Annotated in this window: 53 protein-coding genes (1 of these 53 only partly in view); 25 read left to right on the forward strand and 28 right to left on the reverse strand. The window is 40.4% G+C overall.

What is annotated here, in order from left to right; genetic code table 11:
• Window positions 1–52 precede the first annotated feature (52 nt).
• From NCWK1_RS17350 to NCWK1_RS17360, 3 genes are all read left to right on the forward strand, one after another.
• Entirely contained in the window at window positions 53–1,021 is a 969-nt protein-coding gene (locus NCWK1_RS17350; RefSeq protein WP_222838792.1) for a DUF4037 domain-containing protein, read from the forward strand.
• Window positions 1,022–1,256: 235 nt separating this feature from the next.
• Window positions 1,257–1,532, forward strand: a complete 276-nt coding sequence (locus tag NCWK1_RS17355; RefSeq protein ID WP_103125565.1) for a BrnT family toxin — start codon at window positions 1,257–1,259, stop codon at window positions 1,530–1,532.
• Window positions 1,495–1,770, forward strand: a complete 276-nt coding sequence (locus tag NCWK1_RS17360) for a BrnA antitoxin family protein (protein ID WP_103125566.1) — start codon at window positions 1,495–1,497, stop codon at window positions 1,768–1,770. Before NCWK1_RS17355 ends, NCWK1_RS17360 begins: the two co-directional genes overlap by 38 nt.
• Window positions 1,771–1,973: 203 nt before the next feature.
• Here NCWK1_RS17360 and NCWK1_RS17365 read toward each other — a convergent pair whose 3' ends face one another.
• Window positions 1,974–2,267, reverse strand: a complete 294-nt coding sequence (locus NCWK1_RS17365; RefSeq protein WP_096583781.1) for a YggT family protein — start codon at window positions 2,265–2,267, stop codon at window positions 1,974–1,976.
• 283 nt (window positions 2,268–2,550) lie between these two features.
• Here NCWK1_RS17365 and psbX point away from each other — a divergent pair, with 283 nt between their 5' ends.
• From psbX to NCWK1_RS17385, 4 genes are all read left to right on the forward strand, one after another.
• On the forward strand, window positions 2,551–2,670 hold the full coding sequence (psbX, locus tag NCWK1_RS17370) for a photosystem II reaction center X protein (protein WP_015112477.1): 120 nt from the start codon (window positions 2,551–2,553) through the stop codon (window positions 2,668–2,670).
• 255 nt (window positions 2,671–2,925) lie between these two features.
• A complete protein-coding gene (locus tag NCWK1_RS17375) occupies window positions 2,926–3,846 on the forward strand; it encodes a Ycf66 family protein (RefSeq protein WP_096583779.1) in 921 nt (306 codons plus the stop codon).
• A 51-nt stretch (window positions 3,847–3,897) separates the two neighbouring features.
• The gene (locus NCWK1_RS17380) at window positions 3,898–4,458 is read left to right on the forward strand and encodes a TolB-like translocation protein (RefSeq protein WP_103125567.1); all 561 of its coding nucleotides are present in this window, start codon (window positions 3,898–3,900) and stop codon (window positions 4,456–4,458) included.
• Window positions 4,459–4,547: 89 nt separating this feature from the next.
• Window positions 4,548–5,075, forward strand: coding sequence for a TolB family protein (locus tag NCWK1_RS17385; RefSeq protein WP_096583775.1), 528 nt, complete (start codon window positions 4,548–4,550; stop codon window positions 5,073–5,075).
• Window positions 5,076–5,100: 25 nt separating this feature from the next.
• Here the strand turns inward: NCWK1_RS17385 and NCWK1_RS17390 are convergent, their stop codons facing one another.
• On the reverse strand, window positions 5,101–6,105 hold the full coding sequence (locus NCWK1_RS17390) for a succinate dehydrogenase/fumarate reductase iron-sulfur subunit (protein ID WP_187308171.1): 1,005 nt from the start codon (window positions 6,103–6,105) through the stop codon (window positions 5,101–5,103).
• Between the two features lie 1,424 nt (window positions 6,106–7,529).
• On the opposite strand from NCWK1_RS17390, the gene NCWK1_RS17395 reads away from it, so the two are divergent.
• From NCWK1_RS17395 to NCWK1_RS30435, 3 genes are all read left to right on the forward strand, one after another.
• Window positions 7,530–7,964, forward strand: a complete 435-nt coding sequence (locus tag NCWK1_RS17395; RefSeq protein ID WP_096583771.1) for an AbrB family transcriptional regulator — start codon at window positions 7,530–7,532, stop codon at window positions 7,962–7,964.
• 170 nt (window positions 7,965–8,134) lie between these two features.
• The gene (locus NCWK1_RS17400) at window positions 8,135–9,010 is read left to right on the forward strand and encodes a CPBP family intramembrane glutamic endopeptidase (protein ID WP_187308172.1); all 876 of its coding nucleotides are present in this window, start codon (window positions 8,135–8,137) and stop codon (window positions 9,008–9,010) included.
• Window positions 9,011–9,095: 85 nt separating this feature from the next.
• A complete protein-coding gene (locus NCWK1_RS30435; RefSeq protein WP_281259132.1) occupies window positions 9,096–9,224 on the forward strand; it encodes a hypothetical protein in 129 nt (42 codons plus the stop codon).
• Here NCWK1_RS30435 and NCWK1_RS17405 read toward each other — a convergent pair.
• Both NCWK1_RS17405 and NCWK1_RS17410 read right to left on the reverse strand, forming a co-directional pair.
• The gene (locus tag NCWK1_RS17405) at window positions 9,217–10,170 is read right to left on the reverse strand and encodes a heme o synthase (RefSeq protein WP_103125569.1); all 954 of its coding nucleotides are present in this window, start codon (window positions 10,168–10,170) and stop codon (window positions 9,217–9,219) included. The two genes, NCWK1_RS30435 and NCWK1_RS17405, sit on opposite strands and share 8 nt — an antisense overlap.
• 292 nt (window positions 10,171–10,462) lie before the next feature.
• Window positions 10,463–11,446 (reverse strand): COX15/CtaA family protein, encoded by a 984-nt coding sequence (locus NCWK1_RS17410; protein ID WP_096583767.1) that lies wholly within the window; start codon window positions 11,444–11,446, stop codon window positions 10,463–10,465.
• 406 nt (window positions 11,447–11,852) lie between these two features.
• Here NCWK1_RS17410 and NCWK1_RS17420 point away from each other — a divergent pair, with 406 nt between their 5' ends.
• The 3 genes from NCWK1_RS17420 (at window position 11,853) to NCWK1_RS17430 (ending at window position 15,547) form a co-directional block, all read left to right on the forward strand.
• Window positions 11,853–12,959, forward strand: a complete 1,107-nt coding sequence (locus tag NCWK1_RS17420; protein WP_103125570.1) for a cytochrome c oxidase subunit II — start codon at window positions 11,853–11,855, stop codon at window positions 12,957–12,959.
• A gap of 92 nt (window positions 12,960–13,051) precedes the next feature.
• Window positions 13,052–14,812, forward strand: a complete 1,761-nt coding sequence (gene ctaD, locus NCWK1_RS17425) for a cytochrome c oxidase subunit I (protein ID WP_096583761.1) — start codon at window positions 13,052–13,054, stop codon at window positions 14,810–14,812.
• A 111-nt stretch (window positions 14,813–14,923) separates the two neighbouring features.
• Window positions 14,924–15,547, forward strand: a complete 624-nt coding sequence (locus tag NCWK1_RS17430) for a cytochrome c oxidase subunit 3 (RefSeq protein WP_096583759.1) — start codon at window positions 14,924–14,926, stop codon at window positions 15,545–15,547.
• A gap of 188 nt (window positions 15,548–15,735) precedes the next feature.
• Here the strand turns inward: NCWK1_RS17430 and NCWK1_RS17435 are convergent, their stop codons facing one another.
• The 5 genes from NCWK1_RS17435 to NCWK1_RS17455 form a co-directional block, all read right to left on the reverse strand.
• Entirely contained in the window at window positions 15,736–16,092 is a 357-nt protein-coding gene (locus tag NCWK1_RS17435) for a hypothetical protein (protein ID WP_096583757.1), read from the reverse strand.
• Between the two features lie 281 nt (window positions 16,093–16,373).
• Window positions 16,374–18,548 carry a DEAD/DEAH box helicase gene (locus NCWK1_RS17440; RefSeq protein WP_103125571.1) on the reverse strand — a complete coding sequence of 725 codons (2,175 nt, stop codon included), beginning with the start codon at window positions 18,546–18,548 and terminating at the stop codon, window positions 16,374–16,376.
• Window positions 18,549–18,602: 54 nt separating this feature from the next.
• Window positions 18,603–19,931, reverse strand: a complete 1,329-nt coding sequence (locus tag NCWK1_RS17445) for an ATP-binding protein (protein ID WP_103125572.1) — start codon at window positions 19,929–19,931, stop codon at window positions 18,603–18,605.
• A gap of 56 nt (window positions 19,932–19,987) precedes the next feature.
• Window positions 19,988–21,259: a tellurite resistance TerB C-terminal domain-containing protein gene (locus NCWK1_RS17450; protein WP_103125573.1), complete on the reverse strand. Its 1,272-nt coding sequence runs from the start codon at window positions 21,257–21,259 to the stop codon at window positions 19,988–19,990.
• 35 nt (window positions 21,260–21,294) lie between these two features.
• Window positions 21,295–22,617, reverse strand: coding sequence for an ATP-binding protein (locus tag NCWK1_RS17455; protein WP_103125609.1), 1,323 nt, complete (start codon window positions 22,615–22,617; stop codon window positions 21,295–21,297).
• Window positions 22,618–22,721: 104 nt separating this feature from the next.
• On the opposite strand from NCWK1_RS17455, the gene NCWK1_RS17460 reads away from it, so the two are divergent.
• From NCWK1_RS17460 to NCWK1_RS17475, 4 genes are all read left to right on the forward strand, one after another.
• Entirely contained in the window at window positions 22,722–23,039 is a 318-nt protein-coding gene (locus tag NCWK1_RS17460; protein ID WP_096583745.1) for a TMEM14 family protein, read from the forward strand.
• Between the two features lie 1,143 nt (window positions 23,040–24,182).
• Window positions 24,183–25,421 carry a phosphotransferase family protein gene (locus NCWK1_RS17465; RefSeq protein WP_103125574.1) on the forward strand — a complete coding sequence of 413 codons (1,239 nt, stop codon included), beginning with the start codon at window positions 24,183–24,185 and terminating at the stop codon, window positions 25,419–25,421.
• Between the two features lie 78 nt (window positions 25,422–25,499).
• Entirely contained in the window at window positions 25,500–26,585 is a 1,086-nt protein-coding gene (locus tag NCWK1_RS17470; RefSeq protein WP_103125575.1) for a T3SS effector HopA1 family protein, read from the forward strand.
• An 85-nt stretch (window positions 26,586–26,670) separates the two neighbouring features.
• Window positions 26,671–27,117 carry an acyl-CoA thioesterase gene (locus NCWK1_RS17475; protein WP_103125576.1) on the forward strand — a complete coding sequence of 149 codons (447 nt, stop codon included), beginning with the start codon at window positions 26,671–26,673 and terminating at the stop codon, window positions 27,115–27,117.
• A gap of 47 nt (window positions 27,118–27,164) precedes the next feature.
• On the opposite strand, the gene NCWK1_RS17480 is transcribed toward NCWK1_RS17475, so the two are convergent.
• From NCWK1_RS17480 to menA, 3 genes are read right to left on the reverse strand one after another with little or no spacing between them, the layout of a single operon-like run.
• The gene (locus NCWK1_RS17480; RefSeq protein ID WP_103125577.1) at window positions 27,165–28,595 is read right to left on the reverse strand and encodes a 2-succinylbenzoate--CoA ligase; all 1,431 of its coding nucleotides are present in this window, start codon (window positions 28,593–28,595) and stop codon (window positions 27,165–27,167) included.
• Window positions 28,580–29,572, reverse strand: a complete 993-nt coding sequence (locus tag NCWK1_RS17485) for an o-succinylbenzoate synthase (RefSeq protein WP_103125578.1) — start codon at window positions 29,570–29,572, stop codon at window positions 28,580–28,582. Before NCWK1_RS17485 ends, NCWK1_RS17480 begins: the two co-directional genes overlap by 16 nt.
• 39 nt (window positions 29,573–29,611) lie before the next feature.
• A complete protein-coding gene (gene menA / locus NCWK1_RS17490; protein WP_103125579.1) occupies window positions 29,612–30,511 on the reverse strand; it encodes a 2-carboxy-1,4-naphthoquinone phytyltransferase in 900 nt (299 codons plus the stop codon).
• A 450-nt stretch (window positions 30,512–30,961) separates the two neighbouring features.
• On the opposite strand from menA, the gene NCWK1_RS17495 reads away from it, so the two are divergent.
• Window positions 30,962–32,377 (forward strand): isochorismate synthase, encoded by a 1,416-nt coding sequence (locus NCWK1_RS17495; protein WP_096583731.1) that lies wholly within the window; start codon window positions 30,962–30,964, stop codon window positions 32,375–32,377.
• A gap of 55 nt (window positions 32,378–32,432) precedes the next feature.
• Here NCWK1_RS17495 and NCWK1_RS17500 read toward each other — a convergent pair whose 3' ends face one another.
• From NCWK1_RS17500 to NCWK1_RS17520, 4 genes are all read right to left on the reverse strand, one after another.
• Window positions 32,433–32,936 (reverse strand): MogA/MoaB family molybdenum cofactor biosynthesis protein, encoded by a 504-nt coding sequence (locus NCWK1_RS17500; RefSeq protein WP_096583729.1) that lies wholly within the window; start codon window positions 32,934–32,936, stop codon window positions 32,433–32,435.
• Between the two features lie 167 nt (window positions 32,937–33,103).
• Window positions 33,104–33,439, reverse strand: a complete 336-nt coding sequence (gene psb28 / locus NCWK1_RS17505) for a photosystem II reaction center protein Psb28 (RefSeq protein WP_096583727.1) — start codon at window positions 33,437–33,439, stop codon at window positions 33,104–33,106.
• A 244-nt stretch (window positions 33,440–33,683) separates the two neighbouring features.
• On the reverse strand, window positions 33,684–34,136 hold the full coding sequence (gene dtd, locus NCWK1_RS17515) for a D-aminoacyl-tRNA deacylase (RefSeq protein ID WP_103125581.1): 453 nt from the start codon (window positions 34,134–34,136) through the stop codon (window positions 33,684–33,686).
• A 61-nt stretch (window positions 34,137–34,197) separates the two neighbouring features.
• The gene (locus NCWK1_RS17520; RefSeq protein ID WP_103125582.1) at window positions 34,198–35,337 is read right to left on the reverse strand and encodes a CobW family GTP-binding protein; all 1,140 of its coding nucleotides are present in this window, start codon (window positions 35,335–35,337) and stop codon (window positions 34,198–34,200) included.
• A gap of 185 nt (window positions 35,338–35,522) precedes the next feature.
• Between NCWK1_RS17520 and cysS the strand changes: the two genes are divergently transcribed.
• The 3 genes from cysS (at window position 35,523) to NCWK1_RS17535 (ending at window position 40,302) form a co-directional block, all read left to right on the forward strand.
• Window positions 35,523–36,965, forward strand: a complete 1,443-nt coding sequence (gene cysS, locus NCWK1_RS17525) for a cysteine--tRNA ligase (RefSeq protein ID WP_103125610.1) — start codon at window positions 35,523–35,525, stop codon at window positions 36,963–36,965.
• Window positions 36,966–37,459: 494 nt separating this feature from the next.
• Complete coding sequence (locus tag NCWK1_RS17530; RefSeq protein ID WP_103125583.1) at window positions 37,460–38,899, forward strand: TldD/PmbA family protein; 1,440 nt, start codon at window positions 37,460–37,462, stop codon at window positions 38,897–38,899.
• A 59-nt stretch (window positions 38,900–38,958) separates the two neighbouring features.
• Window positions 38,959–40,302 carry a TldD/PmbA family protein gene (locus tag NCWK1_RS17535; protein WP_103125584.1) on the forward strand — a complete coding sequence of 448 codons (1,344 nt, stop codon included), beginning with the start codon at window positions 38,959–38,961 and terminating at the stop codon, window positions 40,300–40,302.
• Window positions 40,303–40,548: 246 nt separating this feature from the next.
• Here the strand turns inward: NCWK1_RS17535 and NCWK1_RS17540 are convergent, their stop codons facing one another.
• The 5 genes from NCWK1_RS17540 to NCWK1_RS17560 form a co-directional block, all read right to left on the reverse strand.
• Window positions 40,549–40,881, reverse strand: a complete 333-nt coding sequence (locus NCWK1_RS17540; protein ID WP_096583719.1) for a Ycf66 family protein — start codon at window positions 40,879–40,881, stop codon at window positions 40,549–40,551.
• Window positions 40,882–40,889: 8 nt separating this feature from the next.
• A complete protein-coding gene (locus NCWK1_RS30180) occupies window positions 40,890–41,258 on the reverse strand; it encodes a hypothetical protein (protein ID WP_245894924.1) in 369 nt (122 codons plus the stop codon).
• A 158-nt stretch (window positions 41,259–41,416) separates the two neighbouring features.
• Window positions 41,417–42,103, reverse strand: coding sequence for a DivIVA domain-containing protein (locus tag NCWK1_RS17550; protein ID WP_146034004.1), 687 nt, complete (start codon window positions 42,101–42,103; stop codon window positions 41,417–41,419).
• Window positions 41,989–42,564 (reverse strand): pantetheine-phosphate adenylyltransferase, encoded by a 576-nt coding sequence (gene coaD / locus NCWK1_RS17555; RefSeq protein WP_096583717.1) that lies wholly within the window; start codon window positions 42,562–42,564, stop codon window positions 41,989–41,991. The genes NCWK1_RS17550 and coaD overlap by 115 nt, the downstream gene beginning before the upstream one ends.
• 127 nt (window positions 42,565–42,691) lie before the next feature.
• Window positions 42,692–43,609 carry a histone deacetylase family protein gene (locus NCWK1_RS17560; protein ID WP_103125585.1) on the reverse strand — a complete coding sequence of 306 codons (918 nt, stop codon included), beginning with the start codon at window positions 43,607–43,609 and terminating at the stop codon, window positions 42,692–42,694.
• Between the two features lie 143 nt (window positions 43,610–43,752).
• Between NCWK1_RS17560 and NCWK1_RS17565 the strand changes: the two genes are divergently transcribed.
• The gene (locus tag NCWK1_RS17565; protein ID WP_096583713.1) at window positions 43,753–44,769 is read left to right on the forward strand and encodes a mechanosensitive ion channel family protein; all 1,017 of its coding nucleotides are present in this window, start codon (window positions 43,753–43,755) and stop codon (window positions 44,767–44,769) included.
• Between the two features lie 131 nt (window positions 44,770–44,900).
• Here NCWK1_RS17565 and NCWK1_RS17570 read toward each other — a convergent pair whose 3' ends face one another.
• From NCWK1_RS17570 to NCWK1_RS17580, 3 genes are all read right to left on the reverse strand, one after another.
• Window positions 44,901–46,910, reverse strand: a complete 2,010-nt coding sequence (locus NCWK1_RS17570) for an S-layer homology domain-containing protein (protein WP_103125586.1) — start codon at window positions 46,908–46,910, stop codon at window positions 44,901–44,903.
• Window positions 46,911–47,166: 256 nt separating this feature from the next.
• The gene (locus tag NCWK1_RS17575; RefSeq protein WP_103125587.1) at window positions 47,167–47,397 is read right to left on the reverse strand and encodes a type II toxin-antitoxin system HicB family antitoxin; all 231 of its coding nucleotides are present in this window, start codon (window positions 47,395–47,397) and stop codon (window positions 47,167–47,169) included.
• A complete protein-coding gene (locus NCWK1_RS17580) occupies window positions 47,394–47,633 on the reverse strand; it encodes a type II toxin-antitoxin system HicA family toxin (RefSeq protein ID WP_103125588.1) in 240 nt (79 codons plus the stop codon). The genes NCWK1_RS17575 and NCWK1_RS17580 overlap by 4 nt, the downstream gene beginning before the upstream one ends.
• A 156-nt stretch (window positions 47,634–47,789) precedes the next feature.
• Here NCWK1_RS17580 and NCWK1_RS17585 point away from each other — a divergent pair, with 156 nt between their 5' ends.
• Complete coding sequence (locus NCWK1_RS17585) at window positions 47,790–48,680, forward strand: alpha/beta fold hydrolase (RefSeq protein ID WP_096583709.1); 891 nt, start codon at window positions 47,790–47,792, stop codon at window positions 48,678–48,680.
• Between the two features lie 258 nt (window positions 48,681–48,938).
• Complete coding sequence (locus NCWK1_RS17590; protein WP_103125589.1) at window positions 48,939–49,943, forward strand: serine/threonine protein kinase; 1,005 nt, start codon at window positions 48,939–48,941, stop codon at window positions 49,941–49,943.
• On the opposite strand, the gene rimM is transcribed toward NCWK1_RS17590, so the two are convergent.
• The 3 genes from rimM to NCWK1_RS17605 form a co-directional block, all read right to left on the reverse strand.
• A complete protein-coding gene (gene rimM / locus NCWK1_RS17595; RefSeq protein ID WP_103125590.1) occupies window positions 49,926–50,582 on the reverse strand; it encodes a ribosome maturation factor RimM in 657 nt (218 codons plus the stop codon). The genes NCWK1_RS17590 and rimM overlap by 18 nt on opposite strands.
• 91 nt (window positions 50,583–50,673) lie before the next feature.
• Entirely contained in the window at window positions 50,674–51,957 is a 1,284-nt protein-coding gene (locus NCWK1_RS17600) for a valine--pyruvate transaminase (RefSeq protein ID WP_103125591.1), read from the reverse strand.
• Between the two features lie 362 nt (window positions 51,958–52,319).
• Entirely contained in the window at window positions 52,320–54,728 is a 2,409-nt protein-coding gene (locus tag NCWK1_RS17605; protein WP_103125592.1) for an NACHT domain-containing protein, read from the reverse strand.
• A 662-nt stretch (window positions 54,729–55,390) separates the two neighbouring features.
• On the opposite strand from NCWK1_RS17605, the gene NCWK1_RS17610 reads away from it, so the two are divergent.
• Window positions 55,391–56,500: an S-(hydroxymethyl)glutathione dehydrogenase/class III alcohol dehydrogenase gene (locus NCWK1_RS17610; protein ID WP_103125593.1), complete on the forward strand. Its 1,110-nt coding sequence runs from the start codon at window positions 55,391–55,393 to the stop codon at window positions 56,498–56,500.
• A gap of 249 nt (window positions 56,501–56,749) precedes the next feature.
• Here NCWK1_RS17610 and NCWK1_RS29175 read toward each other — a convergent pair whose 3' ends face one another.
• Window positions 56,750–57,671, reverse strand: partial view of an eCIS core domain-containing protein gene (locus NCWK1_RS29175; protein ID WP_146034005.1) — the end only. Its footprint extends 1,322 nt past the window's final position; 922 of the gene's 2,244 nt are visible here — the last part of the coding sequence; the start codon falls outside the window, past its right edge — the gene reads right to left on this strand; it ends in the stop codon at window positions 56,750–56,752.

Genomic DNA, 57,671 nt, shown 5'->3' on the forward strand with positions numbered 1-57,671 from the left:
TTTCGTGCGCGATCAGAATTTGAAGTTCGTCCTAAGGTTTGAGATATTAGGATTGATAAAAGATTATACGAAAACTTTCCGTATAATAAACAGTGAGCCTGCTGTGCGCTACATTGTTTCAACAGAAGAACTTCTAATTCTCAACATGACTGATCACAGCGCATGGCGAATTTCATTAGCTCACAAAATTGCTCCTGCTTTCACGGCTAATCCCAAAGTTGAAGCGTGTTTTGTATTTGGCTCGGCAGCATTAGGAATTTCAGACCAGTATTCTGATCTTGAATTAGCCTTCATCTGGTCACAATTGCCGTCCGCTGAAGAATTACAAGCCACAGCGCAAAGTGTTGGTGTCAGAAGTTGGGAAATTGAGCCGTATGGAGAAGCAAAACAGGCATGGTTGGAGCAGTTCTACACATACGGCATGAAGGTCGAAGCGGGTCATTGGGAACGAAATACGATAGACAACATTGTGATTGATGTTGTTGAGCGTTACGATGTGTCGCAAAGCGGTTTGTTGTTTGAGAAGCAATCGATCGCATCTCATCTTCAACGCGCAGTAATTCTTCACGGCGAAGACATCATCAAACAGTGGCAAACTCAGATATTTCCGTATCCTGAAGAACTTGCTGTTGCAATGGTTCAAAAGCATCTGAAATTTCGCCCGTTCGATGGTCAACAGATCTTGACCGAACGCCTTGAAATTCCGATGTTGTACGAAAACAACTGTGCCATTGTGCGATGGCTTCTCAACCTGCTGTTTGGGGTGAACCGCATTTATCATCCTGGCTTCAAGTGGACACGTTACTTTATTGAAGAAATGAATATTAAGCCGCCTGAGTTTTTTGCCCGGTTGGAACACGTTTTTCAATCTGAGGCTGCAAGTGGAACCCATGAGTTGCAACGACTCGTGGAGGAAACGTTCGATCTTGTAGAGCAGTGCTTACCGCAAGTTGACCTCAAGCAGCAGCGTGAAACGTTTAATCGGCTTTATCCGAGGTGGGAGGTACCCGTCGATCGTTAACTTAGTGTCCATCAAAAACAGGCTAACAATCCGCTTGCACGCCGAGCGTATCAAAATGGTTGGTTGAGTTCGAGAGGGTACTAGCGGCGGGTGAAGCAGGTCGTTCGACCGCAAGCCCTTGCTTGAGACAGCAGTTTGAAGTGACCTGTGGGGCAATCACAATCAAAATTACTTAGAATAGTAGTTGTAACGACAATTTGTAACTACAATTGGATATTGTAGCTGTCGTTCAGTTATGGAATATGAATGGGATGAAGCAAAACGTCTTGCTAATCTTCGTAAACACGGCATCGATTTTGTCGATGTTCCAGCCGTATTTGACGGCGATATCTTAACGGTTGAGGATGATCGTTACAGTTATGGAGAGCAGCGTTTTGTCACATTCGGTTTGTTGCAAGGGCGAGTGATTGCCGTTGTCTATACAGAACGTGAAGATTGCACTCGTATTATTTCTGCAAGAAAAGCGACGAAATATGAACAACGAACCTACTTCGAGCAACTCTCAAACTGATTGGCAACGATTAGACGCAATGAGTGATGAGGATATTGATTTGTCAGACTGTCCAGAAATTACACCAGAAATGTTTGCTAAGGCAGTAGTGCGACGAGGTTTACCTACCACAAAAACCAAAGCTCAAGTTACACTTCGCATTGATAGCGATGTATTGGAGTGGTTTAAGTCTCAAGGGCGAGGCTATCAGACACAGATCAATCAATTGCTACGAGCGTATATGGAGGCACATCAATAACAGGCAGCTTGAGATTGCCTGTGAGAACGAAGATTGAAGCGGCATAAAGTTAGGCATTTGACCTGCTGGTGGATAGGCAACTGTCGGCTATTTGTTAGTAACGATGCGTGCTTCCCTAACGTTTCTGATCTTCATACAGAGAGCGATCGCTCCAAACATGATTAAGTTGGTGCCGGAAGTGCGATCGCATCCTCCCCTATCCCCTAACTGACACGAGACATCATAGTCAGCAGTCCTTGCTGTCCTAGCAGGATTTCTCGCAACAAGCTGAAAATCCCTACCCAAATAATGGGAGTAATGTCCACCCCGCCGATGGGTGGTACTAGCTTACGTAAAGGCAGCAAAAATGGCTCTGTAGGCCAAGCTATAAGATTAAAAGGCAATTGATTTAAATTCACTTGTGGAAACCAAGTGAGAATAATGCGGAAAATAAATAAGAAGGTCATCAGTCCCAACAGCGGGCCAAGAATCCAAACGGTCAAGTTAATGCCAGTCATCGGTTTGAGCTACTATTTTTGAACAAAGAAAATTCTGAGAAGCAAGTCAGGAAGTTTTAAGCTTTGTCAAGCAATCTATATATATTTTATTGCAAATGCCAGTCAACCAAATTTTAGATTTTAAATTTTGGATTGTAGATTAATGGCACGTAAGTCTTGAAAAATACTAGTTTCGTGTCTCTAGCTTCTAAGCTCTAGTTTTACCACTCATAGCAAGAGGCTTCTCAAGGAAGTACTACACTATTAGAATTATGATGAAGTGTGTAAAAAAAGGTTGAGAACAATGACACCATCTTTAGCAAATTTTCTTTGGAGTCTGGCTTGGGGTACTGCGATCGTTGTTATCCCTGCTACCGTTGGGCTAATTTTCATTAGCCAAAAAGATAAAATCCAACGTTCATAATCTTTTGGTGAGTCGAACTGACTCTAATACCAATTGTCTGTCAGCTATTTATCCAATTGCATTAACAGTAGCAATCTTCCTTGTGAGGACAGGGTATACTTAGCTGACAGATATAAATCAATTTTTTGGCTGGCAATCAATAGCTTCCTACCTTCTGAGCCAGAAGCTTTGGAGCTTAATTATATTGTGATTAATTAAAGTAGTGATTTTAATTTTGACTCGCTAACATAGATTGTGATATTGGGATAAAGAACAATGCTAAATTTTGGGCTGAACTCAGCCAGTGTTCTGGCTCAGGTCAATGTAGGGACGAACTCAGCCAGTATTCTAGGAATATTCCTGGCTGTGGCTGGGGCAGCGCTGTATTTTATGCGAACTGTACGCCCAGAACTTTCACGAGATCAAGATATCTTTTTTGCAGCTGTCGGCTTACTCTGCGGCTTTATTCTTATATTTCAAGGATGGCGCTTAGACCCGATTCTACAATTTGGTCAGTTGCTGTTGGTTGGTACAACGGTGTTTTTTGCGGTGGAAAGTATTCGCCTACGTAGCATCGCTACCCAGCAAGCCAAGCGCAACACTCCGATTGTAGATAGAGAACGGGAAGTCAGCGATAACTATTCATATAATAGGAAGTCGCGCAGAGACTATGAGGCTGAGGTAGAAGACGAATACGAGCCACTGCCTTATGAGGAAGAAGAGCCTCCTGTACGCCCCAGAATTCGCGGTAGCAGAGATGAACGCTCAACTCGTGATGATTATTCTGAGGAGCAACCACCCCGTCGCTCAAATCGTCGCCCCAGCAATGAACGGACAGACACAAGTGATAATAAAAATCGCCGCCGGGCTTCTACTCGTTCTACCAGCCGTTCAACTGATAGATATGACGATGAAGAAAGTTGGGGTTCTCCTTCCACAAAACAAGTAGATGATTGGGAAAGTCCCAGCGATGAAGGGAGAAAAACTTCTCGTCGTGGGAGTAACGGTACTCAGCGTCCCGAAAGCCGGGAAGATGATGTCCCTGCTAGACCAAGAAAACGTCGTCCACCAGCTGAGACAACTTCGCGGCGCGAAAGTGCAGATGATGATGTCATTTCCGCAGATTATGTCCCATACAAGCCGATTGAAAGGTCTGATGATGAATCGGATAATTCAACTAATTTTGATGATGTATAAAACTGTTGGGATAGATGTAAGCTAGAGGCGATGTAAAAAATAACAGTTGAGGTGAATAAATTTACGCCTACTTTGTGGCTCCAAAGACCGATTCATTGGAGCCTGATTTTTGGCTTAATCAGCTTACTTGTATCTTGTGGTACTAGTGAGATTCCACTTGGGCCTACTTCTCTCAATAGTCGTTATGCGGAAGAACAACCGACGTTAAGTGGCAACGGTCGGTTTTTAGCATTTGTCTCAAATCGTAATGGTAGTCACCAATTACTGGTGTATGACTTGCAACAACAAATATTTGTCAGAACGCCGGGTTTAAACCGTTCGGAGACAATCAGTGAAAGTCCTAGCTTGAGCTACACAGGGCGTTATATTGTTTATTTAACTAGCGACCAAGGTAGACCAGTGGTAGCTCTTTACGATCGCGCTACGCAACAATCACAAATTCTGACTCCTGTCTATCGTGGCTGGGTACGAAATCCTGCTATTAGCCCTGATGGACGTTACGTTGTTTTTGAAACAGCCAGTCGTGGTCAATGGGATATTGAAGTTTTAGACCGTGGCCCTAATGTTGAATTAGATATTCCCAATGGTGCAACGGTGGATGCGCCTAATTAAAGTGTGAAGTCTGAAGTCTGAAGTCTGAAATTTAATCCTTTAGCCATCGACTTGCTGCCTTTTGACCATTGACTATTGACCATTGACTAATGACAAACCGCAATATTTTTATACCTATATTTGCTTGCTGTAGTTTACTAACTGGTTGTTTTGGTTATCCCCGGTTGGTGAGTTATCCGTTTGATCCAGGGGGACGGAGTATTAATAGTTTGGCTTCGGAATTAAATCCGCAAACTTCTGGAAGATATATTGTGTTTACTAGCGATCGCCGAGGTAGCCAAGATGTTTATATGTTTGATACCCTGACGCGTAATTTAATTGATTTACCGGGTTTAAATGCTTTAGATACGATCGCCTCTCACCCTAGCGTGTCCCAAGATGGTCGTTATGTTGTGTTTGCGGCTAGTCGTCAGGGGAGATCGGCTATTTTTGTTTATGACCGAGAAACTCGCCAATCGCGCAATTTAACTAATAATCTGCAAGCAGAAGTTCGTAACCCCACTATTAGCGCTGATGGTAGTCGGATTGCTTTTGAATCAACTAATAACGGGCAGTGGGATATTTTAGTTTATGACCGTTTTGGGCGACCATTAGATATACCCCAAGACCCTAGATAAAGTTTGAAGGATGAAGTTTCAGCCTTTAGACTTCAGACTTTGTTTGTTGTATTGCTTCGATAAGCGATCGCACTTGTTCGGTGCCTTCAGATGCTTCAAAAGACAAGGGGAATTTACCTTTGGCGATCATTCTTAATCCCAGCGGTGCCAGACTGAGTAATCCTCTAAGATCACGGAAATAATTACCAACTACTTGTAAACCAAATTGGCGTTCGTCAATCCAACCCCCTTCTTTTACCAACTCGACTAAAACTTTACGGTGACGAATGGAACGGGTATCAGCTTTTTGTTTGTGTGTGAGAATTTCTTGTTTAATTTTGGTGATTTGTTCTAGGGGTGCGACTTCCATTGGACAAACTGAATCGCAATATAAACAACGAGTACAACCCCACACTCCTTTAGTACCTTCGTTGTAATTTTCTAAGCGATTTTCTGTGGTGCTATCACGAGAATCCGCAACCATACGATACGCTTTAGCTAAAGCATGGGGGCCAACAAAATCGGGATTAACTTCACGGGCATTGCATTCAGAATAACAAGCACCGCACATGATACAGTTACCAGTTTGATCAAGGAGCGATCGCTCTTGAGGTGTTTGTAAAAATTCTCGTTCTGGGATTTGTCGTGCTGCTGTACTTATATATGGAGCAACTGCCTCCAAATTATCCCAAAAACTGCTCATATCTACTACTAAATCTTTAATCACAGGCATATTACCCAAAGGTGCAACCGTGATTTCTAAATGAGAATTTGCGGTATTTGTCAACGATTGTATTTGTTGTAATCTCGCAATTTCGCTGCCAACGTTTTCTTTGCAAGCTAAAGCTGAACGCCCATTGATTCGCATCGCACAGCTGCCACAAATGGTATTGCGACAATTTTTGCGAAATGCTAATGTGCCATCCTGCTCCCATTTAATTCGATTTAAACAGTCAAGGATTGTATTACCAGGGTCTACCTCTAGAGGGTAAGTTTGTACAACAGGCGCAGAATTTTGTTGCTGCCGAATAATCTTAAAAATAACTTCCATTGCTACCAACCAAAGTCTTAAAATTGCTTTACCAGCCTCAAAAATTATAAGTAAAGGCTAGTAGGTGCGAAAATTGAGCTATACTCTTGTTGCTCTTAATTCAAGGCCTAGTGTTAAAAGGCTGATGAGTAAAGAGCCACCGATTCTAGTTTAAGGATAACCATTAAAATTTTAGTTGTATTAGCATCATGTCTGAGATTTATGTTAAGCTCTAAGCCCTACTCCCAAACAGGCGATCGTAGCTTGTTGTTCACCTTAGCTGTTTAGGAGTTAAAAACAAAAGATTTTTTTGGGAGATTAACTCAAGTTAATTATCTATATAACGAAAATATTCCCATTTAATACACTTCATCTGCTTAATACATCTTTATATCAACAAAGCTCATAGCTCAAATCTACTTATTGCAGAAATCAGGGAAATAATCACCAAAGGTTGATTTTTTGGTGATAGGGAAGTGTTAAAGCTGATAATAAACATCCGAATTGGGTTAATCAAGCACTTGACAGATGTACAAGATATTTATTCTTCCCAAAGACAGACACTCAAAATACTTGACTGTTGTTTGTCTCGTGAGAATAAACCAGGAGGTTTAAGCTCTCTGTATTTTTGTCTATTCTCAATCTCTAACATCAAAGAATGGCAGCCACTCAAAACTGCGGATCTAAATTTAGATGAATTTTTCTAAAAGTGAGGCAGCAATACGTATGATAGCTAATAAACTCGTCTAAAAATCCTGACTGCTTGTTACCTCGTTAAGCTAAATGATTTAGATAAAAGTTTGTCTGTAAATTAAATTCAAACTTAAACAATTATTTTGCTATTATTAGTCCATGCTAGTATTTAATATAAAATTACGAAGCAACAAAACCAGTCTTAATCGTCGTATAAGCGCGATGACCACTACTTTGTTTTTTCGTAACATAGAGACATAAAATTTTCTGTCTCTATATCTGGGACAAAAGGTGTATGTCCAAGAGAGCATATTCAAATACTATGCTGTCTTAAGCTTAAGAGGAAGAACGGTTAAAACCTACAAATCAAGAGCAATAAAGGCAAGCACTGAAAGTGGAAAACCTGCAATTTATTGGGTCTACTTCTGATTGAGAGTAGAAACAACCTCGTTTGTAAAGGTGGCTTAAAGTTACACCGCTACAGTAGCGCCAAAAGAGAAAATCATTTAGTTTTCAATGGCGAATCATGGTTAAAAGTGCCGTAAAATCACCAAAATAAATGCCTGTGACAACCTTAACCTTTAATCAGTTGCAGGTAAGTATCATAATAGGCGCTTGTGGCTCCTCTATTAGTAGCAATTTAACCCTTCCCAAAAATTTTGAGTATCTTTTTACGGATACTCAAAAGTTAAATACTGGCATTAGACTACATAGTTTATCAGTTTGGAGAGAGTAAGGATAATTTGAGCGTAATGACAGAAACTGCAACTGCACCATTAACTGGAAAAGCACTGCTTGCTAAGGTAAAAGAACTTTCTAATTTACCCAGAAGAGAAAGAGCAAAGCAGTGTGGCTATTACACTGTTACAAAGAACAATCAGGTGCGCGTCAATCTGACTGATTTTTATGACGCTTTGCTATCGGCTAGAGGAATTCCTTTAAGTCCAGAAGCACCTAAAGATGGCCGCGGCCGCGAACCGACATATCGGGTTAGCGTTCATCAAAATGGTCAAATTGTCATTGGTGCAACTTACACTAAGGCAATGGGTTTAAAGCCTGGAGATGAATTTGAAATTAGATTGGGATACAAGCATATTCACCTAATTCAACTAGGTGAAAGTGATAAGAAAGGCATCTCCCCAGAGGATATGGATGAGGTAGATGAAGACTTAGACGAGGAAGAGTAAATTGGTCGATGGTAGGGAAAAGTGACAGCCAAATTTTAGGACTACATATCCCTACTATTACAGCCAATAACTCTGTTTAAGAATTCTGTACTAATAAAACGATACGATTAGACATGTTGCTCAAGCCACAAATTTTAGTAGAGTCTTGAAGATAAACCAATAAGTCTATCGTGTTTTTTTTATTTGTTTTAGCAAATTTTTTTCAGCCATCAGTCAACACCCTACTGTCATTTCTAGAAAATGCCTCAGTACCAGTTGTTTTGATGGCATTTTTTATCAGTTGGGTAGTATGTTGGTTGCCATTAGCAGTCATATCTGCTGTTTACGTGGGTTGGCGACCAACAAAACCTTTGCAGCCAGAGCAAAAGTTACCTCTCATAGTGACACTTTATTTATTAGCTCCCTTGGTGCTTTGGGGCGTAGTTTTGCTATGTAAAAAGTCTTTTGCTGATTATGGGTTAATCATAAATACTTCCCTGCTGGGTGGCTTAGGAATAGGTTTTGGGTTGGGATTACTCAGCCTAGGTGTGATGTTCGCTGTACAGTTTTGCCTGGGTTGGTGTGATTTTGAAAAGTCTAATATTAAGTTATTACCAGCTATCTTGCTACCGATTTTCTTAGTAGCGTTATTGGTAGGTGGTATTGAAGAATTAGTTTTTCGCGGTTTTTTGTTCACTGAATTAGAGCGAGATTATTCAGTTGGGATAGCAGCAGCAGTTTCTAGTTCTATTTTTGCGCTGCTGCATTTAGTTTGGGAACAGCAGGAAACTTTACCACAAGTACCTGGACTGTGGCTGATGGGAATGATGTTAGTGATGGCGAGAATAGCAGATAAAGGCAGTTTGGGTATAGCTTGGGGATTACATACAGCTTTGGTATGGGCGATCGCTACTATAGATACAGCCCAACTCATAACTTACACAGGTAAAGTATCAGAGTGGTGGACTGGTAAGTACAAAAAACCCCTGGCTGGGTTAGCAGGGATTTTTTGCGTTCTGGGAACTAGCTTGATTCTTTGGTTGATATCTAGGAATTTAGGAAATTGAGTAGAGAAAAGGAGTCATGGCAAAAGAAACTCAGCAACTCTTTTAAACGCAGAGTGACGCTGATGTTAGCGCCAAGTAACGCAGAGTGTTTGCAACGCTAATTTGCTACGAATTAATGAAATGGTATGCTCAGTGGTTTTTTAATATCGAAAAATGCGATCGCACCCCTAATTCTACCAGTGCGATCGCTTTCATTTTGCTCTACCCTAATTAAACAAGTGCAGCTGGGCAATAATAGTACTCACCAAATGATGAGTAATGGGTAGACTATCAATCACCATCGCCAAACATAACAGCATCATGTAGGAGATGGAGTAGAGAAACACATCTTTGGCTACAGTGCGGTCTTCTGGCTGTTGCAATAAACACCAAGATTTGCGGATAAATAATCCACCTAAACCAGCGGCGATCGCCGCATAGATAATACCACTGGCATGTAAGGGATAGAACAATAACAGGGTGGCGACGACTGTAATGAGGGTATAATACCAAATTTGCTTGACTGTGGCTGTCGCGCCCGCAATTACTGGGAGCATGGGGATACCTACCTTGGCGTAGTCATCACGAATCATCAACGCCAGCGCCCAGAAGTGGGGAGGTGTCCATAAAAAGACAATGGCAAAAATTAACCACGCAGGCCAGCTTAAGGTGTTTGTCACAGCTGCCCAACCAACCAACGCCGGAATTGCCCCAGCCGCACCACCAATCACAATATTCTGAGTGGTGTGACGCTTGAGCCAGTGGGTGTAAATCAGTATGTAAAAAACGATGCCAGAAAATGCGAGACAAGCTGCCAATAAATTAGCAAACACTGTTAGTAGGGTAAAAGAAAGTACAGCCAAAGCGATCGCAAAAATTAGCGCATCCCTTGGCTGTACTCTGCCAGAAGGCATAGGACGATGGCGCGTCCGTTCCATGTCGTAATCAATATCTCTGTCATAGATACAGTTGATTGTCTGAGCGCTGGCCGCAGCCAGTGTACCACCAGTCAGAGTGACTAACAACAGTAATGGGTCTACTTGTCCCTTAGCTGCAACCCACATACTCCCAGCCGTAGTAATCAAAAGCAAGGGAATAATTCGAGGTTTAGTTAGTTGGTAATAGCTTTGAATTACCTGGAGGAAAGTTTCGTGGTGGCGAGAGACATTAGTCTCAATCATCTTGGTTCTATTTCCTTAATTGTCAACAATGTGTGTCTAGTCTTAGCTCTGTCTGATTGTGGAGAGTGATCCGCCCAGAATGCCTTTGCTGGGGTGATAATCTTGAACCTTGCCGTTTCTGAATTTGAAGCGTCAGTGGCTAGTGCTTGAGAAACTCAGGCAGAGGTGAAGATAGGAAGACTTTCACCAGTTCTATGCGGTGAATTACTAATGACTAATGGCTAATGTCTTATCACCATTAGTCATCAGTCATCGTAGCGATCGCATCAGTTTGGCCACAAACCAGGATTAGTTAAGGATTCGAGCTTTTAGCTGGGGTATGCAAAGAATTTGTCGCCAAACCTACAGACAAACTGTTGATTTCACGATTAGCAGCCCAGTCACGCAATGCGAGAACCGTAAACCCGACCAAAGTACCAAGCAAAGCCGCACCGATAGCTTGGTGGGAGACAGTCAGCGGCTCGACTTGCAGATGCAAACGAAAAGTAGCAACGCCTAACAAAATTTGTAAGACCAATAAACCACCAGCCATATTTGCTAGTCGCCGCAAAGCTGGATGGAGGGCTGGTGTGCGCCAGGATATTAAAACTACGGCTAGGGTTGCTACTGTTGGTGGTACTAACCCAAAAATATGGCTGTACATCACGCTGCAAAGTTCAGACGTACCAAAGCATTGGTGTAGCGCCCAGCGAGAACCGACTATAGCGCCCAGTAAACTCTGCACATAAACCAACATAGCCGCAGCTAAACCAATCCAGGGTAGCTTGCCTACATTCCCAGTTCCCTGATAGGGAGCCAGAGCCGTACCAACAACTAGTAGGGTGGTGAAAAATAACAGTGCTGTTCCCAAGTGGGCGGTAACGATGTCAAACCGCAGCAGTTCAGTAACGGTGAGTCCTCCCAAAATGCCTTGAAACACGATTAAAAACAGAGCAAAGCTTGCAGCCCAAGGCAACCAGACAGGCAAAGAGCGACGGTGCCACCAAGATAAACCAGCCAGTGCGATCGCGCTCACACCAATCAAGCTTGCATCCAAGCGGTGAAACCACTCCAAAAATACTTGGAGATTCATTTGTTTGGCTGGTACTAGTTCCCCGTAGCATAGCGGCCAGTCTGGGCAAGCAAGTCCGGCATTCATTACACGGGTGGCAGAGCCAATAGCCATTAAAATCAAGGTGGCTATAGACATTCTCCACACCAAGCGACGAATCATTTCCTTCGGCTTTTGTTGCTCAACTGCCGCATCATTTTGTTGTTTTAGGACAAATTCGTTCATGAACGATTCCTTCTGCCGATCTTGGTAGTAGCTCTCTTAAAATTTCTAATTTTTTCGTACCAACCCATTTCCACCCTAGCGTATACAGCCAAGTTTAGAGATGGGCTTTCACTTATTACTTTGAATCACTTCTGATGGTTTTAGTCTGAAGCTTTAGGTATTTTTCAAGTTGTGAGCAATAAGCAGTTGACCAACAATTTTCCTAACCTAAATTTTTTCTTAAATTTTTCCAGTTATCCCTATTTATCCTTGTCAGTATCTAATAAATCTCTTTTACTCAGAAATAGTAAAGTGGCTGAAAAAATTAATAAAAATTTCAGACCATTTGGCTTTATGTTTAATAGCCTAGACTACCTTAGTAAGTGGGCAGGTTTGAAAAAACGTAATCAATTAATTTAAGTAAGCCGTGAAAATTCCAAGTTCAATCTGGACATTACTGATTGGCATCGTACTAACGTTAGCCAGTCTTTGGTACGGTCAAAATCACGGTCTGTTGCCTACAGCAGCCTCTGATGAAGCCGTCTTAGTTGATGGTTTATTTAACTCGATGATGACCGTTTCTGTAGGTATATTTTTGATTGTTGAAGGTGTTTTAATCTACTCTGTATTTAAATACCGTCGGCGTGCTGGTGACAATGAAGACGGGCCACCAGTAGAAGGCAATGTACCTCTAGAAATCCTCTGGACGGCGATCCCAGCAATTATTGTGATCGGTATTTCTGTTTATAGCTTTGATGTGTATAACGAAATCGGTGGCTTCGATCCCCACGCTGTTCACGAAGCGCCTATAAATCAAAGTTCGATGAATATGCCCGGAGCCGCGTTCGCGCAGCGTGCGGGAACCGCTCTCGCAGCTACCTTGACAGATACTCCTCCTAGCAATGCACCAAACCTGAATCAAGAAAAATCTGATGAGGCGATGCAAGACTCAGCCACCGCTGCTGTACGGAATGCTGATCAAATTCCCCAACTTCGTAATGCTCCTGGTGTAGGTAGTGTGGCTCCTACTCTTGGTTCCAGCCCCGACAAAGCAGGCCAGCCAGCCAGTTTAGCGGTTAATGTTACAGGTCTGCAATATGCCTGGATTTTTACTTATCCAGAAACAGGCATAACCACAGGTGAACTGCATGTTCCCATCGGGCGAGAAGTGCAAATCAATATGACAGCTAATGATGTCATCCACGCCTTTTGGGTGCCAGAATTCCGCTTAAAACAAGATGCGATCCCCGGTAGACAGAGCGAAATTCGCTTCACTCCCAACAAAGTTGGTGATTATGCTCTAATTTGTGCTGAACTTTGCGGCCCCTACCACGGCGCGATGCGAAGCCAAGTGGTTGTGGAAAGTCAAGAAAATTTTGACAAATGGATGCAAGAGCAGCTGGTTGCTAGTCATGAAACCTTGAATCAAGCCGTTGCTGTTAATCCAGCCAACCTCACCCCAGATGAATTTCTCGCGCCTTACACCAAGGAAATGGGAATTCAGCCAGAAATTTTACATCAAGTTCACAAGTAGTCCAAAGTCAATAGTCCAAAGTCAATAGCCCAGAGGAAAACCATCAGACCATTGACCATTGACCATTGACCATTGACCATTGACCATTAACTATGACACAAGCCCAAATACAAGAAACAGCCAATTTTCCGGTGCGGATTGATGAACCGGGAGCGAGAAAATGGCGAGATTACTTTACTTTCAACACTGACCATAAAGTGATCGGGATTCAATATCTCGTCACTTCCTTCATTTTTTATTGCATTGGCGGTGTTCTCGCTGACTTGGTGCGAACAGAACTACGCACTCCCGAAGTAGATTTTGTCAGCCCAGAAGTTTATAACAGCCTGTTTACCCTGCACGCCACAATCATGATTTTCTTGTGGATTGTACCAGCAGGTGCCGGGTTTGCCAACTATTTGATTCCCCTGATGATTGGGGCTAAGGATATGGCATTCCCTAGATTGAATGCTGTAGCTTTTTGGATGATTCCCGTTGGGGGTTTATTGCTGGTGGCTAGTTTAGCTGTAGGCGATGCCCCCGATGCCGGTTGGACTTCCTATCCGCCCCTCAGCTTGGTGACAGGCCAAGTAGGTGAAGGGATTTGGATTATGAGTGTGCTGTTGCTGGGTACGTCGTCGATTTTGGGGGCGATAAACTTTCTCGTCACCTTAATCAAGATGCGGACTCCAGGGATGGGCGTACATCAAATGCCCTTGTTTTGTTGGGCGATGTTTGCGACTTCGGCATTAGTTTTGATGTCCACACCAGTCTTAGCCGCAGGTTTGATTTTGCTGGCCTTTGACTTATTGGCAGGGACAACATTTTTTAATCCGACTGGTGGCGGTGATCCCGTGGTTTACCAGCACATGTTCTGGTTTTACTCCCATCCAGCGGTTTACATTATGATTTTGCCTTTCTTCGGGGCAATTTCCGAGATTATTCCTATACATTCTCGTAAACCAATTTTTGGCTATAAAGCGATCGCCTACTCGTCCCTAGCAATTAGCTTTTTGGGGTTGATAGTTTGGGCGCACCACATGTTTACCAGTGGCATTCCCGGTTGGTTGCGGATGTTCTTTATGATCACCACGATGATCATTGCTGTACCCACAGGGATCAAAATTTTCAGCTGGTTAGCCACGATGTGGGGTGGCAAAATCCAACTCAACTCAGCCATGCTATTTGCCATTGGTTTTGTTGGCACCTTTGTAATTGGTGGCATTAGTGGTGTAATGTTGGCGGCTGTACCTTTTGATATTCACGTTCACGATACTTATTTTGTCGTGGCTCACCTCCACTATGTGTTGTTTGGTGGAAGCGTGTTGGGGATTTTTGCCGCTATTTATCACTGGTTCCCGAAGATGACGGGACGGATGTTCAACGAATTTTGGGGTAAGGTTCACTTTGCACTGACAATTGTAGGTCTGAATATGACCTTCTTACCCATGCACAAGCTAGGGATGATGGGGATGAACCGCCGCGTCGCTCAATACGACCCCAAATTTACCCTGCTGAATGAAATCTGTACTTACGGCGCTTACATACTTGCTGTTTCCACCTTTCCCTTCATCATCAATGCAATTTGGAGTTGGATGTACGGTGAAAAAGCAGGTAACAATCCTTGGCGAGCGCTGACCTTAGAGTGGATGACAACCTCGCCACCAGCAATTGAAAATTTTGATGGATTCCCCGTATTAGCTACAGGGCCTTATGACTACGGCTTAGAAAGAGCTAATGAAGGTGTGCCGTTATCAGATCCCAATCCCTTGTTATCGGCTGGCCCCAACTCGGTACTACGTGCTGATCCTGATGAGCCATATCCCACCATCGAGTCTGACCTGGAACAACGTGTTTCGGGTAATAAAGATTAAGGATGGAATAGGAGCTAGAGATTTAGCATTCTCGCGCTCAAAATTCTCTAGCTCTTAGCCATACTGCATTTTTCATACTTCATACTTCACACTTCACACTTAATAAGATTCATGCAAAGTCAAACCATTGACCCAGCTAAAACCGAATTAAATCATCATCATAGTGCAGCCACAGTTGGTCATCACGAAGAACATCCAGACCATCGCTTGTTTGGTTTGTTTGTCTTCTTAGTGGCTGAAGGGATGATTTTTTTGGGCTTGTTTGGAGCCTATCTAGCTTTTCGTTCGACCTTACCTGTGTGGCCTCCCGCTGGCACACCAGAATTGGAATTATTACTTCCTGGAGTTAATACTGTCAATCTGATTGCCAGCAGTTTTGTGATGCACAATGCTGATACGGCAATTAAAAAGAATGATGCACGAGGTGCGCGGATTTGGTTAGCGATTACCGCCGCAATGGGGGCAATTTTCTTGGTGGGGCAGGTATATGAATATACTCATCTTGAATTTGGTTTAACTACCAATTTATTTGCTAGTGCCTTTTACGTTTTAACTGGTTTCCACGGATTGCACGTTACCATTGGCGTTTTAGCAATTGTAGCGGTATTGTGGCGATCGCGCGTTCCTGGCCATTATAGTAACGAAAAGCATTTCGGTATTGAAGCTGCCGAAATCTACTGGCATTTTGTAGACGTAATTTGGATAATTCTGTTCGGATTACTGTATTTACTGTAGGTATTAATGATTAAGTTGTTCACTCCACGCGAATAACTTAAAACTGAACCCCCACAAGGGGTTTTTTTTATACCCAAAAAGGTGCAATATTCACTGCACCTTTTCAATCTTAACTACCTATTGCTATTCTTTCGGCACTCTGCACTCCTAGATGGAGAAAGAGATACTCAATCAAAAATTGTTTTGTACTACCTACTTGCATTATCATCTGCGCTGCGTTTAACGGTATCAGGATAGACTGAACCCCATTGTTTGACAGCTTCTGCTGATTCTTTAGCAATTCTTTGAGTGCGTTTACCAGGCTCATCTTCAGTTTGACGAGCTTCTCTGTTCCATTCACCAGTAGTTTTAGGTCTATCAGCTTTATCTTGATGTACCACTCTATCAAGTTCTCTCGTTACAGCTTTGGTGTTACCACGCTCAATATTAGCGTTTGTTGTTAGTACTAAAAATCCTACTAGTACTACAGCAACAAACCGCTTTACTTGAAGACCATTCAGCAGAGAACTGATGCGAGAAAATGCTTGAGAAATAAAATTTATCATGGACTGCACTCCATTATTTTTACGTTTTTAGAACTAATTGGTTAGCTTTAAGTACAGGTTAGGAATGAAATTTAGCAAAAACTAACCTATTTGGGAACCAATCAGCTTTATTGAAAGACATATCAAGACTATCTGTTACAAAGGTAAATATTCCTCTAGCAGAAGTCAGAGCTTGCTTATAGCCAAGAGTGCATATTTAATCTTATACAGTCTGAAATTTGAATTACTTTATTTAGAAAACATCTATCTTAAGTGCGATCGCTCTCAAATAAAGTCAACTTCTATTCAGGACAATTCCACAGTGCAACTTGCTGTCTAAGTTCTTCTATATCTAAATAATCATGAGCAAAGGCTTTGCGTAATAACGGATGGGGAATAAATTCGTCATATTTTTGCATTTCTGGCGCTTCGGCTGTACTCACTAAATCTTCTGCGGAAATTCTTTGCTCACATAATGAAGCAATTTCTGGTTGCAGATTTTTAAACTTACCTTTGCCTAATTTCAAAATTAAATAATAAGGGTTAATTCCCCCAATACTACTAATTTCTAAAGATTCTCGACAAAAAGAATTGAGCAATCTTTCTAAGGTGCGATAAGTTACCGTTCCCACCCAGGGAAAAATGCAGCATTTATTTTTGTCTAATTGCAATATATTTGATTTTGCTAATCCAGCAGACTGAACTAATTCTCTGACTATTTTTAGACGTTGTTTAGCATTTTTTTGTAAATAACTATATTCCACATCTTCGAGTAAAACCTGCCGCATTCGCCGTAAAACTTTTGTATGAATACTACCGCCACTACCACGCCAATAAACGGTAGCTTTACCATCTACTTGTTTAGCTAAAACCACTTTCCTTTTAAAATCAACTTCTAAAACTTCCCAAGTTCGTCCGGCTAAACCAAATTGATTACCTACAGGTGGCGGTGTCACAATACTGCCAATTTCTGTAGTTCCTTGCTTGACTACATATTCTTGATTATCAGCAAATACAGCATAGAACTGAAATCTACCTACTATTTTTTCGCCAGCCAAGCCGATAATTAATTTGCCTTGCTCAGTTTTATGAATATGATTTATATCAATTAAATAACGTAGTAATAGTTTAAAATCTTCTTGAGTAATCGCCGCAAAAGGTGGAAATTTTAAAACTTGTTTTGCTAAATTAGCTGGAGATATTTCCCCTGTTGCTAATAAAATACTCATTGTCTGATGATAAAGCAAACTCAAAGGGTATTTAGGCGGCTTTATCGGCTCAATCCAGCGTTCTTCTAAATACAGTTGAATAATGGCGATACACTGTAAAATTTGCCAGGGGATTTGCTCAGGAAGATAGGCTTCTTGTGATGGTTCATCTTCAACACACACAAAACGCATATCTGCTGCTACACCTCTTCTACCAGCACGTCCTAAACGTTGTAAAAAGCTGGCTACAGATAAGGGTGATTCTAACTGAATAACTCGCTCTAAATTACCAATATCTATACCTAATTCTAAGGTGAGTGTCGCCGCAGTTACAGCAGGATGATGGGGTTCTTGCATAGCTTTTTCCGCAGCTTGACGTAAGCTTGCCGAGATACTCCCGTGATGTACATGATAAATATCTGGTTGTGCTTGTTCTTGAGCAATTTGCCGCAAAGAAGCAATTACAGATTCAGTTTGAGTGCGGTTATTTGCAAAGATGAGACATTTTTGATTTTTGGTGAGATTAAATAGGTAATTATCATATATTGCTGATGAATTAATATCATCACGAAGATAAAAATGTTCGACAGCAAGTTTAATTTGACGTTTGCCAACTTCAATTGTGGGAGTAATTACTTGTTTGTCGGTTCCAGAACGCAGCCATTCTTCTGCCAGTGAATAATCACCAAGGGTAGCTGATAAACCAATGCGCCGGGGTTGTGATTGAATTGTATTTGCTAAACGCTGCAATTGACAAATAATCTGACAACCGCGTTCCGAACCCATAAAAGCATGAATTTCATCAATGATGACAAATTTTAAATCTCCAAATAAGCGTACTAAATCATGGTGTTTATTTATTAATAAACTCTCTAGAGATTCTGGAGTAATTTGGAGAATGCCTTGGGGATTTTTTAAAAGCTGATTTTTGCGACTTTGAGCAACATCACCATGCCAGTGATAAACAGGAATATCGGCTGTTTTAAGTAAGCCATTTAGGCGTTCAAATTGGTCATTAATTAAGGCTTTAATGGGGCCAATATATAATGCACCAATGGTATTAGTAGGGTGATTATGTAATACAGTTAATACTGGTAAAAATGCTGCTTCTGTTTTTCCCGCCGCCGTGGCTGCTGCAACTAACAAGTGAGCATCAGTGTCAAAAATTACTTCACAAGCAGCAATTTGCACTGGTCGTAATTCCGTCCAGTTGTGATGGTAGATATATTCTTGAATGAAGGGTGCAAGTCGATTAAAGGCATTAGTCATCTCATGTTTAACTAGTCAATATTTAATTAGTTGTGGTTTTGCTTATTTAATTAGTTACAAACTAAATTCTGCTGCGTCATCTTCATCTATACCGACATTTTTACCAACGGCTATAGGTTTGAATTGAGAGCAATGAATTAATTCACTGAATGTCATTTTATGATTTTGGTGTAGGATATTCAGCACACTAATAAAGTCTCGGATGATTTCGCCGGGTGTGAGTAATGCTTCTGCACCTAGGCGGCTAACGATTTCTTGTAAGAATTCTTGTAAGTTGCGATCGCTCAAAGTTTTATCATAGCCATAGTGGGTTACATGAATTTCTTTGAGGCGTTGTAGAAGCGTGAAAATTTCAGCCTCACTCAAGGGGTTTAACCGAATAACTGGCCCTAAAAATTCCTGAACATTCGCTTGGGTAGCAAAACGACTTTCTTTGGTACGTCTGCGCCAAGCTTGGTCAGCAAATAAGCCACGATTTTGGTCTTCTAAAAACTTGGTGGTACCACCAATAAAAATTCCCAGATGTTCGGCTTTACATTGCATGGTATCGTTAAACATTGCCAGCAGTCTGTTATAGTTTTTCTCGCGGGTAACAGTAGTAGATATTTGATATAAATTTACCGCTTCATCTAATAAAATTAATAGACCTTTATAACCAATCTCGGCAACAAATTTCGCTAATAATTTAATGTAGTCATACCAACTTTCATCATCAATAATTACCCGCACGCCTAAAGCAGCCCTGGCTTCAATTTTGGTGCTGAATTCTCCGCGTAACCAACGCAGTGCCGCATTTTTTAAATTATCATCATCTAATCTATAACCACGCCAATAAGCAATAATGACGTTACCAAAATCAAAGCCGTGAACTAAATCTTCAATATACTGCACAACTTCTCTAATTTTGCTTTCCACCTGGTCATCAAAACCTTCATCTGTTGGACGCATATTAGTTTCTTTGGCAACTTCTTGCTGTATTTTATTAATCCAGCCTTCTAAAATTGAAACTAAAGCACCGCCATCAGGACGGGTTTTGCTGGAAAGGTGACTCATTAATTCTCGATAAGTCGCCAAACCTTCGTTGTTGCTTCCTGCGAGGCGACGTTCGGATGATAAATCAGCATCAGCTACTATAAAACCTTGTTCCATCGCTCGGTTGCGAATCATTTGTAGGAGAAAGCTTTTACCGGAACCATAGTTACCAATAATAAAGCGAAATGCTGCTACACCTTCTGCAATATCATCTAGATTTTGTATCAGGCTTTTAAGTTCTTGTTCTCGACCAACTGCTATATGTTCAACTCCTAGTCTTGGTACTACTCCTGCACCTAGGGAATTAATTAAAGCAGTGGAAATTTTCTTCGAGATTTTGAGCTTTGCCATGTACTTCACTAGATTTGATATTTAACGCAATAATAATTTTACGATAACAAGTAAATTTAATTTGATGAGGCTTGCCTACTCATCAGGTCTTCGTACATAGCAATCATTTTGCGGACATTGTTCAGGTGTTCTTGATAAATTTCGGGAATGTCTTCTCCTGGCTCGATAATTAATTCGCCGATGGTATCATTTGCTCTGTCATTGATTGAATCGATTAAGAGATTCGGCATGGTAATATTTGCTTCGGCAATTTGTTTAATTGTCGATTTAGGATTATCTGCTTGTAATATTGCTTTTAATACTTCAATTTCATGCCCTGGTAATTTCTCTAACAAGTTAGTCCATTCTTCAGGTAAATCTTCACTTATATCTTCTGGAGTGGCAATTAAATCAGCAAAAGGAAATAACTCTGGCTCATCTTCGATGGGGAGATTTATAGGTATATGCTCTAAATTAAGTGTTTCTGTTTGTTGGAGTAATTCCCAAACTTGGTTTTGTAATAAATCTCGTTCTTCTTGTAATATAGAAACTTGACTATTTAGCTGTTGTAGTTCTGATTCTTTATCTGATGTTTGCTGAGTTAAGTTATTCAGTCTACTAATGATGTCGTTTCTTTCTGTTATCGTGTCGGCTAATAGTTTATTTTGCTGATTAACAACGATTTCTAGTTCTTGAATTTGAATTCTGAGTTCATACATTTTTTCTTCTAGCTGAGGTTTAAGTCTACCTAATAGAGTTAAATTGTTCTCAAGTTCTTGTTTATCTTGTCGTAGTTGAGCAATTTGAGTTTGCAACTGGACAATTTCAGCATGAGAAACATTACTGTGTAACTCTAAGCGGCGTTTTTCGGCTGTGAGATTAGTACAAGTGTTACTCAGTTCTGTGATTGTTTTTTCTAGAGTTTTAATTGTATTTTTTAGGTTATTAGTTTCAGTTTCTAATTGTTTTTTCTGCCCAGCAAAATTACTCAATTCTCGATGTAGACTATCTCTTTGATTGCGAGATTCCGCAATTTGATTTTGGAGTTTTTGGTTTTCGGCGTATAATAAACTGCGATGTTCTTCTATTTGTTTGATTTCTCGATAAATGCGATTTTTTAAAGCTTCTTGCTCTTTAATGCGTTTACGTAAGGTCACTAACACCAGCATTTCGTGATGTCTACGTCGTTTATCAACAAATAATGCTGCGGCATAAGTAGCAAGTACAGTAATTATGCCTGTAATGAAGGCTTGACTAAAATTCCAGTTGGGAACAAGACTAAGCCCAAAACTTACACTAAAGGCAACTATGCCTAAAAGAAACCGATTACTGACCATTACTGCTTGCATATTGCTGGTGTTAATTCGTAATTCGTAATTCGTAATTAAGACTTAATGTTTGTTGTACTAAAGAGAGATATATCTGCTTTTAAAAAATCAATAAATTGTCGTGCTGTGCGTCCAGAACGACCGTTATGACGTGTTGCCCATTGTAATGCTTGATATTCTAAATCTTCTGGGCTGAGATTAATTTTTGTTTGTGCTGCTAAATGGCGAATTATTGTTAAATAAGTTTGTTGATTGGCTGGTTCAAAGGTTAATGTCAAACCAAAGCGATCGCTAAATGATAACTTCTCCTGCATGGTATCCCAAGCATGGATTTCTTCGTGATCTTTGGGGGTGGGTCTATCGGCGAAATATTCCCGAATCAGGTGGCGGCGGTTCGAGGTAGCATAAACCACTACATTTTGCGGCCGCGCGGTTAAATTCCCTTCTAAAACTACCTTAAGGGCTTTAAACGCATCGTCATCTTCCTCAAAGGAGAGGTCATCCACAAAGATGATAAATTTTTGGGGTACACCGCGTAACTGTTCGACAATTTTAGGTAAATCTTGCAAATCTGATTTGCCTACTTCTAGTACACGTAGTTGACGTTCTCCATACTCGTTCAATAAGGCTTTGACTAAAGAAGATTTACCCGAACCGCGACTACCGTAAAGTAATACATGCAATGCTGTTTCGCCACATAATAAAAACTCTGTATTTTTCAGCAAAGCATCACGTTGCCATTCATAGCCTACCAGCGTACTTAACTTTATGGGGTCAGGATATGGAATACCGACAAACTGACCATTTTGCCAACGTAAGGCGCGATACTCAGCAAATAAACCTAGGCCAAATTTGCGATAATAAGCAGCTAATTCTTCTACAGCATCAGCCCAATGTTCCCAATCTGGCAAATATAGGGTTATGTTGCTGCTGAGATGATTGTGTTCTTGATACCAAACTACAGGCGAAACAGGCAAATGAGCAACAGTCTGCACCCATTCGCTAAGACAAGCAGTGCTGCATTCATAAAGACTTTGTAATATCTGTAAATCATTTTGGGCGGCGGCAATTAAAGCCGGGGGTAATTCCGAGAAATCTCTTTGTTGCGCCATTCGGCTAAAGGGATTTTCACAAATGAGGATTTGCGAAATTAAGTAGTCTTCCCAATTTTGATTTTGTGCTGCTAAGGCGTAGAAGTAATTTCCGTAAGCTTGGAGACAACCCCTAGCGTCGGCATCAGTGTAACGTATTGCTTGCAACAGTTCCAGAAAGGCGATCGCGGCTTCGCTCTGGAGAACAGATTGGTAGAGTAAAAGAGATGCTGCTTGACGCTGGAGAAATTGAACCTGGGCTAATGACGAAGTACTTGCCGTTGCCATCGCTGGAATATCCATCAATCAACTGGGGGATGTAGCTAAAAATAGCTATGGTAAATTGTCTGCCGACCTTGGCTGTAAAGTCAAAATCTACATAGGTTGTAACAATGAATTTAAGTATAATTGCTGCTTTTGCTTACGGTATCTTAGCAATTGTCGGTGGAATTATGGGCTACGTTCAAGCGCGGAGTAAAGTTTCGCTCCTCAGTGGTGGTATTAGCGGTTTGTTGCTGATTTTATCTGCTTACTGGCAACTTCAAGGGCAACCTTGGGGTTTGACTTTAGCAGTTTGTGTAACTGGGGTTTTGGTGGTTGTATTTGCTTTAAGGTTTGCTAAAACACGCAAGTTTATGCCTGCGGGATTGATGATTGTTTTAGGTGCGTTGACGCTGGCTGTGATGGCACATCAGCTATTGGGACTGTAAGAATATATGAGTTTTCTGTCATAGTACATTTATATTATTGTATAGCTGTGGCGATCGCTAGTACAGGTCGGCGTAAATCAACAGAACACACTTCGACTACTTCGGCTGCGCTCAGTACAACTACACTCAGTGACATCTGGAATTGCTAAAAGTCTTGTGGTGTCACTATTCTTTCTTTTTCCTTTTTATTTTTTACTTTTGCCTTGTTGTACTAGGCAATGAGACAGCGTGAGTAAAAAATCTTGCCTACTACTGAAGTCACATCATAAATTATTAATATGTGACCACAAAAAAATTAGTATCCTTTTGCCAAAACATCCGGTTTTATTTATTTAGTAATGATAAATAAAAATAATATTGGATATGATTTTGACAGTTTTGGGTACAGCCGAGAGTTTACCCATTCAGCAACCGGGGTTTATGCGTTCATCTCACTTTGATAACGCAACACACTATGTATATGGCATTTATTAGTCTTATTTCAGGATGAATTACAGTCCTGATTGAGTTTTGCATCCTAATTTTTATCTAATATCCATCTAGAGACAGGTATTTTTAGGTAAACATTCAATTATTAACGTGGAGCTATGACTCAGTTAAATCCTAAATCACTTTTATCTAACAAATATTAGGTAAATTGATGACATGTTTTTTATGATACTAAATGGTTGTACTACTATCTATATTAACTAAATTAACAGATGGTCAACATCAATCATAAAAAACCATAAAGCTTGCTATATAAGGCTTTATGTTCAAGATAATGTTGTCATATTCATAAAAATTACGCCAAATCGTAGTCAGGAAAATGATATTAAGGTGATTTTGATTACTTTTTTATTTTGACTTATCTAGGAAACTATAAAGTCATTAAATCAATGAATACCTCAGTCTAGTATTTTCACTAAAAGCATCCTATGATTTTAAAGTTTTTATAGTAATGCTCAGTAATATTTAAAGCAAAAATAAAGGTAATCGTGCCATTTTGGCAGTTATAGATATCAGAAATACGATATTACTGGAGGAGAAAGAATAATTGATATTTAGATACTTATCGCTATCTACTTAAAGTCCGCAAGTAACAATAATCCTGAAATTAAGTAATTGATTATCTCAGCACTTTTACGAAGTAGGAAATCAAATATGTTATTACCACTATCTTCTCAAAGCGTTATTCAGTATCTGCAAGCAATCGGACTGTGTAGCTTAGAAGATGGCAATTCAGATTTATCTGATGTGCCAGGAAGTAGCAAAAAGAATTTCAATTTATTAGTGACACTGGGAAATCGTCGCCAATTACTAGTTAAACAAGAACATCATCAGGACAATGACGGAAATCTCCATGAATTTTTTAATGAGTGGTTGTTTCACCAATTACTCAAGCAGTTTCCTGTTTTAGGTAATATTGCCGCGATCGCATCATTAGTAGTACATTATGATGAAGAAAATTCCATCCTTGTCCGCAATTATTTAAGTGAATATCAAGAATTAGGTAACTTTTATCAACATAGCTATAGTTTCCCTACAGAAATAGCCACTGCTATTGGTACCACAATTGCAGGTTTGCATCGCACAACTTTCCAGCGCCGAGAATATCGAGATTTTATGGCGACAGCGCCAGCGGGACAGTATCGCTATAACTTTTACAACCCAGCACAGGGTATAGAATCACTTACGCCAGATATTTTTGGTGCAGTGCCAAAATCAGCATGGCAATTTTATACATTTTATCAGCGCTATGAAAGCTTAGAATATGCGATCGCAGATTTAGCTTCAGAATGGAAACCTTGCTGTTTAACTCACAACGATTTGAAGTTGCACAACATTTTGCTACATTCTCGTTGGGATAAACTCGATAATTGCCTAGTGCGCCTGATAGACTGGGAAGCTTGCGCGTGGGGAGATCCAGTTTATGATTTAGGCACTTTAATCGCCAGCTATTTAAAAATTTGGCTTTCTAGTTTAGTAGTAGATTCCATGCTGGAGTTAGAAGAATCTTTGCAGTTAGCGATGATACCACTAGCAGAAATTCAACCTTCATTACTGGCGTTAATTCAAGCTTATCTCAAGGCTTTTCCTGCTATTTTAGAACACTGTCCAGATTTTGTAGAGCGTGTTATCCAGTTTGCAGGACTCGGAATAATTCACCAAATTCAAGACAAAATCAAGTATCAGCAACAGTTTGATAATACTGATATGTGTGCGCTACAAGTAGCACAAAATCTCCTAACCATACCAGAGAAATCTGTAACCAATGTTTTTGGTGTTACCGCCTCAGAAATTATTGCACCGATGGCTAAACAGCATCAACTTACCCAACCGCAAAAATCACCAAAATTGGTTCCTTTATACTACGAAAAAACCCGTCTGCGCGGATGTTAAATAATTGTCATTTTTCCTCGGTCAATAGTCAATAGTTCTTCTGCCTTTTCTCTCCTACTCCTTACTCTCCATTCAGCAATGCTAGACACTTCTACCAACCCTTTGTTAAATTCTCTGTTTGATATTGCGAGAAATATCCAGATTGAATCTAACTTTTCGATTCATCATCCTGACTATCAAACTTTTGCTTTACCAACAAAAATAGCAGATAGATTTCAGCAGAATTCTGCGGTTTTACAGCAAAAATATCTCACGTTGCTACTGCGTAATTTCCTATATGGGATTTATTACAACGGTTCTCTACAAAATGTTTTAGCTGTTAATTCTGATACAGCTAATGGCTTACCACAGCAGAATTTAGCTAATAATCCTCATTTGGGTATTGACTGGGAATTTTACGCCCAACTGCACAAAAGTAACTACGGAAAAGGATATTTTGACCATAGTTGGCAAGTATTACGACATGAGCCTGATGGGAGTATGGCGGTGACAAAATGTGGTTTAACGTTATATATTGAGCCAGATTGTCATCTGAAACCTCAGAGTAAATCTGCTAAACCGGGTGAGTCGGTATCTATTTGGATGCCGAAAAATCATCTACAAAATGGCTGTTATGTGGCGGTAAGTGATGTAGGGCAAGAACAGCAGAGTGTAGATGCGGAATTGGGAACAGGAAGAATCTATTTTAATATTACGGCAGATGGGGCGATCGCCCTCATGGATAGCCTAACGCAGCAACTCAACCAAGCCGCACTTCCCTTTACCTTTCAAGTACTTTACAATCCTAGAGCCTACGGACGCTACGACTCCGGCTTGCTTTATTTTGAACGAGAAGACTACCCAGCAATTCACCAAATTCTTCAAGCTGTTTATGCAGAACATCAATCGCATTTTCAGCCAGAAATCCCTTTGTTCACTAAGTTTTTAGCTCCAGGACTAAGTTTAGCTGAAGAACCAATTCAAAAATTCGCCGTGCAAGAAAGTTTTGGGATGAACCGATGTCAAATTGTCGCTCATGCTTTATTGGAAGTATGGCAAAAAGGTAAAGATGCAATTGAAGAGCGAATGAAGTCAATTGAAAAACACTTTGCTATCCATTCAGTTGACTTACAACGCCCTTATCTTAACCCTCATTCTGAAGATATATATTACCCCTTACATTGATAACTGACGTGATTGCAGTGAGATAATTTGAGATGGCAGGCTGAATAGTTTGCCATTTTGTTTTTTAATTTTTAATTATACAAAAATGTCTTTTATTTATAACCGTACCGTGCGCTTTGCAGATACCGATGCTGCGGGTGTAGTTTATTTCGCTAATGTTTTGAGCATTTGTCATGAAGCTTATGAAGCATCTATCGACGCAGCAGGAATAAATATCAAAGCTTTTTTTACTAAGCCTGCTGTTGCTTTTCCCATTGTTCATGCTAATGTTGATTTTCTGCGTCCAATGTATTGCGGAGATAAGTTAAATGTTAGTCTAATTCCCCAAAAATTGAGCGCTGACAAGTTTGAAATTGCTTACGAGATTAGCATTACAGAAGTACTAGTTGCTAAGGCAATTACTCGTCATGTTTGTATTGATGCGAATAGTAGAACTAAGCAAGAATTATCTGAGGAAATTATACAGTGGTTGGAAACGAAACGCAGAGACGCAGAGGGCGCGGAGAGGCGGAAATCCAGAGAGGTGATGTAAGGTTAAGTTATTACTAACAAACGAGTTGATTATCAGGGAGTAGAGCGCTATTTTAGTGTTGCCTGTTCTCTGTGATTGTGCAAAAATTCTGCGGCTATTTGTTGTAGTGCTTGACGATTAATTTTACCTTGAGCATTACGAGGTAAAGAATCAAGGCAAATCCAATATTTAGGAATTTTAAATTTACTGAGTTTATCTTGCAGTACAGTTTTAATTTCTAGAGTAGGAATATTAGCATCTATAGGAGTATATATAGCTGTTAATGCTTGTCCCCAATATTTATCGGGTACACCAATTACACAAACATCAGCAACCATTTGCGTGGCGCGGATAGCTGCTTCTATTTCCCCTGGGTAAACGTTTTCGCCACCAGTAATAATTTTGTCACTATTACGTCCGATAATATTTAGATAACCTTGATCATCTAAAAAACCTAAATCATCTACTTGTAAATAATCTTGATTTTCTCCAGGATGTGGATAATAACCAAGGGCTAAAGATGTGGCTTGAATAGTAATATTACCAATTTGATGAGGTTGTAAAACTTTACCTTGTTGATTGCGAATTGTGACCTGGGCATGGGGTAAAATTTGCCCACTGTTAATTTTACCTTGGAGAAAATCATCAGGTTTGAGGGTGGCAATTTGCGAGGCGGTTTCTGTCATACCGTAGGTTGGGGCTAACCTAATGTTGTGAAATCGGGCTTTTTCTAATAGTTCTTGCCAAGCTGGTGCGCCGCCTAACATTACAGTATGAAATTGGGCTAACCATTGGGTTAATTCAGAATTTTGTAAGAGGCGTTGTAGTTGAGTTGGTACTAATGAAAGGAAAAATTCTGATGGTTGAATAGAAGGTATTTGAATAGATTCTACAGATTTAAATGTAAAGATAACTAGTTTACCTCCAGTAGTGAAAGAACGCATAAATTGCATTAATCCACTAACATGATATAGAGGTAATACACAAAAAGAATTCACTTGCGTTAACTGGAAATATTCTGTAAATCCTTGTACAGATGCGGTGAGAGTTTCCCATGTGTGGATGGCGAATTTAATCTTGCCTGATGAACCACCTGTGGGAATCATGATTAGTTCTGAGTGCTGAATGCTGGGAGATGAGTGTTGAGTGTTGTTAGCGGTAGCAGGGCGTTCAGCCCGTGTTAAGTAGGTATGATAATCTATTCCCCAAATGATATCCGGTTGGACTAATGTAAATACTTGTTCCCATTCTTGTGTTCCCCAGTCGGGGTTACAGAGAAAAACTGAACAATTGGCTGCACAAGCAGCGAGGAAACTAGCTAAAAATTTGACTGGTTCGCGTTCAGCTAAGATAATTTTGAGTGGTTTATGATGTTGTTTTAATATTTCTGTGAGTTCTAAATATAATTTTTCAGCTATTGTTTGAAATTGACGGCTGTTGTCAGCAATTAACCAATCATTTTGAGTTAAATTTTGCAGATAAGTTAAAGGTTGTTCCATAGATTTTCAGGATTTGTTACTTCTGCTTGGGCAAAAAAATGATCAACGCCAAAACCAACTGCTCTGTGTTTACGAGATAATTTGACCGCTAGGTTAAGTGCAGCTTGTTTACCAATCTCAGTCTCAAAGACTGAGGAAAATACAGCATCAATTTCATGTTGTTGGCAAAACTGATGCAGCTTTGATGGTGAACCAACAATTGCGGGTTTGATGACGAAAATTCCTCGCCATCCTTGTTGATAACAACTGATGATTTGTGGAAGTGTGGCGACGGATTCATCTAAAGCGATCGCAGTTCTGTAAAATCTACTTAACTCCAACATCTTTGCTAATTCTGCAACAGCTAGGGGTTGTTCCAGAAATTCAATTTCTATAGGTAATTCACCCTGGATATTGTCGCAAGTCTCCAGCCATAATTTCGCTTCTGCATAACTGAGTCCACCGTTAGCATCTAGGCGGAGTTTGGCTGAGGGGGGTAAGCTATGAATTAAGGTATCAAATATTGCTAGTTCTTTGGCGATCGCATCTACACCAATTTTCCATTTAAATGTGCGATATCCTTTTTCCCACAGCGTTTTCCATTGTTGTAACGCCACTTCCCCCGCAGAAAGTAAGCCGCTACAAGTGAAATTATTTTCCACTCCTTCCCAACTCCTCACTCTCGCAATTGCTGATTCAAACCCAAACTGACAAGCGGGTAAACAATCAGGAATTGCCAAAATCATCTCAGATGTAATTTGGTTAGGTAGTTGGCGACAAAAATCTAACGCTTGTTCTAAAGTCTCTGAACCAAACCAACTGATAGGCGCGATTTCTCCCCAGCCAATTTTTCCTGCTTCATCTACAAGACGCAAAATAATACCCTCACGGGTATCCCAAACACCATAATGGGTAATGAGTGGTTTAGCAAATCTCCGTTGATAAGGACGAAACTCAAAAAGTGCTGAATGCTGAGGTACAAATTTATCTGCGTTCATCTGCGGTTAATTATTCTTTTTCGTACCTTTTGCAACCCATTAGCCGATGAAAAATCCTACACCTAATAACAAGCAACTCCAAAAATGCACAGCGACAGCGATGAATTTACAATTGCTAACTTTTTCTGGCTGGTTGTGATTTTGTTGGACATGGCGACATAATTTGATGGCGTAAGGTAAACTTAGCCAACTCAACAATGTCCATACTGGGAAAACTCCCAAAAGGATAAACAACAAGCAAAAAGGATAAATACTGGCGGTAAACCAAACTAAAACTTTTGCACCGTTAGCTGTACCTAAACGCACAATTGGCGATCGCTTCCCGGCGGCTATGTCATCCTTAACTTGGTGAAAGTGTGAACAAAACAAAATTAAGCTGGTAACAATCCCAACAATTACTGAAGCGGCAAAACTGGCGATAGACCAAGTTTGCGTTTGGCTGTAATATACCGCTGGTACTAGCAACGGCCCAAAGGCAAAAAAGCAGAGAATTTCACCTAATCCTTGATATCCTAGCCGAAAGGGCGGCCCTTGGTACATATAGCCTAAAGCACAAGCCAGTAACACCATGATGATCACAGTGGGGTCTTGTTGCCAAGTGGCGATCGCTAATATTCCTAGCAAACCAATCACCAAACATAGATTTGCTAACCAAAATATTAGTGACTTCTTTCCTGTTAAATTCACTAGTGAATGATGTTTATTCTGATCGATTCCTGTTTCAGAATCAAAAACATCATTGCTCATGTTTTCCCATGCCAAAATTAATATTGCTGCTACTAAAAACGTGATAAATACTGTTGTATTAAAAATATTAGTTTCGGCAAAAGCAATTGCTGTTCCTATCCAAATAGGCATAATTGCCACACTGTACATCGGCGGTTTAATTGCCGCCATCCACAGCTTACTTTTGGGATGTGAAATCTGCTTAGTAGTCATTATTTAACATTCATTGTTTATCAAAATATAATTCAGGAGTCAGTAGTCAGAATTCAGCAGCAATTTGTGATGATTGTATATGAATACATAGGTTTTAATCCACGAAAAAGCTAAAAATTACTGCACTACAATTAATGGCAGGTTGGAATACCCTACACTCTTGATTCTGATTACTGAATTCTGACTTCTGAATTCTTCTTTATTTATTTTACTCAGCAATTAGCACTTAACATTCAGCATTTTTTGGGATTGATTAACCATTCCTTAGTAAAACTTATTCTTTGATTACGCGTTGAAACTGAGCATAGCTTGTCAGCGTTTGATAATACCCTAAACAAAGCAAACTATACTCTGGTGAAATGTCTACTGAATATGTTACCTGTAGAAATAGACCATGATTAATTACACTTTAGGAAGATAACTTAAAAAAAATTTACTATTATTAGATCCATGACAGTTTCACCATGTCGTAACAACTTCTTTGTAACGCACAAAGACATATACCAATTTCTGTTAGCAGTTCACGAAAATTGCCTCAACAATAATTGTCGGCAAATTGTGAGTATTTCCCTAGAACTTGACTGGGTTGATCCTTTAGTTGTATTGGCTAAACTAGCGCAAGCAAATGAAATAAATTTTTACTTTGAGAACAGAGGTAAAGGAGAAGCGATCGCCGCGATTGATGCTGTCGCAAAATTACAAATTGATGGTCAAGACCGTTTTAATCAAGCAGAATATTTTATCAAAAATTGTCTAAAAAATATCATTAATTTTGGAGATATTCACCAACCTTTTGCCAGCCCTCGTTTTTTTTGTTACTTTAGTTTTTTTAACCAAAACATTCAATCAGACTATCCGTTTCCCTCCGCGACGATATTTTTACCGCGTTGGCAAATAGCCGTCAAAAATCAGCGCTGCATCTTAGTCGCCAACATATTAATAACAGCGAACGCTAATTTAGAAAAAATCTGGCATAATTTATGGAGTAAAACTGAACTTATTAATTCTTTAGAATATTTCTCGCCCAAACTGGATTTTTTATCCACACACTTTAGTAAGCAATCTGTAACGCAGGGTACAGAATTTAAACGTTCTGTTGTTTCAGCTTTACAAAAAATCCAGGCTAGTCATTTAAGCAAAATTGTCCTAGCAGATGCTTTAGATGTGCGAGCAAATCATCAGTTTGACTTATATAAATCATTAGATAATCTGAGACAAATCCATCCTAATTGTTATGTTTTTTCCACAAGTAATGGTAAAGGACAAAACTTTATTGGGGCAAGTCCTGAAAGATTAATTTGTATTCAGAATCAACAATTAATCTCTGATGCGTTAGCTGGTTCTGCACCACGGGGTAAAACGCCAGAGGAAGACGCTGCAAATGCAAATCGCTTACTCAACAGTGAAAAGGAAAGACACGAACACTCATTAGTCATTGATTTTATTACTCAACGCCTATCACAATTAGGATTATCACCGCAGGTATTACCGCCACGCTTGCGACAGCTATCTAATATCCAACATTTATGGACACCCATCAGCGCTATAGTTCCCGCTAATGTCCACCCCTTAAAAATTGTGGCGCAACTGCATCCGACACCAGCTGTGGCTGGCGCAGCCAGAGATGTGGCTTGTGCAGAAATTCGGCGTTACGAAAGCTTTGAGAGGGGTTTATATGCTGCGCCTTTAGGTTGGATAGACTCTCAAGGTAACTGTGAATTTATTGTGGGGATTCGTTCGGCACTAATCGATGGCGATCGCGCTAGACTTTACGCAGGTGCAGGTATCGTCGCCGGTTCTGATCCTGATAAAGAATTTGCTGAGGTACAACTAAAACTCCAGGCGTTATTAAAAGCGCTGGTTTAGCCAATGAATATTAGGAACCAGAATTGTAGCCAATCATATTTTGGATGGTGCGTTGCTATTTCCTCATCTGACTGACTAAATGAACGAGTTCAGGTAAAATTAGTTTTTCCATACCTAGCCGCACAGCATTGCTGGAACCAGGGAGAGAGAAAATTAATTTATTTTGATAAACACCTGCGACAGCGCGAGATGCGATCGCACGGGAACCGATTTCTTGATAACTTAAAAATCTAAATATCTCTCCAAATCCTGGGAGAGTTTTTTCTAATAATTTTTCAATTGCATCGTAAGTAGTATCTCTCGGTGCAATACCTGTACCACCATTAAAAATCACTACATCTAAATTGGCACTTTTACCCAGCGATTCAATTTGTGCTTGAATTTGGGTTGGTTCATCTTTGATAATTGCGTAGGCTGCAATGCTATGGTTTGCGTCTAATAGTAATTGTTGGATAAGTTGACCACTTTTATCTGTTTCTGAAGTGCGTGTGTCGCTGACGGTAACTACCGCACAATTTACCAGAATTTTTGCCGCGTCTGGATGTGGTTGTTGCATCATCCGAGTTTCAATTTAGAATTTTGGATTGGTTTCACCGATTTATCTGAGAGAAGAATGAAGTATGTTCGCCTTTGACGTTCGCGTACCACTTCGTGAGAGCAAGCTACGCATAGCGTCTGAGTTTATTTCAGACTTCATCCTTCATACTTCAAACTTCAGTTTGACTATTAAGATTTGCTGAATTCCAAACCGTTTGCTTGAGCAAATCGCTCCATAAAACGGATAAAGCGATCCCACTCATCAACAGATTTCATAATATGAACAGCTTCTAATGCTTCGGCTTTACCATTGACGAATCTAGCTTTAACTTCGCGGGTAATTATTTCGCCTTCTTCGTCTAGCATATACATCCCAGTGACTTCTTCAGTGCTACCTTGGTCTAAAATTTTGGGATTTGTAAAAATAAACGTTGCTGTACCAGTATCACCACTACGCGATCGCGTCAAACGTACATCTGGTAACACATTTTCGTCAAGACCTCTAGAAAATTGGATTTTTGCCATGATGAAAGAATTTAAAGTTTTGTGATGGTTGATTTAATATTCTCTCATTATTTAGAACTCAGTAGTCTATTTAAAAAGGCAGGAGGCAGAAGGCAGCGCGTTGCGGGGGTTCCCACACCACATGCTTCAAGTCGGCAGAGCCGCCCAACGCAGTGGCTCCCCGTTGTAGCGACTGCGGAGAGGCAGAAGGCAGAAGGCAGGAGGCAGAAGGAAAGAAATTTCAATCTTGTCCTCCCTGGCTTCTTTACGTTGCTTCCCGTTCTAGTAATAAAGTGACAGGGCCATCATTTTCGATATCAACTTGCATCATTGCGCCAAATTTCCCTGTTTCTACCTGTAAACCACTAGCGCGTAACTTGTTAACAAAGCTGTTATATAAATTTTCTGCGGTTTGAGGGGATGCAGAACGGTCAAAAGACGGACGGCGACCTTTGCGACAGTCGCCATAAAGAGTAAACTGACTGACTACCAACAATTCACCCTTAATTTCTTGCACAGATTTTTGCCATCTGTCTCCACCTTCTTCATCGGGAAACAGCCGCAATTCTAAGCATTTGCGCGCCATCCAGTCGAGTTCTGCATCTGTGTCAGTATCGGCAATACCGACGAGTAAGTTTAATCCTCGTCCAATTTTGCCAATAGTTTCACCGTTAACAGTAACTTGAGATGATTTCACTCGCTGGATGATAACGCGCATAAATTTAAAGTCAAAAGTCAAAAGTCAAAAATATTCCTTTTTACTTTTTACCTTTTACTTTTTACTTTTTGAAGCCTTTACCCCGACTGACGGAAGGTAAACAAATGCAGTTTTCTATCTGAGAGATTAAAGTTTCGCGGTCGAGATTTTGACCAATTAGCACTAGCTGGTTCTTGGGTTCACCTTTCCACTCATCATCATCTAAGGTGAAGCGTTTACCGCACAGGTGGAAAATGTGGCGTTTGGGACTTTCATCAAACCACATCACACCTTTAGCGCGGAAAATGTTGGTTGGTAATTGGTTATCTAGAAAATACTGAAACTTCCTAATAGAAAATGGCTTGTCACTTTGGAAGGAGATGGAAGTGAAACCATCATTTTCTAAATGGTCGGAATGGTGGTGATGGTGTTCATGGTCGTGGTGGTCGTGACCGCAGGTGGAATGGTCATGGTCATGGTGGTCGTGACCACAGGTGGAATGGTCGTGGTCGTGATGGTCATGATCGTGATGGTCATGACCATGCTCATCAACGGTGTCAAAATATTTGTCAGACTCAAATAATCCTACACTGAGAATTAATGCGAGTGGTACTTGCGATCGCTGGGTACGCAAAATTCTTGCGCCTTCTTTGACTTCGTTGATTTTCTTCTCTAACTGGGTCACAGTTGCTTCATCAACCAAATCGGTTTTATTCAACAAAATCACATCGCCGTAAGCAATTTGGCTGTAAGCTGCTTGGGAGTTGAATAAATCTAGGCTGTAGTTAGCTGCATCTACGACAGTGATAATCGAATCTAGACGGGTTAAATCCCGCAGTTCTGTGCCTAAAAATGTTAAGGCCACAGGTAAAGGATCTGCTAGTCCGGTGGTTTCTACTACTAGATAATCTAGCTTTTCTTCCCGTTCTAATACTTTATAAACGGCATCAACTAAATCATTGTTGATGGTGCAACAAATACAACCATTACTTAGCTCCACCATATTATTATTTTCATCGGTGGAGATAATTAACTCGTTGTCGATGCCAATTTCACCAAATTCATTCACTAACACAGCGGTTTTTAAACCCTGTTGGTTTGTGAGAATATGATTTAGTAAGGTCGTTTTGCCGCTACCAAGAAATCCAGTAATAATTGTTACTGGTAAACCTTGTTTCGGCGCATTCATGGGTTGAGATTCAGAATTCACTGCTGTTTGCATAGCGCGGTTATCAAACAAATCAAAAAATATCAAACTTCTTTAAGTTGCGGCTGTGCTACCGGAAATTCAAATTCACAAAAGGTAGCGCAGATAGGCCAGAAAACACTAGCATAGGGATGCTGGATAAACTTCCCAGCGACTTAACCCTATTATTGCGTATCCCTCTATTGCCGCATTACTCTGTTATGACCTTAACTGTTTACAATACCCTTACCCGTAGTCAAGAACCGTTTAAAACAGTCGAACCAGGCAAGGTTAAGATGTATTACTGCGGCGTGACGGTTTATGACTACTGCCATTTGGGTCATGCTAGAGCTTGCATTGTTTGGGATGTCGTACGCCGCTATCTCCAGTTTATCGGTTATGAAGTGCGCTATGTGCAGAATTTTACTGATGTTGATGACAAAATTCTCAACCGTGCGCGACAAGAACACTCATCAATGGAGGCTGTAGCTGAACGCTTCATTAAAGCATATTTTGAAGATATGGCACGGTTGGGAATCAAAGAAGCTGATGAATATCCCCGCGCGACACACACGATGAACGGGATTCAGCGTTTAATTCATGAGTTGGAAAATAAAGGTTTTGCCTATCCATCTGATGGGGATGTTTACTATGCTGTGCGCCAGTTTGCTGAGTATGGGAAGCTTTCTGGTCGCAGGTTAGAAGATATGCAAGCGGGGAAAAGCGATCGCGTTAATATAGAAGACGCAGAATATCAAAAGAAAAAATACCCCTTTGATTTTGCTTTGTGGAAAGCCGCCAAACCTGGCGAACCTGCTTGGGAATCACCTTGGGGTGCTGGTCGTCCGGGATGGCACATTGAATGCTCGGCGATGGTGCGCGATCGCCTGGGTGAGACAATAGATATTCATGCTGGTGGTGCTGACTTAATTTTCCCCCACCACGAAAATGAAATTGCCCAATCAGAAGCCGTCACAGGTAAACCTTTAGCAAATTACTGGCTGCACAACGGTATGGTAAAGGTGGACGGGGAGAAAATGTCCAAGTCTTTGGGCAACTTTACCACTATCCGCGACTTACTTGATCGCCATGTTGATCCAATGGCAGTCAGGTTATTTGTGCTGATGGCGCAATATCGTAAGCCTATTGATTTTACCGATGATGCGATCGCTGCTGCCACCAACGGCTGGCACACCCTGAAAGAAGGTTTACTATTTGGTCATCAATACGGTAAAAAACTAGGCTGGGAAGTTAATTCTTCCCTACTCCCTGAATTTGTTGAACGCTTTCGAGAAGCTGTCAACGATGACTTTAATTTCCCTGGTGGGGTAACAGTTTTGTTTGAATTAGCCAAAGAACTCCGCCGTGAAGGAAATATCCTGGTTCATGAAGGCAAAACTGACACACCAGCCGACGAACTGCAAAAACAATGGCAAACTCTGGTAACTTTGGCAGAGGTTTTAGGTTTAACTGCCGAAATTGAAAATGCTACCCCTGCAACTGATGGTCTTAGCGATGCGGAAATTGAAGATTTGATTCAACAACGCCAAGCTGCTAGGAAAGCGCGGAATTTTGCCGAAGGCGATCGCATCCGTAATGAACTACAATCCCAAGGTATTACCTTAATTGATAGTCCTGAAGGTACTCGCTGGCACAGAAATTAATCTGAAGTATAGGCTTTTGTCAATCTCACATTGCAGTTTTTATCTGAAAAACTCAACTACAAAAGCCTTTTTCTCGCTAAAATTTCCACGAAGAAACTCAGTTTTAAATACAAAATGTTATGTTTTCGTAACATGGCAAATAGTCAGAATCATTAATTCTGGCTACTAACTTCTTTAACAAGGTTTCTGCATTATTACACTAAATCGAATTTTTAGAGTGTGTGGTGAAAACAGTCTTGAAAAAGTATCTCAGGTCTGATAATTTACATCGATTAGGGTAAAAGTACAATAATCTAAATTAGTATCAAATACAACCAATTGTGTAAAAAACCGAAAATTTCCTATGCTTTGCAAAAAGCATAGAAAATTAGATAACTTATCCAATAACTGGTTATTTGATAGCTAAACTAGGATTAGCTGAACGAATAAAATAGCCTTCATAAATAAAGCAAATTGTCAATAATAAATTAACTAAATTTTGCATCTAAATTATTATGTGGTCTGAACTAACAAAAGCGATCGCTAAATTTGATATTCCGGCTGATTGGATTGGTATCAGAGCAGTCAAAGAAACAGCCTCGAACCGTTATGTACGTGATGGTATTCCCCAAGCTAATGGTAAATCTACCACCGAGGGAGCCATGATTGAAGTTTTAGTGAATGGCTGTCTGGGTTACGCCGCTACAAATTCTTTAGAATTTGCTTCTTTAGAAGCTACTGCCCAAATAGCTTACAAGCAAGCACTCGCAGCAAGTAAATGGTGGATATATCCGTTTCAAGAAACCGAGCGTCCCAAGGTTGTAGGTGAATACAACTCGCCCTATTTAGAACCATTAGACGCGCTGAGTCCGGGAGAAATCAACGATTTGTTGGTGCGGATGTGCCGAACACTCAAAGTTCATGAAAAAATTGTGCAAACCACAGCCAGCATCAGCACTAGTGAGCGCGAAAGTTGGTTTGTCAGCAGCAACGGCTCAGAAGTCTATCAAAAGTTTATCTCCTTGGGCAGTAATTATGGTGCGATCGCCCAAGACGGAGCCATTGTCCAGCAACGCACCAACAACGGTTGGCAAGCACACTGTTATCAAGGTGGATGGGAACTTTTAAGACAAGAAAATTTATGGCAACGAGTACAGCAAGTAGGAGAACAAGCTATAGAATTGTTGACTGCGGCTGAATGCCCAAATATACGCACTAACCTAGTCTTAGCGCCAGACCAAATGATGCTGCAAATCCACGAAAGTATCGGTCATCCCTTAGAAATTGACCGGATTTTAGGAGATGAACGCAACTATGCAGGCGGTAGCTTTGTCACCACCGACGATTTTGGTCAGCTAGTCTATGGTTCGCCACTGATGAATATTACCTTCGACCCCACAGTTCCAGGTGAGTATGCCAGCTATGCTTTTGATGATACAGGTGCAGTCGCCACACGGGAATATGTTATTAAAGAAGGCGTATTAAAAAGAGGTTTAGGCAGTTTAGAAAGTCAAGTCAGAGCCGGAATCCCCGGAGTTGCTTGCGCCCGCGCTTGTTCCTGGAATCGACCAGCAATTGACCGCATGGCTAACTTAAACTTAGAACCAGGAAACGCCACCTTTGACGAAATTATTAGCGGTATTGAACACGGCGTTTACATGGAATCAAATCGGTCTTGGTCAATTGACGATCGCCGTTATAAATTCCAATTTGGTTGCGAATATGCCAAATTAATTGAAAATGGGCAACTCACCAAAACTCTCCGCAACCCCAATTATCGCGCCACAACACCAGAATTTTGGCACAGTTTAATCAAAGTTGGTGATACTCATAGTTGGCAAATGTATGGTACTCCTTACTGTGGTAAAGGCGAACCCAATCAAGCCATTTGGGTAGGGCATGGTTCACCAGTTTGTGTATTTGCTGATATTGAAGTCTTTGGGGGAGGAAGTTGAGAAAGTCAAAAGTATGACTTTTGTAACTTTATTCCGAATTACGAATTAATAATCTACCAATGAAAGAAGAATTAACAGCTTTAGAATTTAGCTTCAATCAGGTTTTAGAAACTCTACTCATCAAGAAATTAGAAGGTGAGGAATTTACCCTCAAACTTAGTAGTGAAAGAAGTCAATTTACTCGATTTAATCATGCCAAAGTTAGACAAACTGGCTGTGTAGCAGATGGTTGCATTCAACTGACTTTAATGGCAGATCAACGCAGTAGTTCTCGACAGTTTACTTTTACCGGAAATTGGGAAAAAGACTCACAAAAAGCATATAAAGCCTTACAAGAATTACGAGAGGAATTGCCTGTATTACCCATTGATCCTTATTTAGTTTTACCTTCAGGAAATAATACTAGTCGAGAAGTTCATTATAGTAATTTATTAGCACCAGAGACAGTAGTTTCTAGCATATTAGATGAAGTGACAGAATTAGATTTTACTGGAATTTATGCTGGAGGTGTAGTAATTAAAGGCTATGGAGATTCTAGTGGTCAAAAACATTGGTTCGCTACCGACACTTTCACATTAGATTATTCTTTGTTTAGCAGTTCTGGACAAGCTGTTAAAGGTACATTTGCCGGAAGCCACTGGGATTTAGCTAACTATACAGCAAAAATCAGTGAAGCCAAAAAACAACTACAATTACTATCTCGTCCAGCAAAAGAAGTGCCTAGAGGACAATATAAAACTTATTTTGCACCTGCGGCTGTGGCTGATTTATTGCAGATGCTTTCTTGGAGTGCTGTGGGTGAAGCAGATATCCAACAAGGTAACAGTGCTTTAGCAGCATTATCCCGAAAAGAAAAACAGTTGTCTGCCAAATTTAGTTTACAGGAAAACTTTCAACTAGGTTTAGTGCCGCGCTTTAATGAATTAGGTGAAATGGCAGCACCAGAATTACCAATAATTGAAAATGGAATTTTAGTAAATAGCTTAGTTAATTCTCGGACTGCTAAAGAATATCAAAAAACTGCTAATGGTGCGAATAGTTCCGAAACCTTACGTACACCAGAAATCAGACCAGGAAATTTAAGATTAGAGCAGATTTTATCTAATTTAGATACAGGCTTATATCTCTCAAATTTACATTATTTAAATTGGAGCGATCGCCCCACAGGTAGAATTACAGGTATGACCCGTTACGCCTGTTTTTGGGTAGAGAACGGCGAAATCATTGCACCTATCGAAAATCTCCGCTTTGACGACAGCCTCTATCGTTTTTGGGGAGAAAATTTAGTTGATTTCACTAACTTTCAAGAATTCATCCCCGAAGTCGGCACTTATGACAGCCGCCAATTAGGTGGAAGTTTAGTTCCTGGGATGTTAGTCAATGATTTTACTTACACTTTGTAAATCAAGTAAAGTGCTGAGGAGCTAGTATGTTGCGGAGGTTCCCTGCGTTGTAGCAATTGGCGTTGCTGATTAACAGCGTGTAGCTTGGGTATAACTTAGATGATCGCTTCTCTAGGTTTGGCGGCGTTGGGAGAATGTACTTCTAAAAGAATAGTGCGATCACTCTGCACAATCAGCGCATTTTCTGGGATGTAAGTCATGGGTAACAGAAAGAAAGCTTGTAGTTAAATAATTCTTAGTTTGTGATTACCGATTTCTATAACCACCATTAATAACAATATCTTTAATACATAAATAAATAATCAACACAGTTAGTAAAAACTGCATAAATTGTAAAATAGGGTCTAATCGCCAACCTTGAAAAACCAGAATCAAACCAGAAGTTAGCAGAAAAATAGGAATAATTATAGTTTGAAAAACATAAATAATTAAAGATAAAGTTTCCAATCTTCTAGCACGTTGAATCAGCAGAATTATCATAGCCAGTATGTAAGCTACAGCAAAAATAATCTGCATAAAACCAATCAAACTGGCTACATTCAAACCGAAATTTACTTGCAGTAAAATTAATTCGTTCATGAGAAATTCTAACCACTCAACGCAATACTATAACCCAATTTTTTTACGGCATTACGAAATTTAGTTTCTGATTCGCTGGGAATAACTAAATGCTTTTCTCCAGCTAAGAAACACAGCTTTTTCGTGCGGGAATTGTTGGCGATTAAAACAGCTAAAGCTGCATCAGCGCATTCTATCAAGCGGGCTTGGCCGCGTTCACGTATTTTCCACTTCCATTCTCGCCACAATTGTTGCAGATTTTCCCCCACAAGATGACGCTGAATCAACGCAATTATTTCTGCTTTATGAGTGGGTTTGCTATTAGTATTCAGTAATGCTGCCAGCTTTTTTAGTTCATCAACAGTGGTAATGCTTAACTGATCCTGATAGTAAGGCATAGTTCTGCACTGCAAATAACCTGCGATTTTCAACCTATAAGCAAGATAGGGTTAGAAAAATCTTACAGTAAAAGTGCGGAATTAATAGTCATTAGTTATTTGTCATTAGTGAGAAATGTTTAGTTAAGATACTAACCTTTAGCCTCTAACCTTTAACCTCATTTCTTTCTCGAAGAATAACCTTGAGATTGATTTTCTTGGCGTAATTGTTGTCTGCCATTGGTGATAATTCTTAACATATCTTTGAGGTCTTGCTCGATATTTTCCAGGACAGTATCAGCGTATTGATCAGCACCATCTTCAATTTCTTGAGCTTGAGCGATCGCAGTTTGTCGCATTTGTTCTAATTCTTCCATACAAGCTTGTCGGCGGCGGTCAATTTCGGCGATGGTTTCTTGCATCATTTCCTCGCATTCTTGCTGGGTTGTTCGCCGTAGTTGTTCGGCTTCTCGTTCTGCCTGCCTGAGAATATCGCTTTCTGCCAAAATTTGCGCTCTTTTGGCTTGGGCAGCTTCGACAATTTGCTGTCCATATTCTTCCGCTTCTAACACCACTTCTTGCTTGTGTTGCATAATCGCCGAGGCTTCCTGAAACACAGAGGGCAAGGAAACGCGAATAAAATCTAGCTGTTCAAATAATTTTTCTTCGTCGATTAATGTGCGCCCTGTGAGAGGAACGCGCCAACTAGACAAAATCAAATCTTCTAATCGGTTGAGTTCCTGCTGAATGTCTACACTTCCGCTTCGGGAATTGTCCCCGTTGCCGACTCCATTGGAATACTCTGGAGGGGCGGGATAACTGCCGTTGTGGTTGGGTTCGCTATTGGATAGTTGTGGTTGTAGCATTTGTATATATCTAAAGCAATGTGCGGGGGAACAAGATGATCGACAGAACCACCAAATCTTGCGATCTCTTTTATCACACTACTACTTAAAAAACTATACTCATTTGATGTTGCGAGAAAAACTGTTTCAATTTGAGTAGACAGAGTTTTATTCGTGTGAGCCATCTGTAATTCTACTTCAAAGTCAGAAATTGCCCGTAAACCTCGTAACAACACCTGTGCTTGGCGCTGTTGGGCATAATTCACAGTCAAGCCATCAAAACTATCCGCTTCGACGTTTGGTAGATGCTGCGTAGCTATCCGAATTTGTTCTAGTCGTTGCTGTACCGTGAATAACGGCACTTTATGAGGATTCCGCAGCACAGCTACAACTACCTGATCAAACAGCCGACTACCACGTTGAATAATATCAAGGTGTCCTAAAGTAATGGGGTCAAAACTGCCGGGATAGATAGCAATCACAATATTCTGATGTATCAAAGTTATTGAGGTGATTATACCGAATTACTCTATGCTGAGTTGAAAGTGCTGTTAGCGGTAGCGGGGCGTTCAGCCCGTGCTGAGTCAAAAGTACTATAACCTGTTACCCCTAAAGTCTATACTGTCGGTAAACTTCACTAGCGGCACGATGCAACAGAGAATGTCGCCATACTAAAGATTGCATATCATCGGCGTATCCACCACCAATTACACAGGCGACTGGATAACCTGCACTGACACAGGTAGTTAAAACCTGCATTTCGCGGCGGAAAAGGCCAGTATCAGTTAAAGCCAATTTGCCCAAGCGATCGCATATATGGGGATCAACACCTGCGTCGTAAAATATTAAATCGGGCTGGACATGAGATAACAAATCTGGCAAATATTTTGCCAAAGTTTGTAAATAAGCATCATCTTCCATTCCTACAGGGAGAGGAATATCTAAATCACTGTGTTGTTTTGTACCGGGAAAATTGACTTCACAGTGCATTGAGAAAGTAAACACACTTGCATCATCACCAAAAATAAAAGCCGTACCGTCTCCTTGATGCACATCCAAATCGACAATCAAGATTTTCTGCACCAGCCCCAGTTTTTGCAAAACACGAGATGCGATCGCTAAATCATTGAAAATACAAAAACCAGATCCATAACTGGGAAAAGCATGATGAGTTCCGCCAGCTGTATTGCAAGCTAAACCCTGCGCTAAAGCCATCTGGGCAGTCAGTATCGTACCACCAACCGCTACACAGGTACGATTCACTAAAGCTGGACTCCAAGGCAAGCCAATACGACGTTGTGCTTTCGCATCAAGGGTTCCCTCACAATATGCTCTAACATAATCTGGCGTATGCACTAACTCAATCAAATCTTGCGGCGGAAGTTGTGGAGTGTGAAACTGTTCTGCCTGTGCTACCCCATCCTTGAGTAATAATTCATACAATTTACTAAACTTAGACATCGGGAAACGATGCCCTTCCGGTAAAGGTGCAACATAATTTGGGTGATAAATTATGGGCAAGTGCATATTATGTATTTTTCATCATATTTCTGATGCTAAATATACCTCAAGGTGAATAAATTACTGTATTTGTCAGATGAGATTCACTAATAATTGTTTTATAATATTTTTTTAATTTTTGTCGTTAAACTGAAGAAATCAAATTAATTATGACGCAATGGATTTTACCGATCGCACTTATTGTAGTCAGCTTGATCACTGGAATAGTTTGTGAAAAATTTTTGTTCAAAAATTTCAAAAAAATCATTTTTCAGAAAAATATTCCTGGAAGCAGAATCATTTTTCAAGCTTTACATCATGTAACCTTTATTTGGTTTATTTTGGCAGGTTTGTCATCAGCTTTAGTGGCTGCACCTAATATTAATCCAGAATTAAAACTGCTGCTCCAAAGAATTATCACAATTACTTTTCTACTTTCAGCCACATTAGTTGCATCCAGGCTAACTGCTGGTTTTGTAAATTTATTTACTCGTAAAACCGAAGGCGTTTCAGCTTCACTAATTTCTAATCTTGCTAAAACTGCCGTTTTAATTTTAGGTACATTAATTATCTTACAAACACTAGGTGTAGAAATTACACCCATAGTCACCACTTTAGGAATTGGTGGTATTGCTGTTGGTTTAGCACTACAAGATACTTTAGCAAATTTATTTTCGGGTTTTTATCTAATTATTTCTAAACAAGTTAGAACTGGAGATTATGTCAAACTAGATGCTGGACATGAAGGTTATGTTACAGATATTAATTGGCGGAATACTACTATTAAAGAGCTTTCCAATAATGTAGTGATTGTTCCTAATTCTAAATTAGCATCGGCAATTTTTATCAACTATCATTTGCCGGCTAAAGAAATCACTTTAACAATGAATGTTGGCGTGAGTTACGACAGTGATTTAGAACAAGTCGAGAAAGTAACTGTCGAAGTTGCAAAAGAAGTGATGCGGGAGATTGCACCGGAATTAATGGAAAATCAGCCATATATTCGATTTCATACTTTTGGTGATTTCAGTATAGATTTTACTCTTTATATGCGGGTGAGTGAATATTTTGATCAAAGAATGGGTAAGCATTTATTTGTCAAGAAATTGCATAAACGTTATCAAGAGTTAGGGATTTCCATTCCATTTCCTATTCGGGATGTTTATGTGCAGAATAATTCAAATTAAAGGCATAAAAAATCTTTGCAAAAAAAAGTAAAAGGTAGACAACCAAAAATGATTTTTACCTTTTACATTGGAGTTTTATCCTACTGTGCATTGGTAGAAACAGTATTTATTGTTTCTACAAAACTTGAGTCTTACCTTCTACCGGGAGTTCTACCACCTTCGTCGTTACTACCACCGTGAGGATGAGAGTTACCTGGGTCACAGCCTTCAGAACCATTACCAATGCCTTGGTTACAATGACGGCGGAGTTTTCTATCTTCAGTGACACTATTTTCTTCAACTTCAGCTTGCTGCTGTGTTTGTTCAACAGCATACTGAGAGTTAATCTCGACAGCTTCGCCAGTGCTGACTAACGCTTTATATATCAAAGCCACAACTTCGGCTCGTGTAGCTACCTTGTCAGCATTGAGAGTCTGAACATTGGGATAATTAACAACAATACCTCGTTCTGTCAGTGCAGCGATCGCATTTCGTACATCACTCCGAATAGTTGCAGCGTCAGAGTATGCAGCCAAAATTGACTCTGTGGAACCACTAAAGGTATAGTTTAGCCCGCGTGCTAACGATAGCAGCACTTCCAAACGAGATAAGGCTTGGGTGGGATTGAATTTATTCCCAGAAATTCCTAAAAAGCCTGTAGAATAAGCTTCACGGATGGCACTGTAAGCCCAATATTTTGTAGTTACATCTCTAAAGCTCACGGCTTGACGAATGTTGACCTTTTCAAAGGCTTGACTAATCATTGCCGCAAATTGGGCGCGAGTCACTTGTTCATCGGGGCGGAAAGTACCATCAGGAAAACCTTGAATTACTTGCAAAGCTGACAACTCTGCAATAAAGTCATTAGCCCAGTGGTTAGTTGAGACATCGCTAAATTTAACCTGGATACCTTGAGCTACGCCGATGGCGCGGTAACTCATCATCATTTGACCGATGTCATAACTAGAACTATCATCATCGCTGACTTCATTGAGTTCTACTAAGCGACCGGGTTCAGCTTTTAACGCTTCTGCTAAGTTGTAACTAAAAGTGCTAATTGTTTGACGAGCTAAGGCGAATTTCCCACTAGTAAAAGAAGAAGAGTAAACGCTATTTGTGGCAACGGATGATAAACCTTCTGCCTCAAACTGACTAACATTAACAGTTTGGGAACTGCTAAGGAAAGTTACTCGTTGGTCGCTAACTTGGGTGAAATAGTCATAAGTGCTAGTCCCAGAGTCTATTGTGCCGTCTTCATCAGCATCAACTCCGTAGACAGTGCGGACAACTTGATATTCACTGGGATTAGCAGACAAAACTAAGTTCACGCTACTGAATGCTGACAAACATTCAAATTCGCTGTAGCCAATAAAACGGTTTTGAGTGTCGTATAGTCTGACAACTACGCGATCGCCTGCTTTGATACCTTTAACAAATTTCGCCTTGTGCTTCAGTTTGTATTTGTAATCACCCAAAAATCTTTCTTTTAAGAAGTCCTTGTGGCGTTTTGATTTTACAGAAATACGAGCAATTACTTCCGAAAAGTCACCAGATGCTTGCAAAATAGCGAGGCTAAAACCTGTCTTTTTCGCCTTGACTGCTGTACTAGCAGCACTAACTTCGGTACTGCGTTGAGCAAGCACTGTGCGTTTGATAGCAGTTCCACTGGTTTGACGAGTGCTAGTTTCTCGACGACTAATCAATGTTGTCAAGCTCTGGGTAGACTCTTCATCTAATTTGGCGACACTTCCCGATTCATCAGTCCGGTATACCCAAACTTGCTTGACGTTGGCAACCACTACGTGCCAGCCAGGTACTATTGCTTGAGAGCAGTTGTCATCCGCTTTTAAACCTAAACAGCCATCAGACCAAGTTTGCTGTTGGGCTTTAACGACACGTAAAGCAGAAGTTTTTGTACCTGTGCGATCGGAAATATCCTGTAAAACAGCAACTTTTACTGATTCTGGCAAGTCTGAGCTATTGCTGCTTAACTCATCAGCTAACAGTTGTTGGCTTGTGGAGTTAACGGGTGTTTGTGCAATGGTGGTAGAGAACCGAGGAGCTGCGGCTGCTGAAAAGATTGGCGATAACATTGCTACAGAAGTTGCAGCAACAATCACTTGACTCAAATGAGCTAAAGAACGAGTTTTTATGTGTTTCATCTCACACCGTACCAATCGGCTAGTAAGTGAAGAGAATATGAATTCCCTTGACTTATTAATCCCTTTGTGTAGATGAAACTAACATTCCTATAGAGAATTTGGATTACTTAACAATAGTGCGATCGCTTACCCTTTCACGACTTGTTAAGAATGGGTGTGAGGGTGTAGGGGTAATGGAAATCTGATTAAAAATTTACACTTGTGAGTCTACCCCTTCACCTGTCCCCAAACCCTTCATTTGTGCTAAGTAAAATCCTTAAGCAACTTGCAACGGTTTTGTAGGCAACATTCGCGGTTCTGGCAGTGGTATATTATCTTCAGTCAGCATTTCTACAAAAGCTTCAATTACTTCCTGACCATTTTTGGCAGCTTCCTCGTAAGTTCTACCATGAGTATGAAATTGTTGCCAGGGAAACTCAGGCAAGTGAACTAAGAAAAGTTGATCCTCTTGTGACCATTGAATCACCATGCTGTAGCGATAGATCATTCCTCATCTTCCTCGGTTGCAAGTTTTTCGAGTTCTTCTAACTTTTTCAGTACTCGTTGAATACCTCTTTCTAAATATAGTGGAGCATCATCACCATCTTTGCCAGGAATAGTAAGGGGTTCTTCCGGTAGCATTGGATGTTTCCAAAATGTATGACTTCCTTTGCCTCGTCCTGGCTGAAGGATATACCCAGCTTTTGCCACCATTGCTTTTAATTCTCTGATTTTTTTTGGCATTGCCCCTTAGCTATCAATTCCTCGCGTATTATAATCCTGGAACAGAATAGTGCGATCGCCTACTTTTTTAAGGTACTTTCTCAAATAACACATCAGCGCTCTGCCCAAAATTCTCTAGACTTTACTATATAAAGTAATAGTTTAGGAATCTTAATAATGACTGGAACCACACAGCAGTTACCTTCAACTACTTTAGAAAAATTCTTTTGGACTTGGCAGGGGCATAAAATTCAATATACTGTCATGGGTACAGGCAAGCCTTTGGTTTTGGTTCACGGCTTTGGGGCTTCTATCGGACACTGGCGCAAGAATATTCCCGTGTTAGCTGATGCTGGTTACAAGGTATATGCAGTGGATTTGTTGGGTTTTGGTGGTTCCGATAAACCGCCGCTGAATTACTCTGTGGAAATCTGGGTGGAATTACTCAAAGATTTTTGGACGGCGCATATTCAAGAACCTGCGGTATTTATTGGTAACTCTATTGGCGCACTGATTAGCTTGATAGTGTTAACAGAACATCCAGAAATTAGCGCTGGTGGGGTTTTGATTAATTCGGCGGGTGGGTTGAGTCATCGTCCCCACGAATTGAACCCACCATTACGCATTGTGATGGCGACTTTTAATAAAGTAGTGCGATCGCCTATTACTGGTAAATTTGTCTTTAACCGCATTCGCCAAAAAGCCCAAATTCGCCGTACCTTGTACCAAGTTTACCGCGATCGCGCCGCTGTCACTGATGAATTAGTTGATTTACTTTATACACCCTCTTGTGATCCGGGAGCGCAACAAGTTTTTGCATCTATCCTGACTGCACCTCCTGGCCCTAGCCCAGAGGAACTTTTACCCAAAGTGGAACGTCCTCTATTAGTGATTTGGGGTGCTGATGATCCCTGGACACCAATTACTGGGGCGAAGATTTACGAAGAGGCGCGGGCGAATGGCAAAGATATCAAAATTGTTCCCATTCCTAACGCCGGTCATTGTCCTCACGATGAAGTTCCAGAGCTTGTCAACACTCAAATGATTAATTGGTTAACACAAATCTGAAGTCTGAAGTCTGAAGTGTTAATTTAATCGTTATATTTTATACTTCGTGCTGTGTACAATTTTCTCTCAAACCTAACCCCCAACCCCTTCCCTACCAAGGAAGGGGAGCAAGACTCAAAGCCTCTCTCCGTTACGGGGAGAGGTTTGGAGAGGGGTTTTAAGAATAACTTGCACATCGCATTATTTCAGACTTCATTTGCCGGGTGAGTACCTTTTATCTTATGGCACCTTGACAAAATCAAACTCAGGTGGTGTGTAATGGAGCTTGATGTGCGTAATAAAGGGAAAATTCCCGTCAGTCAGCATCCAGATTTTTCTGTGCAAGGCTATCAAGTGATTCGAGAACTTGCACGTAATCACGAAGCTGGACGCATTGTTTACCTTGCTTATAATTGTCAATCTCAACAACCAGTAGTCATTAAAGAGTTCAGTATTGACCATGAAACTACTGATTGGTCAGGTTCAAAAACTTACGAACGTGAAATTGCTCTCTTACAGCAACTGGAACATCCTCGCATTCCTCGCTACATAAATTCTTTTGCAACCGCAGAGAATTTTTATTTAGTGCAAGAGTATAAGCAAGCTAGATCTTTGAAAACAAAATGTAGTTTTTCGGCAACGGAAATTAAGCAGATAGCCATCTCACTCTTAGAAATTTTGGTTTATCTGCAACAGCAAGTTGACCCAATTATTCATCGGGATATTAAACCAGAAAATATTTTAGTTGATGAGCAACTCAATGCTTATTTAGTTGATTTTGGTTTGGCTCGCCGACAAAGTACCAAAATAGCTTTAACTACCTTATCCACAGGAACTCCTGGTTTTATTCCCCCAGAAGAACAGTTTGGTTATGCTTTGACACAGGCTTCAGATTTATATAGTGTTGGGGCAACATTGATTTGCTTACTCACTAATACTCATACCGTGAAAATTAGTGATAGCAGCTTACAATTTCCCAAATTAGCACCTCATCTTCATCCAGGTTTTCGTTCATGGTTGTTGACGATAGTGCAACCTAACGGGAAAGACCGCTATCCCAATGCAGCAGTTGCTTTAACAGCACTCAAGTCAATTCCCGTTACGGGTAAGGCTTCTATTCTCGAAATTTTAATGGCTGCGATTAAGTTGAAAAAACGCACAGCTATGTTTGCTTTAGCTGTTATGGGGATGGGCGCAGTAGCAGTCACAACCTTAGTTTTTTCACAACCCGGTGGTGCAACCCAGCAGTTAGAAGAAAGCCAATCTTTAATTGATTTCCAGTAAACCTGGCGGCGGTAGAATTTCCACGCGCCGAGATGCTATATCTACGACGGGTGTAATTTCTTTGACAAAGGGAATTAAAACTTTTTTGTTGGCTTTTTCATGATTGAGTAATTCCACTTCTAATAAATCATTACCTGCGGGGATCACATCTACCACTTTCCCCAACAGTTCACCGGATGCTTGTAGATAAACTTCCAAACCAATTAAATCGACAACATGATATTCATCTTCGCCTAATTCGGGGCGATCGCTTTCTGGGACAAATAACCGACAATCACGTAATTCCTCAGCTTGGTTGCGCGTTTCTACGCCAGCTATGGTAATTACGTATAAATTTTTGCCCTCGACGTAACGACCATCCAATAATTCTATAGTTTGTAGTTCTGTTTGGCCAGGACGCAACATCCAACGTGTTCCCGGTACTTCAAAGCGTTCAGGAAAGTCAGTTTCTGGATACACTCGCAATTCTCCAGCCAACCCTTGAGGCGCAACAATTTTCCCAATTGCCAACCAATCATCTAATTTTAGATTTTGGATTGTTGATTTTGGATTAGCATTTGGGGATGGAGTTTTTTTGCTTTTTTTCTTGCCCTGTGGTTTCCTACTATTCTTCGGTTTTTTTGTCTCTTCGCTATTCATTCCTGTTGATCCAATTTAATAAAGACAGAGCATAACAGGAAGTTGAAAAACCTCCTGCCTCCTGCCTTCTGCCTCCTGCCTCCTGCCTTCCTTACGCACTCACCGCAGCTTGCTGATAAACTTGCTCTGCGACTTTGGCAAGACGCTGCATACCAGATACAATCTCCGCATCACTACCTGTCAAGCTAATGCGTAAGCATTGATGTTTGTGTGGCCATTCTTCTTGTAAACCGGGGAAGAAGGTACTACCAGGAACAACTATGACTCCAACTTTTTTGAGTTCTTGGTAAAATTCCCAATCAGTGGTGGGTAAATCTTTTAACCATAACCATGCAAAGATTGCGCCTTCACCACGGTGGAGGAACCAAGGTAAATCTTTTGGCATGGCAGCATCTAGAGTATTTTCCAGAACTGCAAATTTGTTTTGATAAAAAGGACGAATAACTTGGGCAGCTATATCTACCAGCTTACCGGAGTTGATCGCACGAGAGGCGATCGCTTGTCCATAACGAGAAGCATGAATACACAAGTTTGTCTGGAAGGACTCCAGCACTTGAATGAATTTTTCATCACCAATAGCTACACCAATGCGTTCCCCTGGTAATCCGGCTTTAGATAAACTCATACAGTGAATAATATTCTTGCCAAAAATCGGTTGCATCTCTGTGAAGTTCAAAGCTGGGAAGGGAGGCGCGTAAGCAGAATCAATCAACACAGGTACATTGTAAGTTTCCGCTAGAGCCGTAATTTTATGCACTTCATCGGCTGTGAGGACATTACCTGTAGGGTTACACGGACGGGAGAAGATAATACAGCCAGTTTGTTCTGACACCGACAATTGGCTAAAATCAGGGCGATATTTAAACTTGTGGTTAGCCGCGTCTATATCCAGAGTTGGTTTGTAAGCAATTAAAGCCTCTGGATACAAGCACACACCACCATAACCTGTGTAGTCGGGACTTAGTGGTAAAACAATTTGTCGCAGTCCACCATCAATGTCATAGCCACCAAAGGCATTAGCAGCGTAGAAATAAAGGCTTTGGCTACCGGGAGTAATTAAGATATTGCGAGAGGTTAAGTTTAAACCATAGCGTTTATTGAAGTCATTAGCGATCGCTTCAATTAATGGTGCATAACCTTGACTTGCGCCATATCGACAAACCACTTCTCCATATTCCGAACTAGCCAGCAGTTCTGCTGTTGCATCCCGCCACAACTGTTCCACCTCTGGCAAAATCAACGGATTTCCCGCACTCAAATTAATTAATTCCTGCCCCTGACTCGCTTGCAACGTTTCTACAATGTCCTTCATAATCGCTCGTACACCAGTGAGGTTGGACATTTGAGCGCCAATTTTCGTTAGGGCAGGGTTCATAAGCTTTGTAGAATTAGAATTAACTGAGATGTTGACAAAATTATAAAATTCATGCGGCGGATAGATATCATCTTCCGAGTTTGCCGCCTGTAACTAATGTACCAATCTCACAAGAAAATGCAATTTTAATGTAAGTTCAATGATTGATCAATCTACGTGAATTTGATCAACCTCACCCTAACTCCTCTGTCTTGAAAAGTTTTGCGCCGGGAAACCCGGACGCGCAAACTTTTCGCTCCGACGCAGAGAGGGGCAGAAATATTCTGCATTTTCCACAAAAAAATTAAGGCTTTAAAGCCTCTCCCCGTTGCGGGGAGAGGTTTGGAGAGGGGTTCTTTATATCAAACTCACGTCACATCAACTTACTCAGCTTCATTCCAAGCCCTAATCGCTTCAATAGGAATACCCGCCGGAGCAAACAAAATCTTCACAGTCTCAATACCTGCGGCTGTCACTGCTTTTCGCAAACGTACCTTGAGCGGGGGATATGTTTTCATAACCTGCTCAACTGCTTGCTTATCTTTAAGCACTGGATGAATTTCAACAATTTCAGCCACAATTGGTTGAGCATCAATTACAGTTGGTTTATCTTTCTCGATTTTTGTCAGCAATTGCTCAAGCACAGTTGCTAATTCTGGTGTTGCTGAGTAATTGTTTTGAGTGCCAATGTTATCACCTTGAATATTTCCTGTAACACTTCCTGTAAGGTTGTTAAAGGTAGCATTACTAAAATCATATTTAGGAGTTTCTGACATAGTTTTTAGTGTTTGATTAAGTGTATTAAGAGAACTAGTTAAAGGATCTGCGTTGTTAGTTTCTTCATCTAAGACAGAGTGAAAAATTTCATGATTATAAAATTTACAACGCTGTTGAATTTGATCAATTGCATCGCTTTTATACCATGCTGGTGTTTTTAATTGTAACTCCCAAATATGATGTAAAATATCAGAACTAGCAATTTTCCCTAACATTTCTGCGGCGCTCATACGCACAAAAAAATGTTCATTTTGCAAAGCTGCAATTAAGGGATTTACTGCTGCTTCATTGCCAATTTTCCCTAACGCAACTGCGGCTGTCCAACGCACATAGTCATCTTCATCTTCATCTTGCAAAGCCGCAATTAAGTAATTTACTGCTGCTTCATTGCCGATGTTTCCTAACGTTTCTGCGGCTGTCCAACGCACATCTTCATCCTGCAAAGCTGTAATTAAGTAATTTACTGCTGCTTTATTGCCGATTCTTCCTAACGCCTCTGCGGCACTATTACGCACATTAGAATCCTCATTATGCAATGAATTATTTAAAAAATAAATGGCATCTTCAGAGTGAGTTATTCCCAAAAACTCTAATTTAAGTAATTGATGAATTTCTAAATCTAAAATTAAATTAACTGCTTTTCTCTGATACTCCTGCTTTACCTCTCCTGCCAACCTTGATCCTAACTTTAAATCTACATTTAAAGCTAACCTCACTACTCGCACTGCTTGTGATTCATCATCTACTAACCCCAACATCAACGCTAAGGGTTCTGTCCACTTCAAATAATTTAAATAATTTCGTTTCAGCTTCTCATCACTCATCTTGTCAAGCTGCGAGAGTAAAAATTCTGCGGCGTAATATTCTTGAATTAGCTGGTGATGAAATTCAATTCCTGTATCTGTTCGCCTTTGAATTAAGTGATATTTAAGCAAATCTTCCAGCCAATGTCTTGCACAATCATCAGCAAATTCTACTTTCTGATTTAAAAATGTTGTTAAAACATTCCTAGCTTGCTGCTGAGAAATAGTTAATTGCAACTCCGTTGAATTATTACCTTGCATCATTACAAATGCCAGATATTGCAATAAATCACCTTGCCAGTGACGCAAATTTTCAGCAATTGGTATATCTCTTTTGAGTTGGTGATACACTCCAGAGAACAAACGAAACAGCGCACCTAAACTAGCAGGAATTTGTTGATCAGATTTTAACAATTCACACAACATCCATAGTAACAGAGGCGTTTTTCCCAATTCCCGCAAGCGTCCACCCAATTGTCGCAGCATTTCATCCGCCATCTTTTCTGGTAAAGAGGAGTGAACAAACTGCTGCATTTGCGTTTCTGTGAGGGGCTGCATTTCCAATTTTTTTTCAATACCTAAATCACCGCCTACACTCAAATCTCGCGTGGTGAAAATCATTGGCGTGAATTGACGGTATTGGTTGCGGAAATCATCTAAACTTCGTCTAGCTGATTCGTTGGGTAATTCATTTAACCCATCTACAAAAAGTAAGAATTTTCCTTTAAACAGTAAATTATCAATTTCTTCACTGTTGATATTTAATTTATGCTCAAATAAAAATTTTTTAATCAAATCCTGTATCGAAGTTGTGTAGCGCCTCAACTCCACCAGCACAGGAATTTTTTGGTTTAATTCTCCCTGTTTTGCCTTTTGGGCTTCTTCCCACAACAAGCGTTCTAACGCTGTAGATTTACCAGAACCAGGTTTTCCTACTAGCAAAACATGATTGGCTGCATACTTCCGTAACCCTTCCAGGATGTTTAACCGTTCAATTTTTTCTTTCTCTAGTGCTTCACCTTCTCGTTGCGGTGGTGGTATTGTTTGCACCGTTAAGCTGATATCTAAGCGTCGGCACGATTTTTTAGGTTCAAGTCTTTGACGGTCTAGGGCATCAGTTGGTGTATATAAATCTTCCCACTCTTTATATCTGTCGTCCTCGCTGAGAGATTCTAAATAATGATTAAAATCTATGCTGTGGTCTGCAACCATAGTAGTAAGTTGACCGAGGACTTTTAAGCGTTATTGTATATTTTAATATAAGACTATATTGAATTTTTAAAATACAACGTAAATTCGATAAACCTCACCCCAAACCCTCTCCGACGCGGAGATGGGCAGAAATATTCTGTATTTTCCACAAAGAATTAAGGTTTTAAAGCCTCTCCCCGTTACGGGCAGAGGTTTGGAGAGGGGTTTTTAATATCTGTCGAACTCACGTAATACACGTAAAATCTATTACGCTGGCGCTAACGTATCTACCGCAAAGCTTTTGGTAAATTACGGCTTACGCCTAACACACCTTATACATACTTCTGCTTTTCGTGTAACAGCTTCCACTTTTGTTGTAAAAGCTTCCGCTTAAACATTTCCGTGTTTTTCTCAAATTGTAAGAGCTTCCGCTTGAACATTTCCGTGTTTTTCTCAAGTTGTAAGAGCTTCCGCTTGAACATTTCCGTGTTTTTCTCAAATTGCAACAGCTTCTACTTTTACATTTGCGTGTTTCGCGCAAGCTGTAGCAACTTCCATTTTAACGTTATGCCAATTTGTAATTACGAATTAGGGAGTTACATAATTGTGGGATGGTTTTTGTTATGTAACGCTAAGTGCAGCAACGGCATTAAAATCTATATATAAATTAGGAGGGCTAACGCGTGGATGTTAAAGCAGCAGTAGCTTACGGCGCGGGTAAGCCGCTAACTATCGAAACAGTGCAATTATCAGGGCCACAAGCAGGAGAAGTTTTAGTAGAAATTAAAGCTTCGGGAGTTTGTCACACCGATGCTTATACCCTTTCGGGTGCTGATCCTGAAGGTTTATTTCCTGCCATTTTAGGTCATGAAGGCGCTGGTGTAGTAGTTGAGGTGGGTGCTGGTGTCACCAGTGTCAAACCAGGAGATCATGTCATCCCACTCTACACCCCAGAATGCCGTCAGTGTGAATATTGTCTCAGCCTCAAAACCAATCTCTGTCAAGCAATACGCTCTACTCAAGGACGGGGTGTAATGCCCAACGGTACTAGTCGTTTTAGTATTGGTGGTGAAATGATTCACCACTACATGGGTACATCGACCTTTGCTAATTACACAGTATTGCCAGAAATTGCTGTCGCAAAAATTCGAGAAGATGCCCCTTTTGACAAGGTTTGTTACATTGGTTGCGGTGTCACCACAGGTATAGGTGCAGTGATTTATACCGCCAAAGTAGAACCGGGAGCAAAAGTTATCGTGTTTGGCTTGGGTGGTATTGGCTTAAACGTCATCCAAGGAGCGCGGATGGTAGGAGCCGATATGATTGTGGGGGTAGATATTAATCCCAGCAAGCGCGCCTTAGCCGAAAAATTTGGGATGACGCACTTTGTCAACCCGAAAGAAGTCGAAGGTAATTTAGTTAGTTACTTAGTTGATTTAACTAAAGGCGGTGCAGACTATACCTTTGAATGTATCGGCAATGTCAAAGTGATGCGTCAAGCATTAGAATGCTGCCATAAAGGTTGGGGTGTGAGTGTCATTATTGGCGTGGCTGGCGCAGGACAAGAAATCAGTACACGTCCGTTTCAATTAGTCACAGGTAGAGTCTGGAAAGGTTCAGCCTTTGGTGGTGCAAGAGGACGCACAGATGTACCGAAAATTGTTGATTGGTATATGGATGGCAAAATTAATATTGATGATTTAATTACCCATGTAATGCCAATTGAACAAATTAATCATGCTTTAGAATTAATGCACAAAGGTGAATCTATTCGCAGTGTTGTAACGTTTTAGATTCAGCAATCTTTGTTAAGGGCGGGGAAACCACGCCCCATATCTACCAAGCCTAGTGCCACATTTTCCATATTAACTAAATCAATGGTTTACGAGTTTTTAGCGCAATGTAAAACTCAAGGAGGAACTCAAACTGAACGTGCTTTTCGGAAGATGTTGCAATCACAACTCCATCGCTTGTCCATACACTAATACAGTTAAGATAAAATTCCCATTGAATCTTTTTAACCCTCACAGGAATGTTAAAATTTAAAACGTATCCAAGTAGTTACCTAAATATTTTTCTCCTGCACTACGCATTGCAGATTCGTATGGTAGTAGCGCAGTTCTCAATTCTGGCGACAGTTCCCAAGTCTTTCCATCATATTTATCATTAGCTAATTTAAAGTGAGCGCCATTTCCATCTTTGGCACTACCATCAGAATTACAGTGAACGTGAACTACAACATTTCTATACTTTTCTACCCCTATTTCTAACGGACATTCAATTGAGAATTCACCTAGTTTTTTATTATCCCATGTTGAAATGTAAGCTTTTTTAATTTCTCCTATTTGAACTTCCCCATCATTGACAAGTTTTTCTAGCTCCTTAACAGATGGGTTTTGCATAAATTGACCTTCCACTGTTTTTTTATAAGCTAATTTACTAGCCTCATTTCTAGCTTTTTGATCAAAATATTCGTAGTATAGGTCAACATGTTTTTGTTTGAATTGGGAGATATATTGTCCCAATTCACCCTTGCTATAATTATTTTTATTTGTGTCTAATTGTGTAAATACATCGTTTGTTTTTCTTTTCCATTCAGATGGATATTTATCGTTATGCTGGATTGTATTGTTTTCTAGTTGTAATTGCTCTATTTCTTGGTAATATTTGCATATCTTACCAACTTCTTTTTTGAATTCACTGACAAGCACCAAAGTCGTTGCACTAATTCCTTTATCTCCCAAAATGGTCTGCTTAAGATTATTGCACAAGCTGTTAATATATGAATTTTTCAGTGCCATTTGCATCTCGTTTGCGGGAATGCTCTGCGATTCGTTATAAATTTGAGTTGTGAGCGGAATTATTTTTTTAAATGTCTCTATGGCTGATTGATCAGCCGCTGGATCTTTACCTTGTATATTTTTATAAGCCTTCTGATATTCTGCTGTGAAAGCATTTTGTAAC

Origin of the sequence: Nostoc cycadae WK-1 (genome assembly GCF_002897135.1) — a bacterium.
In the GTDB taxonomy this organism is placed as follows: domain Bacteria; phylum Cyanobacteriota; class Cyanobacteriia; order Cyanobacteriales; family Nostocaceae; genus Nostoc_B.

Bases quoted from the DNA above. Each gene is read 5' to 3' on its own strand.
- NCWK1_RS17355 (WP_103125565.1), top strand. From the start codon at position 1,257: ATGGAATATGAATGGGATGAAGCAAAACGTCTTGCTAATCTTCGTAAA.
- NCWK1_RS17360 (WP_103125566.1), top strand. From the start codon at position 1,495: ATGAACAACGAACCTACTTCGAGCAACTCTCAAACTGATTGGCAACGA.
- NCWK1_RS17365 (WP_096583781.1), bottom strand. From the start codon at position 2,267: ATGACTGGCATTAACTTGACCGTTTGGATTCTTGGCCCGCTGTTGGGA.
- psbX (WP_015112477.1), top strand. From the start codon at position 2,551: ATGACACCATCTTTAGCAAATTTTCTTTGGAGTCTGGCTTGGGGTACT.
- NCWK1_RS17375 (WP_096583779.1), top strand. From the start codon at position 2,926: ATGCTAAATTTTGGGCTGAACTCAGCCAGTGTTCTGGCTCAGGTCAAT.
- NCWK1_RS17385 (WP_096583775.1), top strand. From the start codon at position 4,548: ATGACAAACCGCAATATTTTTATACCTATATTTGCTTGCTGTAGTTTA.
- NCWK1_RS17390 (WP_187308171.1), bottom strand. From the start codon at position 6,105: ATGGAAGTTATTTTTAAGATTATTCGGCAGCAACAAAATTCTGCGCCT.
- NCWK1_RS17395 (WP_096583771.1), top strand. From the start codon at position 7,530: ATGACAGAAACTGCAACTGCACCATTAACTGGAAAAGCACTGCTTGCT.
- NCWK1_RS17405 (WP_103125569.1), bottom strand. From the start codon at position 10,170: ATGATTGAGACTAATGTCTCTCGCCACCACGAAACTTTCCTCCAGGTA.
- NCWK1_RS17410 (WP_096583767.1), bottom strand. From the start codon at position 11,446: ATGAACGAATTTGTCCTAAAACAACAAAATGATGCGGCAGTTGAGCAA.
- ctaD (WP_096583761.1), top strand. From the start codon at position 13,052: ATGACACAAGCCCAAATACAAGAAACAGCCAATTTTCCGGTGCGGATT.
- NCWK1_RS17430 (WP_096583759.1), top strand. From the start codon at position 14,924: ATGCAAAGTCAAACCATTGACCCAGCTAAAACCGAATTAAATCATCAT.
- NCWK1_RS17435 (WP_096583757.1), bottom strand. From the start codon at position 16,092: ATGATAAATTTTATTTCTCAAGCATTTTCTCGCATCAGTTCTCTGCTG.
- NCWK1_RS17440 (WP_103125571.1), bottom strand. From the start codon at position 18,548: ATGACTAATGCCTTTAATCGACTTGCACCCTTCATTCAAGAATATATC.
- NCWK1_RS17445 (WP_103125572.1), bottom strand. From the start codon at position 19,931: ATGGCAAAGCTCAAAATCTCGAAGAAAATTTCCACTGCTTTAATTAAT.
- NCWK1_RS17450 (WP_103125573.1), bottom strand. From the start codon at position 21,259: ATGCAAGCAGTAATGGTCAGTAATCGGTTTCTTTTAGGCATAGTTGCC.
- NCWK1_RS17455 (WP_103125609.1), bottom strand. From the start codon at position 22,617: ATGGCAACGGCAAGTACTTCGTCATTAGCCCAGGTTCAATTTCTCCAG.
- NCWK1_RS17460 (WP_096583745.1), top strand. From the start codon at position 22,722: ATGAATTTAAGTATAATTGCTGCTTTTGCTTACGGTATCTTAGCAATT.
- NCWK1_RS17465 (WP_103125574.1), top strand. From the start codon at position 24,183: ATGTTATTACCACTATCTTCTCAAAGCGTTATTCAGTATCTGCAAGCA.
- NCWK1_RS17470 (WP_103125575.1), top strand. From the start codon at position 25,500: ATGCTAGACACTTCTACCAACCCTTTGTTAAATTCTCTGTTTGATATT.
- NCWK1_RS17475 (WP_103125576.1), top strand. From the start codon at position 26,671: ATGTCTTTTATTTATAACCGTACCGTGCGCTTTGCAGATACCGATGCT.
- NCWK1_RS17480 (WP_103125577.1), bottom strand. From the start codon at position 28,595: ATGGAACAACCTTTAACTTATCTGCAAAATTTAACTCAAAATGATTGG.
- NCWK1_RS17485 (WP_103125578.1), bottom strand. From the start codon at position 29,572: ATGAACGCAGATAAATTTGTACCTCAGCATTCAGCACTTTTTGAGTTT.
- menA (WP_103125579.1), bottom strand. From the start codon at position 30,511: ATGACTACTAAGCAGATTTCACATCCCAAAAGTAAGCTGTGGATGGCG.
- NCWK1_RS17495 (WP_096583731.1), top strand. From the start codon at position 30,962: ATGACAGTTTCACCATGTCGTAACAACTTCTTTGTAACGCACAAAGAC.
- NCWK1_RS17500 (WP_096583729.1), bottom strand. From the start codon at position 32,936: ATGATGCAACAACCACATCCAGACGCGGCAAAAATTCTGGTAAATTGT.
- psb28 (WP_096583727.1), bottom strand. From the start codon at position 33,439: ATGGCAAAAATCCAATTTTCTAGAGGTCTTGACGAAAATGTGTTACCA.
- dtd (WP_103125581.1), bottom strand. From the start codon at position 34,136: ATGCGCGTTATCATCCAGCGAGTGAAATCATCTCAAGTTACTGTTAAC.
- NCWK1_RS17520 (WP_103125582.1), bottom strand. From the start codon at position 35,337: ATGCAAACAGCAGTGAATTCTGAATCTCAACCCATGAATGCGCCGAAA.
- cysS (WP_103125610.1), top strand. From the start codon at position 35,523: ATGACCTTAACTGTTTACAATACCCTTACCCGTAGTCAAGAACCGTTT.
- NCWK1_RS17530 (WP_103125583.1), top strand. From the start codon at position 37,460: ATGTGGTCTGAACTAACAAAAGCGATCGCTAAATTTGATATTCCGGCT.
- NCWK1_RS17535 (WP_103125584.1), top strand. From the start codon at position 38,959: ATGAAAGAAGAATTAACAGCTTTAGAATTTAGCTTCAATCAGGTTTTA.
- NCWK1_RS17540 (WP_096583719.1), bottom strand. From the start codon at position 40,881: ATGAACGAATTAATTTTACTGCAAGTAAATTTCGGTTTGAATGTAGCC.
- NCWK1_RS30180 (WP_245894924.1), bottom strand. From the start codon at position 41,258: ATGCCTTACTATCAGGATCAGTTAAGCATTACCACTGTTGATGAACTA.
- NCWK1_RS17550 (WP_146034004.1), bottom strand. From the start codon at position 42,103: ATGCTACAACCACAACTATCCAATAGCGAACCCAACCACAACGGCAGT.
- NCWK1_RS17560 (WP_103125585.1), bottom strand. From the start codon at position 43,609: ATGCACTTGCCCATAATTTATCACCCAAATTATGTTGCACCTTTACCG.
- NCWK1_RS17565 (WP_096583713.1), top strand. From the start codon at position 43,753: ATGACGCAATGGATTTTACCGATCGCACTTATTGTAGTCAGCTTGATC.
- NCWK1_RS17570 (WP_103125586.1), bottom strand. From the start codon at position 46,910: ATGAAACACATAAAAACTCGTTCTTTAGCTCATTTGAGTCAAGTGATT.
- NCWK1_RS17575 (WP_103125587.1), bottom strand. From the start codon at position 47,397: ATGATCTATCGCTACAGCATGGTGATTCAATGGTCACAAGAGGATCAA.
- NCWK1_RS17580 (WP_103125588.1), bottom strand. From the start codon at position 47,633: ATGCCAAAAAAAATCAGAGAATTAAAAGCAATGGTGGCAAAAGCTGGG.
- NCWK1_RS17585 (WP_096583709.1), top strand. From the start codon at position 47,790: ATGACTGGAACCACACAGCAGTTACCTTCAACTACTTTAGAAAAATTC.
- NCWK1_RS17590 (WP_103125589.1), top strand. From the start codon at position 48,939: ATGGAGCTTGATGTGCGTAATAAAGGGAAAATTCCCGTCAGTCAGCAT.
- rimM (WP_103125590.1), bottom strand. From the start codon at position 50,582: ATGAATAGCGAAGAGACAAAAAAACCGAAGAATAGTAGGAAACCACAG.
- NCWK1_RS17600 (WP_103125591.1), bottom strand. From the start codon at position 51,957: ATGAACCCTGCCCTAACGAAAATTGGCGCTCAAATGTCCAACCTCACT.
- NCWK1_RS17605 (WP_103125592.1), bottom strand. From the start codon at position 54,728: ATGGTTGCAGACCACAGCATAGATTTTAATCATTATTTAGAATCTCTC.